Here is a 51,266-nt window from a genome sequence, read left to right on the forward strand (position 1 = left end):
ATCGGGCGGCAAAAGGCCTCAACCCTTGTCGCTCTCGAGCCGGAAGATCTGCGAGCCTTCGCTGCCCGACAAAAGGCCGGTGTCGCTGTAGAGCTTCAGCTTGGTCCGGGTGTCGGCGATGTCGAGGTTGCGCATGGTCAGCTGGCCGATGCGGTCGGCCGGCGAGAACGCGGCATCCTCGACCTTCTCCATGCTGAGCCTTTCCGGCGCATAGGTGAGGTTCGGGCTCTCGGTGTTGAGGATCGAATAATCGTTGCCGCGGCGCAGCTCCAGCGTCACCTCGCCGGTGACGGCGCGCGCGACCCAGCGCTGCGCGGTCTCGCGCAGCATCAGGGCCTGCGAGTCGAACCAGCGGCCCTGATAAAGCAGCCGGCCGAGGCGCATGCCGCTGATGCGGTACTGCTCGATGGTGTCCTCGTTGTGGATGCCGGTGACGAGGCGCTCATAGGCGATGTGCAAGAGCGCCATGCCCGGCGCTTCATAGATGCCGCGGCTCTTGGCCTCGATGATGCGGTTCTCGATCTGGTCGCTCATACCGAGGCCGTGACGGCCACCGATGACGTTGGCCTCCAGGAACAGCGCGACGGGATCGGCGAAGGTCTGGCCGTTCAGCGCTGTGGGCTGACCTTCTTCAAAGCGCACGACGACCTTCTCGGCCTTGACGGCACAATCGTCGCGCCAGAATGGCACGCCCATGATCGGGTTGACGATCTTGATGCCGCTGTCGAGACTCTCGAGATCCTTGGCCTCGTGCGTGGCGCCGAGCAGATTGCTGTCGGTCGAATACGCCTTCTCGGCGCTCATCTTGTAGGCAAAGCCCTGCGCGGTCATGAACGCCGACATCTCGGCGCGGCCGCCAAGCTCGTCGATGAACTGCTGGTCGAGCCAGGGCTTGTAGATCTTCAGGCCGGGATTGGTGAGCAGGCCGTAGCGGTAGAAGCGCTCGATGTCGTTGCCCTTGAAGGTCGAGCCGTCGCCCCAGATATTGACGCCGTCTTCCTTCATCGCCGCGACCAGCATCGTGCCGGTGACGGCGCGGCCGAGCGGGGTGGTATTGAAATAGGTGATACCGCCGGTCGAGATATGGAAGGCGCCCGACTGGATCGCGGCGATGCCCTCATGGACCAGCTGCGTGCGGCAATCGACGAGCCGGGCCTTCTCGGCACCGAACTCCATCGCCTTGCGCGGGATCTCGTTGTAGTCGGCCTCGTCGGGCTGGCCGAGATTGGCGGTGTAGGCGTAGCAGCGCGCGCCCTTCTGCTTCATCCAGAGCAGCGCCGCAGAGGTGTCGAGGCCGCCCGAAAAAGCGATGCCGACTTTCTCACCCTTGGGCAGGCTTTTCAGGATCGTGGTCATGGCGCTTCCAATCGGGTCTCAAAGGGCTGATGTCATGGACGGGTTGACCGCGCGAATATCAAATTTCGCGGGGCTCGGCACCCATTTAATGGCTTAAACCGAGGGTTCGGGACCGGTCTTGCCGCCGAACAGGCGCCGGCGGAGCCGGTAGGCGGGCATGTTCAGCCGGGTCAGGGCGGCATCGACCGCCTCGTCCGAGAACCGGGTCCGTGGCCAGCGGTAAATCAGCGCGTAGGCAAACCAGATCACGACGAAACTGACGAGACCGGCGATCGCCACATCGGTGAAGAAATGACCGCCAAAGGCCATGCGCAGCCCGCTGGTGACGGCGCCGAACACCACCGCGCCGGCATAGGCGAGCGGGCGCCATGCCGGCGGCGCCAGCGCGGCCGGCGCCAGCGTCCAGAACGCGGTCGCGCCCTCGCCCGAGAAGAACGAGCAGTTGCGCGCGCAGCCGCCGCGCGGATCCCACCACGCCACGAACTGCTGGTCGCCGGCAAACTGCGTCACCACCACCGGGCGCGGGCGGCCCCAATAGGTCTTGAAGGTGAGGTTGGTGAGGATGCCGGCCGACATGATGATCGTGACGAGCAGAAACACGATCGCGCGCCCCGACACCATCAAGGGACGGTCGGGCCGGATCATCTTGACCACGAGCGCCACAAGCGAGGGCAGCACGAAGGCCCAGGCGACCCACATCGCGGCGTCCCGCGCAAAGCCCGCCCAGTCGTTCAGCTTGAGCGGAAAGGTTTTGGTTTGGGGGTCGAAGAACAGCGACGCCAGCTTGAGATCGAGCTCGGGATAGAGGCCGAAAACAACGCCGATCACGAGCCACAGCGCCAGGGCGATGAAGAGTCCAGTCCGGTTCATGGCGGGCGGTTTAGCGGAGAGGGGCGGAGATGGAAACCCCAACCGGCGGTGCCGATCCTCCCCTGGAGGGGGAGGATCGATCGCGCGAAGCGCGAGCGAGGTGGGGTGAAGCCACACAAATGGTCTCTCGTCCGTCCGCAAACACCAGTCCTCGACACCGCCGATGCGGATAGTCTGTCACCCCACCCCGGATCGCATCTGCGATGCGATCCTACCCTCCCCCTCCAGGGGAGGGTGTCAGAGAGCATCATCTTGCATCCGGCCTTGAATTCGACGGCAGCGGCGGAGGCGGTCGGCGCGGGGGTGGCGGGATGCGCCAGGCGCCGGCATTGCGGCCGGCGATCAGCCAGTAGACCACGCCGGCGACGATGCCCGCGCCGGTCATGATCTCCAGATGGCGCCGCACGATGCCTTCGAACTGAAACGTGTCGGAGTGAAAGGGAACGAGGCCGAGATAGCAGGCAAGTCCGACGAGGCCGCCGCCGACGGCATAAGCGAGCGCGCTGCGGATGTAGAGGGCTTCGGTGATCGCAACGATCACTGCCGCCGGCACCAGCGCAAAGCCGGAGACGAAGATGAAGCCGAAGCCGAGCAAAATGTCGATCGCGCCCTGATCGACGGGGCCGGCGCCGAGATCGGCGAACTCCGGAAACAGCAGCGCGACGACCACGATCATGCCGCCGACGAAACAGGCGGCGAGGAAGCCGATGAAGATGACGATGAGGCGGCCGATCAGGGACATGCGGAGGAAGTCACCGTAGTCGTCATTGCGAGCGCAGCGACTTGTCCGCCGAAGCTTGGCGAAGGCGGAAGCAATCCAGAGATACGTCTGCAGACACAGTCTGGATTGCTTCGTCGCTACGCTCCTCGCAATGACGAGGATGCGAGAGCGCGGTCATGACAACCTAATCCGTCATTGCCATGGCGCGCAGTGCCTGCCGTTCGCGTGCGCTGAGCTTCTCGGTCTCCGACTTGAGCTGGCCGCAGGCGGCGAGGATGTCGCGGCCGCGCGGGGTGCGCACCGGCGAGGAATAGCCGGCGTTGAAGATATATTCGGAGAATTTTTCGATCTGGTCCCAGTCCGAACATTCATAGGCGGTTCCGGGCCAGGGATTGAACGGGATCAGGTTGATCTTGGCGTGAATGCCCTTGAGCATCTTCACCAGCAGTTTTGCATCGTCGAGCGAATCGTTGACGCCCTTGAGCATCACATATTCGAAGGTGATGCGGCGCGCGTTGGAGGCGCCGGGATAATCGCGGCAGGCCTGCAGCAGCTCCTTGATCGGATATTTGCGGTTGAGCGGCACCAGCTCGTTGCGCAGCTCGTCGCGCACCGCATGCAGCGAGATCGCGAGCATGACGCCGATCTCCTCGCCGGCGCGCACGATGTTCGGCACCACGCCCGAGGTCGACAGCGTGATGCGTCGGCGGGAGATGCCGATGCCTTCATTGTCGCCGACGATCAGCAGCGCATCGCGCACCGCGTCGAAATTATAGAGCGGCTCGCCCATCCCCATCATCACGATGTTGGTGACGCGGCGTGTGCCGTCCTCGCGATCGGCCCAATCGTTCAGGCGATCCCGCGCCACCATGATCTGTCCGACGATCTCGCCGGCGGTGAGATTGCGCACCAGGCGCTGCGTGCCGGTGTGGCAGAACGAGCAGTTCAGCGTGCAGCCGACCTGCGAGGAGACGCACAGCGTGCCGCGATCGGTCTCGGGAATGTAGACGCATTCGACTTCATGAGCGCGCTCGACATTGTCGCCGCTCGGCAGACGCAGCAGCCATTTGCGGGTGCCGTCGTTGGAGATCTGCTCGGCCACGACTTCGGGCCGGTCGACCGTAAAGTGCTGCGCGAGCTCGGCGCGAATGCCCTTCGAGATCGAGGTCATGTCGTCGAAGCTCTGGGCGCCGCGAAAATAGAGCCAGTGCCAGAGCTGCTGCACGCGCATCCTGCGCTGCGCCGGTGCGACGCCGATCTCGCCGAGGCGATCGGCAAGCTCCGTGCGCGACAGACCGATCAGCGAAGGCCTCGCCGGCGGCACATAGGTCTCGAGTGGCGTCTTCTCCACCAGGATTGCGTTATGCGGCTCGGTCGTCGGTTGCATTGAATGGACCTAAAGGTTTTGCGGCGTTTCGGAATGGTCCGAAGGGATCGCAAAGCGACCCTGAGGACCAGACCTCAGGTGAGCAACTGCGCACCGGGGAAGCTCGAGATTCCGGGTTCGATGCTGCGCATCGCCCCGGAATGACGGAAGAAATCTGGAACCGGCCTTATATAGCAACCGGAACAGCCGATTGCGACCGTGTCGCTTAGCCTTAAAGGACTAAGCCTTACCGCCGGCAGTCCTGCGCGATCTTGTCGAGCGCCTGGGCGAGGCCCTTCAGCGAGAACGTGTCGGTCGTCTCGGTGCCCTTGGCCGAGACCCCCTTGACGACCAGCTCGGCGGATTTGCGCATGGCTTCGACCATCCGCTCCTCCTCGGCCGCGTTCTTGATCCAGAGGCCGTCGCCCTGCGTGTACATGGCGAAGGCGGCGCCGCCGACCTCGACCGACGATTCCGAGCCTGGCTTCAGCGCGTAACCGATCATGACCGAAACTTCGTTGTTCACCTTCTCGGCCGGACGGGTCGAGACGAAGGCATAAGCGGGATCGCGCGGCCGATTCGGCGGATTGGTCTTCGACGACGAGGGTTTTGCCAGCGCGAAGCAGACCTTCTTGCCGTTGGGCGTCGCCGAATAAGCGCCCCAGGTGCCGAACTGGCCGATCAGGGTCGGCTCCGCGCCACCCGCAACCGCTGCGGGCGGGGCCGCAGGCTTGCTCTCGGGCTTTGCCGCGCTCTTTGCGGCCGTATTGGCCGCCGGAGCCGCCGACTTCGGTGCGGCCTTCGGCGCCGGTTGCGTCGTCTGCGCCCGCGCAAGATCGGCGATCCCGCACGTCATCATGCCGATCATCAAAGCTAAAGATAGCACCCGCCACATGGTGGAGTGGTTCCCTCAATATTGTGACTGGAAGATGGCCCGGCCGCGCTTTGTCCCCCGGCAGGGATAACCGGGAAAGTCCAATTTGGGAAGGCAGTTAGCGGTATCAGCGGCGCCTTAAGCTTTGGACCGCGCGGCGCGCTGGTCAGCCCATTGCGTCTCGGTCCAACGTAACAAATCCTCGGCGCCGGAACTGCGCAAATGCGCGCCACCGTCGATGACGACCATCTCGCCATTGATGTAGGCGGCGCGGTCCGAGACCAGGAAGCTGGCGAGATCGGCAAGCTCGCCGTGCTCTCCGGTCCGGCCAAGCGGATTGCGCGCGGTCCAGCCTTCGTCACGGCCTTCGGGGCGGAGCTGCCCCGACGCGCCCGCGGTCGGGAACGGACCAGGGGCGATGGCGACGGTGCGGATGCCTTTCGGGCCCCATTCCACGGCGAGACTTCTGGTCATCGCCAGCAGCGCCGATTTCGCCATCGCCGAGGGCACGGTGAAGGCGCGGCCGGTGATGGTCGAGGTCGAGAGGATCGAGAGCACGACGCCGCCATGCTGGTCCTCGATCCAGCGCCTGCCTACGGCCAGCGTGCAGTACATCGCGCCATGCAACGTCGGCGCCAGGATCGCATCGGCAGCGCGGAACGACAGATGCTCGCTCTGTGCGATGAACGTCGCAGCGGCGTTGTTGACGAGGATGTCGAGCGGCGCCTCGCGCCAGATCTGCTCCATCATGCTGTCGACGGCCGCGCCGTCGCGGATGTCGCAGGCGATCGTCGTGACCTTGCCACCTGTCTCCTCGCGCATCTCGCTCGCGGTTGCTTCCAGCCGGTCGAGCTTGCGGCCGCAGATCACGAGCTCGGCGCCGAGTGCTAGGAAACGGCGCCCCATCGCGGCGCCGAGGCCCGAGCCGCCGCCGGTGACGAGGATGCGCTTGTCCCTCAGCAGGCCTGTTTCAAACATCGTTTGAATCCTCCCTTTTCTTCTTGCTCCGTCATTGCGAGCGCAGCGAAGCAATCCAGAATCCGTCCGGCGGAAATAGTCTGGATTGCTTGCTGCGCTCGGATGACGAGGATAGGCCCTCGCGCCGCCCGAGACAAAGAATCCGGATTGTCCGGCCGCAGTAAATCCGGCAGAAACGGCCAAACTATTATTCCACCCAAAACGCCCAAGGTGCCGCCATGAAAGCCATCCTCTGCTCGCAATATTGCCAGCCTGACGATCTCGTACTGGCTGAGGTGCCGGATCCGGTGGCAGGTCCCGGTGAAGCGGTGATCGCGATCAAGGCGGCGGCGCTGAACTTCTTCGACATCCTGATGATTCAGGGCAAGTATCAGATCAAGCCGCCGTTCCCGTTCTCGCCAGCCGCCGAAGTCGCGGGCGTGATCGAAAGCATCGGCTCCGGCGTGACCGATCTGAAAGTCGGCGATCGCGTCGTCGCTTCCTGCGGCCACAACGGCGCGCGCGAGAAGATCGCGCTGCCGGCGGCGTCGATCGTGAAGATCCCCGACAATCTCGACTACGACCGCGCGGCCGGCATCATCATCATCTACGGCACGGCGCTGCATGCGTTGGAAGATCGCGCCAGCCCGAAGCCGGGCGAGACGCTCGCGGTGTTAGGTGCGGCCGGCGGCACCGGCCTTGCCGCCTGCGAGCTCGGCAAGCTGATGGGATTGAAGGTGATCGCCTGCGCTTCGTCGGACGAAAAGCTCGAATTCGCGAAGGCGCACGGCGCCGAGCTGACGCTGAACTACGCCAAGGAAGACCTCAAGGAAGGTTTGCGAAAACTCACGGGTGGCAAGGGCGTCGACATCATCTTCGATCCGGTTGGTGGTGCCTATGCCGAGCAGGCGCTGCGCTCAATCGCCTGGGAAGGCCGCTTCCTCGTGATCGGTTTCGCCGCGGGCGACATTCCGAAGATGCCGCTGAACCTCGCGCTGCTGAAAGGCTGCGACATCCGCGGCGTGTTCTGGGGCGCCTGGACGCGGCAGAACCCGGAGAAGAACCGCGCCAATCTCGAGAAGCTCGTGAAGTGGACGGCGGAAGGAAAAATCTCGTCGCATGTCGATCGCACCTTCCCGCTGGCGCAGACAGCAGATGCACTGAAGGTGCTCGCGGGACGTCAGGCCATGGGCAAGGTGATTTTGCATCCGTGAGGATGTAGGCGTCGCCATCGCCACACACAAAACTGTCACCGCTCGAATCGCTGGCGTCGCTGAAGCTGCGCCAGCTTTTTCGTGCGCCGTCGCTTGGTAATGAGCCCTCAACCATTCCCGCCAAAATTGCGGTGCATTCCCCTGCTTTGCCGCAATCAAACCCAAATCTCTCCCGATTCGCGCAAATCGTCGTCGTTTTTTGGGCTGATTCAGGCGGCGATTTACCGGTTCCAGTTTGCGGGGTACCTCTGGACAACAATAAAAAGACTGAAGCCGGGAATGCCCCTGCGTTGCGTTAGTAATGGGGAGCATCACCATGGAGACGACGGCGTACCGCCCGTCCAAGGAGTCGAGTGCGCTCGACTTCAATCGAGTCGCATCACATCCGCCGACCGCGTCCTTTGTCCGTGCGCGCGCCGCACGGGCCGATCTTTCGCAGGACGATCCGATTCCGCTGTTCCTGTCCGATCCGCTCGGCGCGCCGGACCCAAGCGAATATACGCCGGTGGAGTTGCGTTCCAGAATTGTGCCGCGTGTTCTCGCGGCTGTTCTGGCAGCGTCCACCCTGGCAGTTCTGGCCGTATTGTTTCAATCCGACTTTCGCGGCTTCTTCACCGCCAACGCCGGTAGCTGGGTGGGGCTCGCGCCGGACATGGCCATGGCGTCGGCCAACGCGCCGGCGATACCACAGACCCCGCTCAAGGATCCGGCCCGCGTGTCCAACACGACGCTGGCGAGCGCCGACGCACGGGACCTCCCTGCACCGACGGTGCCAAGCCGCGAAGCGATAGCGACCGCCTATCAGGTTGCGCTGCAAGCGCAAGGACCGGTGCAAGGACCGGTGCAAGCACCGGAGCCCGTCGCTGCACCGCCTGAGCCGGTCAGGACGCTCGACGCCGACACGCTGGCAGCGTTGATGACGCGCGCGAAGAGCCTGTTGAGGATCGGTGACATCGCCGCAGCGCGGCTGCTGCTCGAACGCGCGGCCAATGCGCAAGATGCAACGGCCGCGCTTCTGCTGGCGCAGACCTATGATCCCACGGTGCTCGGCACCAGCGATGCGCGAAGTGTCATTGCCGACGCATCCGCCGCACGTGACTGGTACCAGCGGGCTGCATCACTCGGATCGGCGGAGGCGCGCCAGCGTCTCGTCCGGATTCAGAACTAGAACTCTTCAGGGGACATCATGCGTAACGCTTTTGGAATGGCACTTGCCGCCATCATGACGATCTATGCCTCCACCGCCGGCGCCGAGCAGACCGAATACGATCCGGCCAAGGTCTCGGACGGCCTGAAGGCCATCTTCCAGTTCGGCTCGACCTCGACCAAGCAGGCGCTGAACGCCAACACCGTCACGCTGATCACCGGCACGATCGGCGGCACCTATGTGCAGTTCGGCGCCGACCTCGCCTCGGTGCTCGACGACGGCAACAAGATCCGCGTGCTGCCGATCGTCGGCCGTGGCTCGGTGCAGAGCGTCGCCGACATCCTGTTCCTGCAAGGGGTCGATCTCGGCATCGTGCGGGCCGACACGCTCGACTATCTCGAGCGCAAGGGTTTTGCCAAGGACATCAAGAAGCAATTCACCTATGTGACGAAGCTCTACAACGAAGAGATGCAGGTGATCGCGCCGAAATCTGTTGCGACGCTGAAGGATCTCGAAGGCAAGACGGTCAGCGTCGACCTGCCCAATGGCGGCACCTTCGTCACCGCGCTCACCGTATTCGAGCGGCTCGGCATCAAGGCGAAATTCGTCTATGTCGAGCAGCGCATCGCAATGGAAAAGCTGAAGGCCGGTGAGATCGACGCCGTCATCGTGGTCGGCGGCAAGCCGTACAAATCCGTCTCGACCTTCGGCAATGACGGCCGCTTCCATCTTGCCAAGGTCGACTATGCAAAGCCGCTCCAGAGCGACTACCTGCCGGCGACGCTGACGACCAAGGACTATCCGAATCTGATCAAGGAGGGCGAGAGCGTGGACACCATCGCGGTGCCCGCGGTGCTCGCGGCCTATAGTTGGGCGCCAAACACCGAACGCTATCGCAAGCTCGCGCTGTTCGTGGACGCGTTCTTCACGAAATTCCCGGCGCTCCAGAACCCGCCCTTCCATCCCAAGTGGAAGGAGGTCTCGCTCGCGGCGCCCCTGTCGGGTTGGAACAGATTGCCGGTGGCGCAGCAATGGCTCGACAAGCACGGCGTCGAGCCGGTGACACGGCAACGATTCGAGGCGTTCCTGAAGCAGAGCCCCACGGCCGCAAAGGTCTCCGACGCGGACAGGGAAACGCTGTTCAAGCAATTCCAGGCATGGGACGCGGAGAAGGCGCGGGTGGAGGCGGGCAAGAAATAGCGAGCGCGTTTCGTCGCCACACACTCCGTGTCATTGCCCGGCTTGACCAATGGCCAACCTGTCAGTGATGTGTCCGAACAGGTGTCAGCCATGTCCCCGGACTACACATCAAGCCGGGGCATGACAGCGGAATGTGTGGTTGAATCCGCGTTGACTACGCCGCTTCCACGTCCGCATCGCCCTCCTCACCCACCCCCCGCTTCAGCACAGCACGGGCGGCTTCGCGGTGCTCATTGGTGATGTGGCCGGAAACCATGCGGATGGCGGTGGCGAGCACGGCGGCATCGTCGGCGAAGCCGAGGACCGGCATCACGTCGGCGACGAAATCGAACGGCAGGATGAAATAGGCGATCGCACCCAACAGCGCGGCCTGGACGTGGCGCGGGGTCTGCAGGTCGAACGCGCAGTAATAAGCAGCAAGCAGGTCTTCCGCGAACGGCAGCTGCGCGGCGACACGCTTCAGCTTGCGCCAGAAGCGGCGGCGTACGCTCTCACGGTCTTCCGCGAGCCGATCGGCCGGCTCGAAACCGACGCTGTGTTCGGCAGCCATGTTCGACAAACTCCCCGTTCAGCCGGGCGACGGATCGCCGATCCCGGCTGATCACAAGATGGGGATGTGGCCGATCCCTGCAAGATGTCGGCCCGGTCTCAGCCTGCGATCGCGTTCATCGTCTTGGCCAGCGCGATGTCGAGCGCGGTGACGCCGCCGGCGTCGTGGGTCGACAGCACCACCTCCACCGTCTTGTAGACGTTGCGCCATTCGGGGTGGTGATCCATCTTCTCGGCAGCCAGCGCAGCGCGGGTCATGAAGCCGAACGCCTCGTTGAAATCCTTGAAGATAAAGGTTTTGCCGATGGCATCCCGGCCCTGAACCTCGCTCCAACCGGGTAGTCCACCCAGCGCCTGCCTGCGCGCCTCCGCCGAAAGCCGATCTGCCATGGTCATGTCTCCGTCCTTCAGGGGAACTTTACCCTAACACCCCGCTGACGCCCGGGTTCATACGGGGATTTCCGCCATCCGCTAACCATGACGGAGATGTAACCCCGCCGGACAAGAAATTTGCTACAATTACGGGCGTAAATCGCCGGCCAAGATGAAACTGAGCCTGAAGCGCCTGTTTGGGAGATCGATGACCGGGGGATTGGACCTGGCCGAAACGCCCTCTCCGCCTTCGCCGCGATCCGCGGCGCGGAAGACCGCGCTCGTGTCTCTTGCGCTCGTGCTTGCGATCATCGGCGCGCTCGTCGGCGGCTACTACTTCGCCATGCGGCCGGTGACGTTGAAGATCGCGGTCGGTCCCGCCAACAGCGACGACGTCAAGGTCGTGCAGGCGCTGACGCAGGCCTTCACGCAGAGCAAGGGCCAGGTGCGGCTGCGGCCGATCCAGACCGACGGCGCCACCGCCAGTGCCAATGCGCTTGCGGAAGGCAAGGTCGATCTCGCCATCGTGCGCGGCGACCTCGACGTCCCCAAGAACGCGCAGGCGGTCGCGACCCTGCGCAAGAACGTCGTGGTGCTGTGGTCCGTGCCTGGCAAAGGCAAGAAGCGGGGCGCGAAGATCACCAAGATCTCGCAACTCACCGGCCATCGCGTCGGCGTTGTCGGCCGCACCCAGGCCAACGTCAATCTGCTCAAGGTGATCCTCCTGCAATACAACGTCGATCCCGCCAAGGTCGAGATCGTGCAATTCCCGGCCAACGAGGTCGCCGAAGCGATCAAGGCCCAGAAGGCCGACGTCTATCTCGCCGCCGGCCCGGTCAACAGCAAGATCACGGCGGATGCGATCGCCGCCTCCACCAAGGATTTCGGCGCGCCCAGCTTCCTCGCGATCGAGTCCGCGGATGCGATCGCGCAGAACCACCCGGTCTACGAAGCGTCCGAGATTCCCGCCGGCACCTATGGCGGCTCGCCCGCCCGCCCGGATGACGAGGTCAAGACCATCAGCTTCTCGCACCACATCGTGGCGCGCAAAGGCGTGTCCGAAACCACCATCGCGGCGTTCACGCGCCAGCTCTTCGCCGTGCGCCAGCAGCTGGTGACGGAATTCCCGCTGGCGGCGAAGATCGAGACACCCGACACCGACAAGGACGCGGTGATCCCGGTGCATCCGGGCGCTGCCGCCTTCGTCGACGGCGAGGAAAAGACCTTCCTCGACAAATACAGCGATTACATCTGGTGGAGCCTGATGGCGTTGTCCGCCATGGGCTCGATCGGCGCCTGGTTCGCGGGCTATCTGAAGAAGGACGAGCGCGACAACAACAACCATCAGCGCGAACGGCTGCTCGACATGATCGCCGCCGCACGCAAATGCGAGACGACCGAAGAGCTCGACCAGATGCAGACCGAGGCCGACGAGATCCTGCGCGACACGCTGCGCTGCTTCGATCACGGCGCGATCGAGGAAGCCGCGCTCACCGCCTTCAACATCGCACTCGACCAGTTCCACGCCGCCGTCGCCGACCGCAAGGCGGTGCTGTTCAGCCTGCCGCAGAACCTGCAGCGGGCCGGCGCCCAGTTCAAGGCCGCCGGCAACGCGTGAACGCTTGCGCGCGTTATCGCTGCGTCACATTGTCTCAATATAGGTTCACAGTCATTCCGGGCCGCGCAACGCGCGAATCCGGAATCTCGAGATTCCGGGTTCTGATCCTTCGGACCGTCCGGGAATGACGGCGCGAGATGCGCGCAGCACAGCGAGCCAAGCATGAACATCAAATTCTCCCGCCGCCGCTTCCTCGCCACCGGCGCCGGTACGCTCGGCGCGGTCGCGATGCCCTATCTCTCGCGCGCGGCCGATCGGCCGATGGTCACTCATGGCGTCCAGTCGGGCGACGTCACGGTGGACGGCGGTGTGGTGTGGGCGCGCACCGACCGGCCCGCGCAGATGCTGGTCGAGGTGGCGACGACGGAGTCATTCAGGGATGCCCGTGCGCTGCCGCCGATCGCAGCGCTCCCCGAGAGCGACTTCACCGCGAAGATGCTGATCGAGAATCTGCCGGCTAGCCAGGACATTTTTTACCGCGTCCGCTTCCGCGATCTCTCCCACAGCGCGATCGAGGGCGAGCCGGTGGTCGGCCGCTTCCGCACCGCGCCGGCCGACCGCCGCGACGTCAGCTTCGTCTGGGGCGGAGACGTCGCCGGCCAGGGCTGGGGCATCAATCCTGACGACGGCGGCATGTTCACCTTCTCGGCGATGCGCAAGCACCGTCCGGATTTCTTCCTGCATTCGGGCGACACCATCTATGCCGACGGCCCGATTGTATCCGAGGTGAAGCTCGCCGACGGCAAGCTCTGGAAGAACGTCACCATCCCCGAGAAGACCAAGGTCGCCGAGACGCTGGACGAGTACCGCGCCGCGCACAAATACAATCTCATCGACGACAACCTCCGCGCCTTCAATGCCGAGGTGCCGATCTTCGTGCAATGGGACGACCACGAGGTGACCAACAACTGGTCGCTGTCGAAGGAATTGCCGGCCGCCTACAAGGAGCGCGACATCGCCCTGCTCGCCGCCCGCGCGGGCCGCGCCTTCCACGAGATGTATCCGATGCGCGAGAGCATCGTCGAGCCGGGGCGGGTCTATCGCCAGATCTCCTACGGCCCGCATCTCGATGTGTTCGTGCTCGACGAGCGTAGCTATCGCGGCCCGAACGGCGCCAATCTCGAAACCGCTTACGGCCCCGCCAGCTACTTCCTCGGCCCGGACCAGATCGCCTGGCTCAAGCGCGGCCTGCTCAATTCACGCGCGACCTGGAAGGTGATCGCTTCCGACATGCCGCTCAGCCTCGTCGTCGCGGACACGCCGAAGGGCGGCTCGGAAGCAATCGCGCAGGGTGACGGCCCGGTCCGCGGCCGCGAGTTCGAGATCGCCGACATCCTGCGTTTCATCAAGATGGCGCCGATCAGCAACACGGTGTGGCTGACGGCGGACGTGCACTACGCCGCCGCGCATTATTACGATCCGAACAAGGCGCAATTCCAGGAGTTCGAGCCGTTCTGGGAATTCGTCTCGGGCCCGCTGCATGCCGGCACGTTCGGTCCGAACGCGCTCGACAACACCTTTGGACCCGAGGTGCGCTTCGTCAAGGCGCCGGGCAAGGACAGCCAGAACCTGCCGCCCTCCGCCGGCATGCAGTTCTTCGGTCACGTCAAGATCGACGGCGCCTCGGGCCAGATGACGGTGACCTTGCGCGACCGCGCCGACGTCGCGCTGTGGTCGACCACGCTCGATCCGAAGCAGGCCTGATCGCTAGTCGAGGGCGCGCACCTTGAGCGCCGCCTCCAGCGCGTCGCTCGAGCACGGCTTCTGCAACCGCGGCTGGCCCGAGAATTCAGGCGGAATGCGCGCCTCGGCGCCATAGCCGGTAACGAAGACGAACGGGATCTTCAGCGCAGCCAGCCGCTCCGCGACCGCAAAGCTCGTCTCGCGGATCAACTCGACATCGAGCAGCGCGAAATCGGGCGCGCGGTTGGCGATGGCGCCGAGCGCCTGCGTCACCGACCCGACGGTCCGCACGCCCGGCACTCCAAACCCGAGCAGACGGTCCTCGAAATCGATGGCGATGATCGGATCGTCTTCGACGATCAGAACGTCGGCCGGCCAGCTTGAGCCATTGGAAAGTGCGGGTGTCATGATCGCATCTTGTGTGTGGGGGTTCGGATCAGGACTGCCGCGCCACGATGCCTGCGCATAGCGCATCGGAGGGTTCCCGGAACGAAACCCACCACATTGCCGTTCTCTAGTCTGTCCACTTGTGCACACAGGGAATGCAAGGAACTCGTTAAGGTGGGGAGGAAGATCGGAGTTCACGATGGATGCGCGTATCAGCAAGATGATCGAGGTCGAGAGCCGTCCGGCCAACAATTTGTTGCGGCGCTTGAGCCAGGCAGACTACGCATTGCTCGCACCGCATGTGACCGTCGAAAATTCCGCAGCCAGCCAGCTGCTCTACAGCCCCGGTGACGACGTCCAGGTCGTCCACTTCCCCTGCGGACCGGCGCTCGCGACCTTTCTGGTCCCCAACGAGGATGGCCGAGACGTCGAGACCATCCTGGTCGGCCGCGAAGGCGCGGTGGGCGGCATCGTCAGCGAGGGATTCCTGCCGGCCTATACCCGGATCTGCGTGAAATTCGGCGGCCCGTTTGCGCGCGTTCATGTCGCCAAGCTGGAAGCGGCCAAGCTGCGCTCGGCGTCGCTGCGCAACATCTTTGCCCGCTATGCCGATTGCATGCTGGCGCAGATCTTCCAGTCGACCGCGTGCAATGCGATCCATTCGATCGAGCAGCGGACCGCCAAATGGATCCTGGCGGCGATGGAGCGCACCGGCGACGAGGACAGCGTTCCGCTGACCCACGAACAGCTTGCGACGCTGCTGGGCGTTGGCCGCTCCTATGCCAGCCGCGTGCTTCAGTCGTTCAAGGCGGAACGGATTCTCGACACCAGGCGCGGATCGATCCTGGTTCGCAACCGCGACGGCCTGAGGCTTCGCGCCTGCCTGTGCAACGACGCGGTGAAGATGCATTTCGAGGAGGTGCTGCGCGGCGTCTATCCGACCGAGGAGCGGGAGGCCGGCTAGCGATCCGCCTCGCTTCCCGGCGTGGAGAACGAGCAGGCGCACTATCCCGCTCGGCCGGAACCTGGGCTAATATCCCCCGGCATGAGCGGGGCTTTCCTACACACCATCTTCGACGCCTTGGCATGGCTGGCGGCGGCGGCGATCGTCTATTGGCTGTCGCGACAGCGCCTGCAGTTTCCGGCGCAATCCTTCCAGCTGCCCTATGTCGCCGCGCTGGTGTTCGGCGCGGGCCTCGGCGCCTATCTGTTCGGCTCCGTCAATCTATGGCTGTCGGGGCAAAGCGGCATTGCGCGCTCGGTGGAGGGCGCGCTGGCCGGCGGCATCGTGGCGATCGAGCTCTACAAATGGTCGGCGGGCATCGCCTTGCGCACGGGCGCGCGGTTTGCGCTGCCGCTGGCGCTCGGCATCGCGATCGGCCGGCTCGGCTGCTACTTCGCGGGCCTCGACGATTTCACCTACGGCACGCCGACGGCGCTGCCATGGGCCCATGATTTCGGCGACGGCATTCTGCGCCATCCCGTGCAGCTCTATGAGAGCGCGGCCATGGCCGTATTCGCGCTGCTCTATGTGCTGGCGGTCGTGAACCGGAACGCCTTTGTGATCACCAATGGTTTCTACCTGGTTCTCGTCTATTATGGAGCGCAACGCTTCCTGTGGGAATTCCTCAAGCCCTACGGCACGCTGATCGGCCCCTTCACCCTGTTTCATCTGCTGTCGCTGTCCATTTTGCTCTACGCCGGCGTCATGCTGGCGACGGCGCCCAAAGCGAGACGCTTACAAAACGAGATACTTGCATGAACGCGCCGTTGCGTAAGTCGCGGCCCTATATTTTTTGGGGCCAGACCCAATCTCTTTGCGAGACCTGCCTGAAGCTGGTGCCGACCAAGATCCAGATCCTGGACAACGAGGTCTGGTACGAAAAGCGCTGCAGGGAGCACGGCGTCCAGTCGACGCTGGTGTCGACGGATGCCGCCTATTGGCGCCTGTGCAAGGATTTCATCAAGCCCGGCGACCGGCCGCTACAATTCCAGCAGCGCACGGAATTCGGCTGTCCCTATGATTGCGGTCTCTGTTCCGACCACGAGCAGCATTCCTGCCTGGCGCTGATCGAGATCACCGAGCACTGCAACCTAACCTGCCCGGTTTGCTTCGCCGAATCCTCGCCCGCACGCACGAAATTCACCCCGCTCGCGGCGATCGAGAAGATGCTGGACGCGCTGGTCGCAAGCGAGGGCGAGCCCGACCTCGTGCAGATTTCCGGCGGTGAGCCGACGCTGCATCCTGATTTCTTCGAGATCCTGGATGCCGTGCGCGCCCGCCCGATCCGCCACGTCATGATCAACACCAACGGGCTGCGCATCGCCCGCGAAAAGGATTTCGTGGCGCGGCTCGCCGAGAACAGGCGCGGGCTGGAGGTCTATCTCCAGTTCGATTCACTGCAGCGCGATGCGCTGATCGACCTGCGCGGCGCGGATTTGCGAAAAATCCGCCAGCAGGCGCTGGAAAATCTCGAGCATTTTGGCGTGTCGACCACACTGGTCGCGACCATCAAGCGCGGCGTCAACGATTCCGAAATCGGCGACATCGTTCGCCACGCGCTGACGTGGAGATGCGTGCGCGGCGTCACGCTGCAGCCGGTGCAGGACGCCGGCCGCAACGAGAATTTCGATGAGAAAACCGACCGCATCATGCTGTCGGAGATCCGCAAGCGCGTGATCGAGACCGGCGTGTTCGGCGACAAGGACATGATCCCGCTGCCCTGCAATCCCGAAAGCATCTCGATCGGCTATGGCCTGCGCAATGGCGAGAAGGTGCTGCCGCTGACCTCGCTGATTCCGCAGGAGCAGCTGGTTGCGGTGATGCCCAACACGATCAGCCCTGAGAAATATCCGGTGCTGCGGGAAAAATTCGTCGATCTGTTCTCGCTGTCGTCGGGCCCGCTCAACACGTCCGAGCGCGTCTGCGAGCTGTTGTGCTGCCTTCCGAGCTTTCAGGTGCCGGAAGGGCTCTCTTACGAGAACGTGTTCCGCGTCACCATCGTGCAGTTTCTCGATCGCTTCAATTTCTGCGTCGGCAACGTCAAGCGCAGCTGCATCCATTTCGTGACGGAGCAGGGCGCGATCATTCCGTTCGACACCTACAATCTGTTCTACCGTAACGGCAAGATCGACGGCATCCGCGCCGCGCTCGAAGGGCAGACTTATCGCGCGGCAAGGCAAAGCGAGGAGGCATCACAATGAGCGATACGCCACCGCCGGTTCTGCCGCCCGTCCCGACACCCGGCGAGGCACGCAGCGGCTGCCTGACCGCGCTGATGGCGATCGCCGGAATCTTCATGCTGCTGCCGGGGCTCTGCGCGCTCCTGTTCGGCGGAATGTCGGTGGTCGAGGGTGGCCAGATCCCCGCCGACATCGCGTCGCTGGTCTTTTTGGGACTGGTCATCGGCATCGGAGGCGTCGTCTTGATCTGGGCGGCCATCATGGGTCGAAAGGCCCCGCCGACCCGGAACGGAAGCTAACCCCCGGAGATTCCCGGGCAAAATTCAGTCAACCAAGGCCCAAAGAACGCATTGTTTTTTGGCGGTTTTTGCATATATTGCGCCGCAACGCGTAGGCTGCCCGGTCGATATGGCCGGGCTTCCTTTTTGGGCGGAAAGCGCCCCGTTTCCAGTCTTCCAGCGTTGTTTCGAGAAGAGGTCCCGGTCCGACCGGCGAGATCGCGCTTAACCCATTGTTCGAACCAAAGAAGCTCACTCATGAACCTCCGTAACGTCGCCATCATCGCTCACGTCGACCACGGCAAGACGACCCTCGTCGACAAACTCCTCCAGCAGTCCGGCACGTTCCGCGAGAACCAGAAGGTGACCGATCGCGCCATGGACTCCAACGATCTGGAGCGCGAGCGCGGCATCACCATCCTGGCCAAGGCGGCCTCGGTGCAGTGGAAGGACACCCGCATCAACATCGTCGACACCCCCGGCCACGCCGATTTCGGCGGCGAGGTCGAGCGCATCCTGAACATGGTGGACGGCGCCCTGGTGCTGGTGGACGCTGCCGAAGGCCCGCTGCCGCAGACCAAGTTCGTGGTCTCCAAGGCGCTCAAGGTCGGCCTGAAGCCCATCGTCGTCATCAACAAGGTCGACCGCCCCGACGCGCGCCCGACCGAAGTCATCAACGAGGTGTTCGACCTGTTCGCGGCGCTCGATGCCAGCGAGGAGCAGCTCGACTTCCCGATCCTGTACGGGTCGGCCAAGCAGGGCTGGATGGCTGACAGCCCGGAGGGCCCGAAGGACAAGGGCATGGAGCCGCTGTTCGACCTGATCCTGCGCCACGTCGCGCCGCCGAAGGTCGAGGAAGGTCCGTTCAGGATGATCGGCACCATCCTGGAAGCCAACCCCTATCTCGGCCGCATCATCACCGGCCGCATCTCCTCCGGAGTGCTCAAGCCGAACCAGCAGGTCAAGGTGCTCAACGCCGAGGGCAAGCTGGTCGAATCCGGGCGCATCACCAAGATCCTGGCGTTCCGCGGTCTCGAGCGCACCCCGCTCGATGAAGCCGAAGCCGGCGACATCGTCGCCATTGCCGGCCTGACCAAGGGCACCGTCGCCGACACCTTCTGCGATCCGACCGTCGAAGTGCCGCTGCCGGCGCAGCCGATCGATCCGCCGACCGTGTCGATGTCGTTCATCGTCAACAACTCCCCGCTCGCCGGCACCGAAGGCGACAAGGTGACGAGCCGCATGATCCGCGACCGTCTGTTGCGCGAAGCCGAAGGCAACGTCGCGCTGCGCGTCGTCGAAGCCTCCGACAAGGACGCAATGGAAGTCTCGGGCCGCGGCGAATTGCAGCTCGCGATCCTGATCGAGACCATGCGCCGCGAGGGTTTTGAGCTCTCGGTGTCGCGCCCGCGCGTCGTGTTTCAGAAGGACGAAGCCACCGGCGCCACCATGGAGCCGATCGAGGAAGTCGTGATCGACGTCGACGAGGAGCACTCCGGCGTCGTCGTGCAGAAGATGAGCGAGCGCAAGTCCGAGCTGATCGAGATGAAGCCCTCGGGCGGCAACCGTCAGCGCCTGGTGTTCTACGCGCCGACCCGTGGCCTGATCGGCTACCAGGGCGAGCTGCTCACCGACACCCGCGGCACCGCGATCATGAACCGCCTGTTCCACGGCTACGCGCCGTACAAGGGCGAGATCCAGGGCCGCCGCAACGGCGTGCTGATCTCCAACGACCAGGGCGATGCGGTGGCCTACGCCATGTTCAAGCTGGAAGACCGCGGCCCGATGATGATCGAGCCGGGCTGGAAGGTCTACAAGGGCATGATCGTCGGCGAGCACACCCGCGACAACGATCTCGAGATCAACGTGCTCAAGGGCAAGCAGCTCACCAACATCCGCACGACCTCGAAGGACGAAGCCGTGCGCCTGACCCCGCCGATCCGCATGACGCTGGAAAAGGCGCTCGCCTATATCGAGGACGACGAGCTCGTCGAGGTCACGCCGAAGTCGATCCGCCTGCGCAAGAAGCACCTCGACCCCAACGAGCGCAAGCGCGCGGAGAAGGCCAAGGAAGCGGTGGCGTAAGGCCACCGTTCTCCGTAGTGCCGTAGGGTGGGCAAAGCGCAAGCGTGCCCACCAATGGACGATGGTGGGCACGGCGCAAGAGCGCCTTTGCCCACCCTACAAAAGCGTTTATCCGTCCGGCTTCAGCACACCCAGCGAACGTGCTAGAGCCCGCCCATGACCTCCCTCCCCTCCTCCGTGGACGTCGCGATCGTCGGCGCCGGTGCCGCCGGCCTCGGCGCGGCACACGCGCTGGCGGGCTCCGGTCTCTCCGCGATCGTACTGGAGGCACGGAACAGGCTCGGCGGCCGCGCCTGGACCGTACAGGCCTCACCTGACGTGACCTTCGACGTCGGCTGCGGCTGGCTGCACTCGGCGGACAAGAACTCCTTCGTTTCGATCGCGCAGCGGCTCGGTTTCGAGCTCAACAAGGACCTGCCGCCCTGGCGCGAGCGCGCCTATGGCAACGCGTTTCCGCAAGGCGAGCGCGACGATTTCATGCGCGCGATGGACGCGTTCTATGAGCGTCTCTGGGAAGCCGCGCAGACGGGCAAGGACGAGCCCGCGAGCCGGAGCCTCGAAATGGGCAATCGCTGGAATCCCATGATCGACGCGATCTCGACCTATATCAACGGCTGCGAACTCGAGGACATGTCGACGCTGGACTGGGACGCCTATGAGGATTCTGGTCTCAACTGGCGCGTCCGCCGCGGCTATGGCGCGCTTGTTGTGGCCTATGGCGCGCCCTGTCCGGTGGCGTTGAACTGCAACGTCGCGCTGATCGATCATTCCGGCCCGCGGGTCCGCCTCGAGACGTCGCAGGGCACGCTGACCGCGGACAAGGTGATCGTCACCGTGCCGACCAATCTGATCGCCGATGAGACGACCCGCTTTTCGCCGCCGTTACGGTCCAAGGTCGACGCGGCAGCGGGCCTGCCGCTCGGCGTCGACGACAAGGTGACGCTCGCGCTCGAGGACGCCGAAGCCTTTCCCAAGGAAGCAAACCTGCGCGGCGCCACCATGCGCACCGCGATGGGCACCTACCATATCCGCCCGTTCGGCCAGCCCTGCATCGAAGGCTTCTTCGGCGGCAGCTTCGCCCGCGCGCTGGAAGATTCCGGCGACGGCGCCATCGCCGCGCATAGCATCGACGAGATCGCCGGCTTTCTCGGCAACGACATCCGCCGCAAGCTGAAGCCGCTCGCCGAGTCGCGCTGGGCGCATGATCCGTTTGCCCGCGGCTCATACTCGCACGCGCTGCCTGGCCATGCCGGCGACCGCGCCGTGCTGGCCGCGCCGGTCGATGGCCGGCTGTTCTTTGCCGGCGAGGCGACGTCGCCAACCTTCTTCACGACCGCGCATGGGGCGCGGGACAGCGGGGAACGGGCGGCGAAGGAAGTGCTGGCGGCAATCGGGAAGCGCTAACCTCCCCACCCAATGTCGTCCCGGCGAACGCCAGGACCCATACCGCGTGATCTTTCAGTCACGCGTGGTGCGCGTACCGCGGATTGACCCTAACTTCCAGTCTTCGCCAAACTCCGTCCTGTGGTGGGTCCCGGCGCTCGCCGGGACGACACCAATCTTGTGGTGCCGCTGTCGCGTCACTCGATCACCCTCGCCCGCAAATCCGCATCGGGCACGAAACACGCGTCATACTTGCCGAAGATGCGGTAGCGGTTGCGCGCGATGAGGCTGTACACCGGGTCCCGCAGCGGCTTCGGTACGGTGAACAGCACGCGCACCCAACCCCAGCCCGGGAGTCGCGACAGCACCGTCAACGCTGCATCCGACTTCATGTACACCTCACCACCATGAACCACGGCATTGGTGTCGGGATCATCGGGGTCGATGCCGAACGTCTGCGCGAGCCGGGCGCCATACTCCGACTGGATCGGCGTGAAGCGAAACCGCTTCGCCGTGTCGCGCTGCGCGACGAAGCGGACCCAGCGCGAGCAGAAGACGCAGACCCCATCGAACAGGATCACGTCGTCATCGGGCCATTTGGGCATCAGCGATTATCCAGCATCAAGAGCGCCACCAACATCAGCACGATCGCCGGCCCCGTCTTCACCAGCGCGCCGAGCGGTTCGATCCAGAGATCGGGCGTCAGGACCGCCGCGCCGAACATATAGCCGAGCGAGGCGGTGATGCCAGCAACGAGCCCGGTCGCCGCGGTGCGGCGAAAGGCAATCATCGCGCCAATGCTCATGTCCATCAGGCTGGTGCCGATGGTGATGGGATCGACCAGCGCGGGCGGGAAGTCGTGCGCCGTCAGGATGTCGGCGGCGGCACGGTAGGACACGAACAGCGCGATGAAGCCGGAGACGAGCCAGAACACGACGAGGCTGGCGAAGATCAGCGCCTTGACCAGGAATAGCCGCGCGAACCATTTGTCCTGGACGGTCGCGGGATGACGACCAATCATATCCACCAGCGTCTTCGGTGCGATGCCCGTGGCGGCGATCCATGCCGAGGGATCACCTCGCACGCCGCGGCGCAGCTCGGCGATGGCCGTGGAGCGCATCGGCGGCATCCAGCCGAGATAATTGGCGAGATCGCCGATCTTGGCGCCAAGATCGAGCACGAAGGACGGCATCGCGACAGGCGGCCAGGTGGCCGTGCCGAACGCAAGGCGGAACTGTTTGATGACGCCGGCCATGGTGACCGGCTCAGCCTGCATCAGATCCCAGCTCACGGCTTTGACAGCGGCATCGTCAATGTCGCGCGCGGTGAGCCAGGCGATGGTGGCCGAGATATCCTCGACTGAAACGGGCTGGAACGGCGTCGCCATCTCCTTGTCGGGCAGGTCGAGCGGGAAGGCAGCGAGCGCGCGGAGCATGGCGCTGCCGCCATAGGCGGATGGTGCGACCACGAAGCCGGGCCGCAGGACGGCGTGCGCAATGCCAGAGGCCGCGATCAGGCGCTCGGCCTCGCGCTTGGTCGTTGCGAAGGCGGTGCGATCGGCTTCGGCCGCTCCGGGGATCGAAATATGCACCAGCCGGATCGCGCGGCCGCTGTCGGTGATCGCCGCAAGCAGGCGCGCGACGAAATCGCGGTGTACGGCACCTGTGTCGCTGCCGGGGCCGTCCTGGAGCACGCCGAGACAGTTCACGACGACATCCACCGCATGCTCGCGCAACAGCCGCGTCAGCACGGTCACGTCGAGCGAGAGGATCGGCAGCTCGATGTCGAGCGCGCTCGTCTTCTGCGCCGGCGACAGGCTGCGCGCCACGCCGACCATGCGAAAGCCACGCGCGCGAAGATCGTCCGTAACGAAGCGGCCGATCAGACCGGAGGCGCCGAGCACCAGGATGGTTCGCTGGTTCATCCCGGCTCTCAAAACGGCTTTGCAACCATCAGCCAGAGGATCAGCATCGTCGCGCCGAAGCCGGGGAAGCCGAACGCGAACCAGCGGCGAAACAGGACGAAGTATCGTTGTGGCAATGCACGGTGCTGCTCCGCGGCCTTTCGCGCGAGATCGCGCATCTCGATCTGCATGAACACGACAGGAATCCAGAACAGGCCGGCGACAACATACAACACGAGCGAGGCGAGCAGCCAGCGCTCGGTGATCGGCATCGCCGAGAGCAACATCAGCAAGCCGCCCGTGACCGGCTGGAGGAGCACGGCCGACAGCGTGAAGATTGCGTCCGCAATGACGACGACCGAAGCGGTGCGCGCGATGAACTCCGCATCGTCGGTGCGATGCGCCATCAGCATGAAGAAGGCGATGCCAGTTCCGGTGCCGAGGATGACGATGGCGCCGAGCACATGGAGAAACTTGACCAGGAAATACAGCGTCATGGCTTCTTGGTCGCGGTTGGCCTGCCCTGGTTCAGCGCACCCACGAGCTCCCGGCTCGTGGCTTTGACGCCGGCCTCACTTTCGATCATCCAGTGCCCCTCGCTGCCGACGGCCGGCAAGGTGCGGAAGTCGACCTTGCCGCCGCTGCCGCGAAACGCGTCAGCCAGGCCCTTTGAAAACGCCGGCGCAAAATAGCTATCATTGGTTGCAACGAGCCATGTGACAGGAATGCGCGCGCCCTTGCCGAACTCTGCAGCGGCGGCAAGAAGCGTGTGTGGCGCGCAGATCCGGTTCGGCTCATCATTGGCATGGCCGCCGCGCCCCGGTGCAAACACTGTGATCGCGGCGATCGCCTTCGGATCGGCATTGGCGAGCGCCAGCGCACCCCAGCCGCCGGCGGAATGGCCGATCACGATGGCAGCGTCCTTGCGGATAAAATCCTGCTTTCGCAAGAACTCCATCGCGAGCCGGATTTCCTCGGCCGTTGCACGGCCCGAACGCGCATAGTCCGCCTCGTCGCAGCCGCCCTGGTCCTCGACATAGCGGCCGCCGGTCGCACCATGGCCGAGCCGCTCCGGCACCAGCACGGCAAAACCGCGCGCGACGAGATAGGCGGCGAGCGGACGATATTCCGGCCGCGGCATTTGCGCTCGACGCAATACGTTCTGCGTCGAGGCGTGTGCGACGACCGCAAGCCGGAACGGACCTGCGCCGGCGGGGCGAAACAGCAGGGCACGCGCAGCGATGTCGGTATCCGGCGACGGCACCCGCCACGCTTGTCGGCGAAACGGTTCACCCTCCTCTCCCGATGGGCCAAACGTGACCTGAGCGCACAGAGGCGGCGCAGTCAGCAAGGCCAGCAGAGTCAGGAGCGCGAAGATGTTGAGAAGCCGCATGAATGGCCGAGGACGAGCACGAACAGCGACAGTCACACTAGTAGGAACGAATCACTATGGGCGGACTTTCTGCGTGGCCCTCGCCCTTCATTCGTTGCCGCAGAGGGAGTTTTGCACCGACACACGGCACGCCGGTGCCATTCGAGTCGGCGCCCTGTCTTTTTTCGGTACAACATGGTTCAGATACTGATGCACAAAGTCCACACGTTAACCGATAATTAACGATAGGTCTTGCCGCCGGCGCGGCGACTTGGTTTGATTGCGCCCATGAGCACAACCCTGATCGAGGTCCGGCCGGCCAAAGCTGCAGATGCGACTGCGGTGGCGTCGACTCATGACGAAGCCTGGCGCTCCGCCTATCAGGGCATCATTCCCGGCGCCGAGCTGGAAAAGCTCATCAACCGCCGCGGCCCGCAATGGTGGGACAGCGCGATCCGCAAGGGCAGCCGCGTCAGCGTGCTGGTGTTCGGCGACAAGATCGCGGGCTACGCCAATTACGGCCGTAATCGCGCCCGCAGCCTGCATTTCGACGGCGAGATCTACGAGCTGTACCTGCGCCCCGAATTCCAGGGCCTCGGCTTCGGCCGCCGCCTGTTCGCCTCCGCCCGCCGCGACCTGATGCAGAGCGGGCTGAAGAGCATGGTGGTGTGGGCGCTCTCGGACAACGACCCCGCGACCGAGTTCTACCGGGCGCTTGGGGGCCGTATGGTGGCCCGCTCCTCGGAGCGGTTCGGGCCGAAGTCGCTCGACAAGGTTGCCTTCGCTTGGACCAATTGAGCTGCTGAAAGCCTAGGCGGCAGCGTTTCCCTTCCGTCGATACCGTTGCCTTTGAGCCGGTGACTTCCGGATTCATTATTTCACAAAAACGCGATGGATCAGCGGGCCAAGCCCGCGTATGACAGCGCCAAATCGCTGCCGGGCGCGATTTATCCTCGGCAATAACGGAGCTTTGAATGCGTATCGATGCGATCTCGATCGGGAAGAACGTACCTCACGAAGTCAACGTCCTCATCGAAGTCCCCGTGGGCGGCGAACCGATCAAATACGAGATGGACAAGGAGGCCGGCACGCTGGTGGTCGACCGCTTCCTCTACACGCCGATGCGTTACCCCGGTAACTACGGTTTCATCCCGCACACCTTGTCGGATGACGGCGATCCCTGCGACGTCCTGATCATCAACACCCGCGCCATCATTCCCGGCGCCGTCATGAGCGTGCGCCCGGTCGGCGTGCTGTTCATGGAAGACGAAGCCGGCGGCGACGAGAAGATTCTGGCGGTGCCGTCGTCGAAGCTGACGCAGCGCTACGACAAGGTGAAGTCGTACTCCGACCTGCCCGACATCACGCTGCAGCAGATCCAGCACTTCTTCGAGCACTACAAGGATCTCGAGAAGGGCAAATGGGTGAAGATCCTGCGCTGGGGCGGCCCGGAGGACGCGCACAAGCTGATCCTCGAAGGCATGGATCGCGAGAAGAAGAAGAAGGGCTGAAGCATCCGTGTCCCGGACGCGGCGCGGCATGAAATGACGCGACGCTGAGCCGGGACCCATGTCGCCGCTGGGCCCCGGCTCAGCAGCGCACCGCTGAAGAAGCGCTGCGCTGCGTCCGGGGCACGAGAACCTGACCTATACCGCCGGCTTCGGTAGCTCCGCGATCGCACAGGCCGCGCGCAGCGTGTTGACCAGCAGGCACGCCACAGTCATCTGGCCGACGCCGCCCGGCACCGGCGTGATCGCGCCGGCCACCCCAAGCGCTTCCTGATAGGCGACGTCACCGACGAGGCGCGTCTTGCCGTCTTCTTTGGGTATCCGGTTGATGCCGACGTCGATCACGGTCGCCCCCGGCTTCAGCCAGTCGCCGCGCACCATCTCGGGTCTGCCGACCGCGGCATAGACGAGATCGGCCTGCTTCACGAGCCCGGGCAGGTCACGCGAGCGCGAATGCGCGATCGTCACCGTGGCGTTCTCGTTCAGCAGCAATTGCACCAGCGGCCGGCCGACCAGATTGGAACGGCCGATAACGATGGCGTTCTTGCCTTCGAGCGAGGCGTGCACGCTCTTGGTCAGGATGATGCAGCCGAGCGGCGTGCAGGGCGACAGCGCCTCGAAACCGCCGGCGAGCCGGCCGGCATTGTTCGGATGCAGCCCGTCGACGTCCTTGGCGGGGTCGATGGCATTGACGACGGCCTCGGTGTTCAGCCCCTTCGGCAGCGGCAGCTGCACCAGAATGCCGTGCACGGCCGGATCGCGGTTGAGCTTCGCGACCAGCGCCAGAAGCTCCGCCTGCGAGACGTCGGCCGGCAGCTTGTGCTCGAACGAGGCCATGCCGGCGGCCTGGGTCTGGGTGTGCTTGGAGCGGACATAAACCTCGCTGGCGGGGTCGCTGCCGACCAGCACGACCGCCAGCCCCGGCACCAGATTGTGCTCGCGCTTGACGCGGGCGACCTCGTCCGCGACGCGGGCCCGGAGTTCCGCGGCAATGATTTTTCCATCGATAATCTTGGCGGTCATGTCAGTTCCCTCAGTCTTTCGATTGGGCCGAGACGAGCTGGCGCAGGGCTTCGCCGAGCCGTGCCGGATCGCCGTCGACCGCGATCTGCTTCAGCCGCGAGGTGGCTCCGGACAGGAGCTTTACGCCGGCCTTGGGGACGCCCAGCGATTTCGCCAGCAGGACCAAAACGGCCTTGTTGGCCTCGCCGCCGTCGGCGATGGCTCGCACCCTCACCTTGAGCACGCTGCGGCCGTCGGCCAGTTGCTCGATCCCGTCGATGCCGTCGCGACCGCCGCGCGGCGTCACCCGCAGCGCGATGCTGATTCCTGCGGCCGAGTAACGCCAGGGCTCCTTGTTTGCAACCAAGGCGCTCCAGCCCGCTCAGATCACGTTGGGGTAGATGTAGTACAGGATCACCCGCTCGATGAACATGATGATCAGGATCAGGATGATCGGCGAGATGTCGAGACCGCCGAGACTGGGCAGGAAATTGCGAATCGGCGCCAGCACAGGCTCGGTGATCCGGTACAGGAACTCCGCCACCGCCGAGACGAACTGGTTGCGCGTGTTCACGACGTTGAAGGCGATCAGCCAGGACAGGATCGCGGAGGCGATCAGCAGCCAGACGTAGAGGTCGAGCACGATGATGACGATGTCGAGAACGGCACGCATGGCTTTTGAAGCCTCTGGCTTTTGAAAACGTTGGCTGCGGTCGGGATTGACGCCTTTTGCTAGATATCGGTTCCCCCCCGCCCAAACAAGGGAAGTCCGCGCCCCGAATGGCTAAAACCGGGTGACACCCGTCCTTGACTTGACCTTGGCGGGGACTTAAATGGCGCCCGGTTGTCGGCCGCGTTTACCAGAGCGGCCAGCAAAGGGGCCATAGCTCAGCTGGGAGAGCGCGTCGTTCGCAATGACGAGGTCGGCGGTTCGATCCCGCCTGGCTCCACCACGCTTCGCCCTTCGGGCTACGCGTGGCGCAGCCGCGCAGAGCTCGAAGGGCGAAGCGTGGTGTCCGGCGAAGCCCGCAGGGCGAAGACGGACCGGTTGAGGAATACTCCCCCTACCTCCCCGTAAACCGCGGCGGCCGCTTTTCCATGAAGCTCGCCACGCCTTCCCGGAAATCGCTGCCGGCGAGCGCCACCATCATCTCCCGATTGGCTTCAATGGTTGCCTCGGCGAGCGTCTGGAACGGCACCTCGTAGAGCTGGCGCTTGATCACGGCCATCGCGCTCGGCGAGACGAAATCGGCGAGATCGCGCGCATAGGCATAGGTCTCCTCGCGAAGCTTCTCAGGCGGGCAGAGCCGGTTCACCAGGCCGATCCGCAGCGCCTCGTCGCTCGGCACGCGCCTCGCCGAGAGCAGCAGATCCATCGCATTGGCATGACCGACGATGCGGGGCAGCATCCAGCTGATGCCGTGCTCGGCAATCAGGCCGCGCCGCGCGAAGGCCGTCGTGAACACCGTATTGTCGGCGGCAAAGCGCAGGTCGCAATAGAGCGCGTGCACGAGCCCGATGCCGGCGGTCGCACCGTTGAGCATGGCGATCACAGGCTTCTTGATCGACGGATAGAAACCGTAGCGCGTCTGCCAATCCGGACGGCGGTTCATGTCGAACGGCGGCAGGTTCGACGCGCGCCGGACGTCGTCGGGGTCGAGCCCCTTCAAAGCATCCATATCGGCGCCGGCGCAAAACGCGCGGCCCGCGCCAGTGAGGATGATGACGCGGACATTGTCATCGGCGCTTGACGCTTCCATCGCATGGCGCACGTCGCGCTCCATGGTCGGCGTCCACGCATTCATGCGATCGGGACGGTTGAGCGTGATGGTCGCGATCTTGTCGCTCACCTCATAGAGAATGTGCTCGTAGGCCATGACGCTCTCCCTTTGTCTGCCGGCGCAATTTCGCGCGCTCGTTGGGGCGTGAGCCTAGCATATCCAGGGATGAGGCAAGGGCTTCGCGCGAACGCGCGGATCACTCGGCGGCTTGCGCCAGCACCGGCCGGCGCGCCAGCCAGCCGTCGATGAAATGATCGAGCCAGGCGCGCTCCGCGACATCGTATACGGCACGATCGGCGAAATGATGATGTCGCTGCCGCGCACCGGGCGCGCTGAAGCCGTCATAGCCGCGCGTGGTCCAGCGATGCATCATCGCGTAGGTCACGTCAGGATGAAACTGCACGCCGAAGGCATTGCCGGCGCGGAACGCCTGCACCGGAAAATCGTCGCCTTCTGCAAGCAGCTCTGCGCCGACAGGCAGCTCGAATCCCTCGCGATGCCAGTGATAGACCTGGGCCGGCCAGGCCGGGCAGAGCGCGTGGCCCGCGGCGGTCGGGCGGATCGGGTAATAGCCGATCTGGGTCAGCGCATCAGCATGCGGCGCGACGCGGGCGCCGAGCTGCATCGCCAACATCTGGGCACCAAGGCAGATGCCAAGGAATGGCCGCTGCTCGCGCAGCGGAATTTCGATCCAGTCGATCTCGCGGCGAATATAGTCGTCGGAATCATTGGCGCTCATCGGGCCGCCGAAGACCACGGCGCCGGCATGCTGATCGAGCGTCTCGGGCAGGGGATCGCCGAAGCGGGGACGGCGGATGTCGAGGCGATGGCCAAGCGCACGCAGCGCATTGCCAACACGGCCCGGCGTCGAGGATTCCTGGTGCAGGATGATCAGAACCGGCAACTGGGGTTCGGAGGCGACGGCACTTGGCGTCCTTCTCGGGAAGGGCACCACTTCTGCGCTACCAAACCTGTCCGTCCGGAACGACATGGCCTCTGCGAGTGCTATCGGTTCAGACCGTCAGCATAACTAAGCGATCGTTAATTTCGTGTGAGTTCGCGCACACATCGAAGCCGAAGCAAGCTCCGGGCCAATACGGGAGCTTCGAGGGCTAATGCCTCTGCCTCTGGAATCGGCTGGTGGCAGCCAGGATGAAGCCCCGCGGGAAGAAGCGCAGCGCGAATGGCACAATCTTGATGCCGAGACCAGGCAGCACTGCCCGTTTGTTGGCCATCAGGCCACGATAGGCCTCCTGCGCGACATCGGCGGCCGAAACATTTAGCAGGGCAGTATCATGTCCGGAGCCGACGCCCGCGCGCGCCTGGAATTCGGTGGGCACGGGACCCGGGCAAAGCACGGTGACGCGAACGCCGCGCGGCGCGAGCTCGGCCCGCAGCGCTTCGGTGAAGGAAATCACGTAGGCCTTGGACGCGTAATAGACGGCCATGCCGGGGCCGGGCAGGAAGCCAGCGACCGAGCCGACATTGAGAAGACCGCCCTTGTTCCTGACGAGTTGATCGGCGAAGCGCAGCGACAAATCGGTCAGAGCCCGCACGTTGACATCGACAATCCCGATCTGCTCGTCGCGATCGCGCTCGATGGCATCGCCGAACACGCCGAAGCCGGCATTGTTGACGAGGTGGTCGAGCTCGACGCCTTCGGCGGCGAGCGCCGCCGCGATGGTCTCGCCGGCGTCGGGGTCCTCGAGATCGCAGGCGATCACGATCGGCTTCTTGCCGCCCTTGGCGGCGAGCTCGTTCGCGAGCGCCTCCAAACGGTCCGCGCGCCGCGCTGTCAAAGCGAGACGATGTCCATTGGCGGCGAACACGCGCGCCAGCTCCGCACCTATGCCCGCCGAAGCACCGGTGATCAACGTTACCCGCTCAGCCACGATCGAAGTCTCTTGAATTAAAGTTTTTGGCCCCGCAATGACGGAACGAGAGCATAAGCCGTGCGCGACAGGCAAGCGGCGTCGGCCGCATGGCCACCTGAGCGGGCGACAGGAGGAGCGGGAAAGCCGGGTTTTTACGGACGAATCCGGAGCCGGACGGCCGGCAGCTACATTAAAGTTTCGTCATGTGATCCGCACAACCGGCCATCCACCGGTTTGCGCGGATCAGCCGCCGACGGCGCTGTCCGTCACCTGACCACCAGCGCGCTCCGCCACCGTATGCTTCAGGTCGATCCGGTCGCGCTGGGAAATCCCGAGCAGGTCGGAGGCGCGCCAGACGACGTTGTCTTCGAATTCGGAGACCTGTCCGTCGGCATAGACCAGCTCCCACATCATCCGGACGATGCGCTTGCGGCCCTCTTCGTCGAGCGAGCGCATGATGACGCTGGTGAAGTGATAGAGGTCCACCGCCTCGCCCTCGACCTGGGTGGCGTCCGCGATCAGACGATCCGCGGTGCCGCGATCGAGCTTAAAGTGGCTTTCGATCAGGCTGTGCAGCTTGCGCTGCTCGGCCGCGCTCGGCTGGCCGTCGAGCGAGATTACGTGGACCAGCAGCGCGGTGGCCGCCAACCGATAATCGCTGTCACCGAACGTGCGGTTCTGGTCATTGGGGGCAACAATATCGGCGATGAATTGGCGCAGGCCGTCGAGCATAAGATCCTACCGAAATCGATACAGCCGCGAGGCGCAGCCGTTACCAGCATTATATGAGCAGGAAACTCAACCGGCGCAACGTGCGTCAGTTCCGCGCGCTGCATTACGTTTCGGCAATCTGGCTACTGTGAATCGGACGCGAGTAGCAAGCCAGGCCCTTCGCTGTCGTCCCGGCCTAGTGCGCAATTGCGCACGGGCGCCGGGACCCATAACCACAGCCTGTGGATTGACGAAGACTCACCATCCCGCCCATTCCAGAAATCACGCGGCATGGGTCCCTGCTTTCGCAGGGACGACAGCGGAATTCCGTCACGGAATCTCGTACACCACCATCTTGTCGGCGATGCCGCGCAGCGCCGCCTGTTTCTGGATCGGCTTGATCGCGCGCTGCTCCAGCACCTCCGCAACCGCGGGCGCATCGAGCACCGGGCCGGTGATGTGGATCTCCTGCGCGGTCGACAGGCTCTGCACGCGCGCGGCGATGTTGACCGTCTGGCCGAAATAATCCTGCCGCTCGTTAAGCATCACCGCGAGGCAGGGACCTTCATGGATGCCGATCTTGACGATGAGATCATCGGTCCCGCGCCGCTTGTTGAGCTGGTCCATCGCCGCGCGCATCCGCAGGCCCGCGACGATGGCATGCTCGGGACGGACGAAGGTCGCCATCACGGCATCGCCGATCGTCTTCACAACGGCGCCCTTCTCGGAGGAGATGATCTCGAGCAGCGCATGGAAATGCGCGCGCACGAGATCGAAGGCGGCGAGGTCGCCGACGCGCTCGTAGAGCGCCGTCGAGCCCTTCAGATCGGTGAACAGGAAGGTGAGCGACGTGATCTGGAGCCGCTGGTCGAGACTGAGATTGTCCGCCTTGAAGACATCGCGAAAGGTCTGGTTCGACAGCATCCGCTTGGCGGTGAGGAACGGCTTGCGCTTGCCGATGAGATGATGGAGTGCCTCGGCCGCGATGAACACCGACGGCAGCACGCGCACGCCGGCCTGGTTCTCCAGCGACAGCCGCAGCGGACCCGGCCGCATGGTCGTGGTCCCCGTCGGGGCCTGCACCTTGTTGTACATGATGGCGAGCTGCTGACGATCCTTGGTCGGCTCGCCCTGGACGTCGATGAAATGGGCGGCGTGCGTGACCGGCTCGAAGATGATGACAAAGTCACTCGGCAGCTGCAGCGACATGGTCGCCTTCTCGCCGGCCGGCAACTCCATCGTATCCAGCGTCACCTCGTTCGCCAGCGTCGCGAACGATTCCTTGTTGAAGTCGACGCCGGAGCTCCAGAACACCTGCTTGAAATACTCCCACACCGGCAGCGTGTCGGGGTCATGCGCCGCGATGCGCCGGACGCGCGGATTCACGGTGAAGGACACCTCGACCTGATCGTCGACGGAGGCCTTGTAGCCGCAGGCGCAGAGCGCGCAGTGATAGTCGTCGGGCTTGAGCGCCTTCAACGTCGTGTGCGCGCCGAGCACGCCGCCGCAGCCTGGACACAGCACGTTCCAGCCGAGATCGAACAGCCCGAGCCGTGCTGCGTGCAGGAACGCCGAGATCGCGTGCTCTTCGTCGACGGCATGGTGCGTCGCGAAGTCGAGGACATTGACGCGATTGAGCTCGTGATCCTGGCCGTCCTCGATCAGACGCGCAATCGCATCGACCACCTTCGCGTCGGCGGTCTGCTTCAGAACGGAGAACTGGGCCTGGATGTCGCTCATCGCGGGACTCTGCTGGTTGAATCACGCCATCGGCCGGGCAATCGCCTGTCACCGACGGGTGATACGGAACATGGGTGAGTGGTCCGGCTGGGTCGTGACGACGCCGAGCGGGATCACGGGATTCGCCTGATCGGCGAGCTCGACACGGAACGCGCCGATCAGCCGGGCCAGCGCCAGCACGGATTCGGCTTGCGCAAACGGCGCGCCGATGCAGACGCGCGGACCTGCGCCGAACGGCAGATAGGCGAAGCGATCGGGCGCCTCCGTCGACATGAAGCGCTTTGGAATGAACGCGTTCGGCTGATCCCACAGCTTCTCGTGCCGGTGCAAAAGCCAGGGCGCGATCATGATGATGTCACCCTTGCTGATCTCGATTCCCGCCGCATTGTCCTTTTCGCGTGCGGCGCGCGCGACCAGGAAGGCCGGAGGATAGAGCCGCATGGTCTCGTCGATTACCGCGCGGGTGAATTTCTGGCGATCGATGTCGGCCATGCTGTCGAGATGCTCGCCGCTTGTCTCGGACGCCACCTCCTCCTGCGTCTCCGGATCGAGTGCGAGCAGATAGAGCGCCCAGAACAACGCCGTCGCCGTGGTCTCATGACCCGCCAGGATCATGGTCGCGACCTCGTCGACGAGCTGCTCGTCGGAAAAGCCCTTGCCGGTTTCCGGATCGCGCGCCACGTCCATGAGATCGAACAGGTCACGCGGCGGCGCGCCGTCCTTCTTGCCGGCGGCGCGCCGCTCGGCGATCAGCATGGCGACGAACTCGGTCCAGCGCTTGCGGAAGCGGGCGCGGGCAAAATCCATCGGGCTCGGCCACGACACCGGCAGCAGCATGTCGAGGAAGTAGGGCCGTCCCAGCCGGGACGCATACTCCATGATGAAATTGCGCAGGGTCGCGCCATGCCGGTCCATGCCGAACGAGAACATCGTGCGCCCGGCGATCTCTAGCGTCATGCGCTGCATGATTTCGCGCAGATCGACCGGCGCGCCCGTCTGCGTATCGAGCTTCGCGATGGTCTCGTCGAGCACCGCCGTCATGTGCGGCACGAGGTTGGCGGTGGCGCGCGGCGTGAAGGCCGGCGCGAGCGTGCGGCGCTGGAACGTCCAGGAATGACCTTCCGCGATCAGAAGCCCGTCGCCGAGCACCGGGCGCAGCATGCGGATGCCCGCCGGCGTGCGCGTATAGTTCTCATAATTGTTGAGCAGGACGTGCCGGATCGCATCCGGCTGATTCAGGATGAAGCTGTTGCGAAGGAAGAAGCGGCCCTTGATGACCTCTTCCTCATAGGCGGGCTGCCCCCATGTCGCGATCATGTTGCGCCGGATCACGGCAAGCCGGCCGAAGAACGACATGTCGTCGGGCGCACGCGGGGGAGCCGGGGGGATGATGGGCCTACGCACGCTGGCGATATTCATGGCTCTCTCCCGCAAGATGTGACGCTGGCAAATAGCTAATAAGTCAGCTCGGCGACCGCAATCCTGTTCTGCTCGGCGGGCCATAGCCGCGCCGCAACCCGTTCTTCGCTAAACTGAGCGACGATACTCCCAAAGGCATCAATGCTATAGCGACGCACGGTTGTTGCCGAATCGGTAGGCACGCCAGACTTGACGTCCTTAGGCTCCTCGCCGCCAAACAGGACCACGTCCCGCGGCAAACCAAAATAGCCCCGCGGTCGCGACATGATAGCGACGGCGTGAGCCTTAGCATCCGCTGGCCCGAATGGACGCGCCGGCCGCAGATGCACCACGTCGGAGGAGCGGGGAAAGGGCGAACGGAAAATGTGTGTGATCGGTGCATCCGGCGCTGTCAGCACAAACTCGAGCGTCCAGGTTGGATCGACCTGGACGGGACCCCAGCGGCCATCCGCTCCGGTCTGTGACTTGTGCAACCCGTCGCCTTTACGAAAGCCGTCCTCACTCGTGCGGAAAATTTCGACGGTCGCACCTGCCACGGGGCGATTGGTCGGAACGCCGCCCGGCGTGCCCGTCACCAGCCCGCTCAAAGTTACCTTGGCCTCAGGTCTGATAGAGATCCGGTCGGGCTCACGTCCGGCAATGAACTTGTAGATCTCGCGGAAGGCGCGCGGGTGGAATGCCACCTCGCGATGGTCGAGCGCGCCGAGCACGAGATTGGTGGCGCCCTTCAGCTCCGGCCCTTCATTGGTGACACCGGTCGGCGTGCCGGGCTTGCCGATGAATCGGCCGTCGGCCTGGGCGTATTTGTCCATGCCGTCGCTGCGCAAGGTGAGGAAGGCGATACCCGGCGTCACCTCGCTCTCGCCCTCGTTCAGGCCACGCAGGAATACGCCGCGGCCGTTGAACTCGTTGTTGGGCTGGTCGTCGGTGGCGAACACGCCGTGATTGGGCGTGCCGCACAAGACCGCGTGGCTGACGTCGCCGGCACCGCCATTCTTGATCACGTTGCGGATCGAATAGCCGCCGCGCGAGCTGCCGACCAGCGCCACGCGCGCCGCGCCGGTGCGGCGCTTCAGCTCAACGATGGCAGCGGCGAGCTCGCGGCGCTGGTCCTCGGTCGAGGAGCGGTTCGCCTGCTCGACCTTGTCGTCGCTGCGCGCGTTGGGATCGGTGAAATTGATCGCCATCATGCGGTCGCGCGCGATGCCGTTGGATTCCATCCGCCACAAGGTCGTCATCCAGAGCGCGTCGTAGTCGCCATTGCCGTGGACGAACAGGATCGGCGGCACCTCGGTACCCGGCGCCGCAGCGGGCGCGGATTGGGCCGATGCGCCGGTCCGCAAGCTCGCAATTGCGAAAGGCAAGCTGCCGGCCCCCTGCAGGATCGTCCGTCGCGACAGCTTCATTTGTTCCTCCCGGCAAACCAACTCTTTGCACCGCTTATAGCGGCTTAACCACTGGACAGCGAAGGACTTTCGCGGGCATCACTGAATTGGCCGGAATCGCCCAGGATCACTCCAAGACCATTCTGCCAGCCCGTTTGGAAGGGGATATGACCGAGCAGACGAACCGCCAGAAAATCGCCGCCGACGGCATCACCGCGCCTCTGCGGTACACGGTGTTCCGGCGCATCTGGCTCGCCAGCCTGCTCTCCAATCTCGGCCTCCTGATCCAGGGCGTCGGCGCGGCCTGGGCGATGACGCAGATGGCGGCCTCGGCGGACAAGGTGGCGCTGGTGCAGACTGCCTTGATGCTGCCGATCATGCTGATCTCGATGCCGGCCGGCGCCATCGCCGACATGTATGACCGCCGCATCGTCACCCTGGTCTCGCTGATGGTCGCGCTCGCCGGCGCGACGGTACTGACGGTGCTGGCCGGGTTCAATCTCATCACCCCGGAGACGCTGCTCGCCTTCTGCTTCGTGGTGGGCAGCGGCAACGCGCTGTTCGGCCCGGCGTGGCAGTCTTCGGTCAGCGAACAGGTGCCGCCCGATGCGCTGCCTTCGGCCGTCGCCTTGAACGGCATCAGCTACAACATCGCGCGCAGCTTCGGTCCCGCGGTCGGCGGCGTCATCGTCGCCGCGCTCGGCGCGGTGGCCGCTTTCGCCTGCAACGCGATCCTCTATCTGCCGCTGCTGGTGGTGCTGCTGCTGTGGCGGCGCAGCACCGAGCCCTCGCGCCTGCCGCGGGAAAAGCTCAACCGCGCCATGGTCTCGGGCTTCCGCTACATCACCAATTCACCGCCGATCAAGATCGTGCTGTTGCGCACGCTGGTGATGGGCCTGATCGGCGGCGCCATCATGGCGCTGATGCCGCTGGTCGCGCGCGACCTGCTGCATGGCGGTGCGCAGACTTACGGCATCATGCTGGGCGCCTTCGGCATGGGCGCCGTGATCGGTGCGCTCAACATCCACGAATTGCGCAAGCGCATGAGCGGCGAGGCTGCGATCCGCGCCTGCACCATCTCGATGGCGTTTGCGATGGCCGCCCTTGCCCTGAGCACCGAGCCGGTGCTGACGGCGACCGCGCTGGTATTGGCCGGGGCGGTCTGGATGGCCGCGATCGCGCTGTTCAATATCGGCGTGCAGCTCTCGGCGCCGCGCTGGGTCGCCGGCCGCTCGCTCGCGGCATTCCAGGCCTCGATTTCCGGCGGCATCGCCATCGGTGCCTGGGGCTGGGGCCATCTCACCGACTATGCCGGCGTCGAGGTCGCATTGCTGACCGCGGCCGGCCTGATGCTGATCTCGCCGCTGCTCGGAATCTGGCTGACGATGCCGCGCGTCGGTGCCCGCAACGAGGATGCCGACGTGCTGGCCGATCCCGAGGTGAAGCTGTCCCTGACAGGGCGCAGCGGACCTCTGGTGGTCGAGATCGAATATCGCGTCGCCCAGGAGAACGCGCGCGCGTTCCACAACGTGATGCAGGACGTGCAGCTCTCCCGGCAGCGCAACGGCGCCTATGGCTGGTCGATCGCCCGCGACATCGCCGACCCCGAATTGTGGACCGAGCGCTATCATTGCCCGACCTGGTTCGACTATTTGCGCCAGCGCAACCGCTCGACCCAGTCAGAACGCGCGCTGCATCAGCAGGCGATCGATTTCCATATCGGTCCCGAGCCGGTGCGGATCCGCCGCATGCTGGAGCGTCCGTTCGGTTCGGTGCGCTGGAAGGAGGAGACGCCAGATCGTGCCAGTGCCGAGGTGCTGCCGGTGGTCGCGACCGCGGCGGGGAGCAGCACGTAGGTTCTCGTCACCACTCCGCCATCGTCCCGCCCCCCGGGCGCAATCGCGCGCTAAGGCGCAGCTTGGCGCATCTCGTCGACAAACGCAGCGATAGCCTGGCCCAGTGCACGGTTGCGATCCATCAGGTCCTGAACTGTGCGCGCGACGTCATCGGCCGCTCCGCGGCTGGTTGCCGCGTCGCCGGACACTTCGAGCACGTGCCCAGCGACCGCGCGAGCTCCGACAGCAGCGGATTCGGCACTGCGACTGATGTCGCCGATCGCAGCATTTTGTTCGTCGAGAATGCTCACGATCGATGTGGTCGTTTCGCCAACCCGATTAATGACGTCGAATATCCGCCGGATAGCGCTCACGGCAGCATTCGTTTCGGTCTGAACCGCTACAATTTGCGTGGCAATCTCATGAGTGGCGTTCTTGGTTTGATTTGCCAGTGCCTTGACCTCTCCAGCAACGACGGCGAAATCCTTGCCCGTTTCTCCCGCCTTGGCAGCCTCGATCGTCGCATTCAGGGCTAGTAAGTTGGTTTGGGATGTAATTGCTTCGATCAATTGCACAACCTCTCCGATGCGTCCGACGGCGTCGGCAAGTCCGTTCATTATGGTATTTGCCTGCTCCGCCTCTTGTGCCGCCTGGTGCGAGATCTCGGATGACAGTGCCACTTGTCGTCCGATTTCGGAGCCCGAGGCGAACAGCTCCGTGGTTGCTGCAGCCACTGACTCAACGTGTGCCGTGGTTTGCTCGGCGGCATTTGTCGCAGTGCTCGAGCGTTCTGCGGTACGATCGGCAACTGTACTCATTGTCGATACGGCGTTGTTCAGGGCCGAACTGAGTTCGGTCAGCGTGGCCATAAGCCCCGCAATCCTTCCGTCTAGCGCGTCCGCTGCGCCTCGCAATACGTCGGCACGCTCGGAGGAGGCACGTTGCTTCAATGTTTCCTGCTCCTCCTGAAGACGACGATTCTCGATCGCGCTGGCCCGGAAGGTCTCCATTCTGCGTGCAAGTCTCCCGATCTCGTCTTTGCGTTCGGTGCCGCTCACGACCGTGGTCAAGTCACCGGCGGCCAGCGCATCGACTGTGGCGGTCAAGGCGACGATCGGTCGCTGCACGGTTCGGGTCAACCATCCTGCCGCCAAGAGTGCAATCACGAATGCTGCTGCTGTGGCTCCCAGTACGATCGCGGTAGTCTGATCCGCCATGCGCTCCTTTCGCCCTTGGACCGCCGTTATTTCTTGCTGCATGGCGTGGACTACAGTTGCTATCGTTTGATGAACGGCTTCCTTGGCCTCTTGAGTTGAGGGCTGGCGAGCGAGCGCCAGAAGATCAATCTCGGTTTTCTTTCGCCACGCCAAGATCCGTTGGTGGAGTTCGTCCAGCAACGAGCGGTCGGACAGAACGGTCGACGAAGCGGCGAACGCTTCGTCGGTTGATGATCGTGCCGGCCCCTCAAAGTCTGCCTTTAGCGCTTTATCTGCTCCGGCTATATAGCCATCGAGTGCGGCTTCTTCCCTCAGCAAAGCCGTTTCGACGTTCTTCAACGAAGTAAGTGCAGCCATGTTGGTTGCGAGTGTGCTATCCTCCGTCCGGAAAGCCGTCAGTGCGAACATCGTGGCGCCCACCATGACAATGAAGACGGCCACAATAATCGTGAAGCCGAGTGTCATCCGCAGCCGGAGCGTCATTGGCGATCTTCCTTAGAATCAGAACGTCGATGCCGGCCTATGAGGCTCAGATCTTCAGCGGGTTGCAGGCTCCACGCTTGTCTGAGCGCGCGATCCGAGAAAGCAGGTAGTCGACCTCGGAGCGCGCTGCTTCCGTGAACGCGCCGGCGGGTTTACGCTGAGCTGGCGAAGAAATGAGACCTCTGCGAGCCAGAATGTATTTGCGGGCACTCAGCCCGACACCAGGCTGCTGTTCGTACTTGAGAAGAGGCAGGTGGAGGTCGAACAGATCGTGAGCGGCGTCGCGTTGCCCGGACCGAGCCAGGTTTATGAGGTCCACGAGCATGTCGGCAAATGGATAGCCGGTCATCGCGCCGTCCGCGCCGCGCTCGATCTCGAAATCGAGGAAGAGACCGTTGTTGCCGCAGAGAATGGAAACGTGACGCAGAGCTCCGTCTGCTTCCCATTTGCGCAGCGTCGTAATCTTCTCCAGGCCGGGCCAATCCTCATGCTTCACCATCACGCAAGACGGATTGTCCGTGATGATGCGCTTCAGGACGGTGGGCGACATCACGACTGAATAGTTCAGCGGGTAATCCTGGATGCAAAACGGCGTGTCGGACCCGATCGCGTCTGCCGCCTGAGCATAGTACGTCACGATCTGATCGTCGGTCCGCAGGGTGTTCGGCGGAGCGATCATGACGCCGGCGGCGCCGGCATCCATAGCGGCGGACGCCAGCGTGCGCATCGCAGCGAAACCGGCAGAAGTGACCCCGACGATCACCGGAAGCTTGGGGGCGCGCTTGACGAAGCGGGCGGCGACTTCCAATGCTTCAGCGCCGTCGAGTTTGGGTGCCTCCCCGAGCACACCCAGTACGGTCATCCCCGTCGCACCGATCTCCGTATAGAAGTCGCTCAAGCGATCGATGGATGCAAAGTCAATTCGGCCATCTTCATGAAATGGCGTCGGCGCGATCGGATAGACGCCGCTGGCGCTAGTCTCGAGCTTCATGATTTCTCCATTGTGGGGCTGGTCGGAATAGTAATTGTTCTAATGTAGACATATAGTACAATTACGAAAATATTGAGTCAAGGCTTGGCGTTGCCCCAGGCGTCTGGCGATCGGCGCTCCGGATAGGATTGGCGCTGAAAGCGGAGATGGGTTTCCTATGCAAAATCCCGCCGTAGGCTTTCCGACACTCGTTTTTTAGAGCTGTATTGCCTAGAAGATCAGTATCTGGTGTTCGCTGCTTTGGAATGCGCTCGGACAACCACACATAGGATGCGAGCCGTGGACTCTAAGTCACCTGGACAGCGCGGTCTCAACTAGAGGTAGGCTCGAACTGATGTCTCGATCCAGCTATCGACTCGCTAATCAAATACTGGATTTTGTGCGCGACGCTCGCTTTGGGCCCGGACATCACCTGCGTGAACAACACGTCAGCGAAATGCTGGGAGTGTCCAGAACGCCGGCTCGGGCGGCGCTCAGCTTGCTTGAGAAGCAAGGGATTCTGGAATCCAGGAAGAACCAGGGCTTTTTTCTAAAGGCGGGGCCCCAAGAGCTTCATGCCGTAGACATGGAGGTGCCCACGACGGCAGAGCAGGACCTCTATGCCAAGATCGTCGACGAGCGGTTATCGGGCAAATTGGGCGAATCCTTCACTCAGTCCGAAATCGCGCGGCGATACGAGGTCGATCGTGCATTGCTCCAGAAAGTACTTACGCAATTAGAAAACGATGGGCTGCTCTCGCGAAATAGCGGCCGCGGCTGGACCTTTCAGCCGACCATAGACTCGCAAATTGCTCTACGCAGCAGCTATGATTTCAGAAAGACGATCGAGCCTGCCGGAATTCTGCTCGACACATTCCAAGTGGACAGCGTTGCGCTAGAAAAGGCTCGACGTCAGCACCTTTTCCTGGAGGCACATCCAAATATCGGAACGGTTAGATCTACGCTGCTGTTCGAAACAGACGCTCAGTTCCACGAGATGATCGCCGAGTTTAGCGGCAACAATTTTTTCGTGCAGGCGATCCAGCAGCAGAACCGCATGCGTCGGCTCTTGGAATTCGGCGGATATGCAAACCGCCGGCGTGTGAAAGATTGGTGTCGAGAGCACCTGAAGATCCTGGACGCGATTGGCTCCGGCGACAGGCGCGCGGCCGCGCAACTGATGGCCGAGCACCTCAATGCGGCTTTCAGGGCTGCGCCTAAGAAGCACTTGGATATCGCACGGAGCTAGCGGTTCGACGTCGCGGAACGTACGCCCCCGCACGAAGGGCATGCACGTGAGCAAGCTCCGCCTTGCTGACACGGCCGCATAACGAGCGCATCTCCTACGAAGCGCCGTCCAAGTTGTGCTCGCGCAGGCATCAGGCGCGACCCGAATGCATCAATAATACAATACTATGAGGCGGCTCCGGCGCTCCTGCGAGACGAATTGAGCCGAATCTGCATGAAAACCCTTGACGCGATCACATTCGCAATTGTACTGTTGATCTCAATTAGAGCAATCAAGGTCACTTATCGAGGCCGGCGTTTTCACGGAAATCAGGTCGGTATTCGCTCGGGGACGACACGGCTTCGTGGGCTGCAACGTCATGAGCTCACCGGCCCTGTCGCCTTGTGATGCCTGTTTCGAAATTGGCCGACTTAAGCACGGGGCGGAAATGACGGCCGATCGGACGAGCCTTCGCTCGTGTAGCGGCATCGTCGGCGGTCGTGGTTGCCTGGCCTTTCAACGCGGTCCGGGCGGCTCCATCAAAGGAGGGACATGAAGTGAAGTATTTCTGCAATCTCGGGTTCGCGCTCGTTGCCACCTTTACCGCCGGAGCGGCAGGCGCCGAGGAGCTGACGGGCACTCTCAAGAACATTAAGGACACCGGCTCGATTACGTTGGGCTACCGGGATTTTTCGATCCCCTTTTCCTATCTGGACGACAATCAGAAGCCGATCGGCTTCGCGATGGATATTTGCTACAAGGTCGTCGACGCTCTGAAGAAGGAGCTCAAACTCGACAAGCTCGACGTCAAGCTCAACCCGGTGACTGCGGCAACACGCATTCCGCTTTTGGCTAATGGAACGATAGATCTCGAGTGCGGTTCGACGACCAACAATGCTGAACGGCAAAAGCAGGTTTGGTTCACCAACACGCACTTCCTCACCGCCAGCCGATATCTGACGAAGAAGTCCAGCGGCATCAAATCGATCGACGACCTGAAGGGTAAGGCGATCGTATCGGCAGCCGGCAGCACCAACGTCAAGCAGCTCATCGAAGCAAATCTCACCCGCCATCTCGGCGCTACCATCATTCAGGCCAAGGACCACGCTGAAGCATTTCTGATGGTCGAGACTGATCGCGCCGTCGCCTACGTCATGGACGACGTCCTGCTCGCCGGTCTCATTGCGACTTCAAAGAGCCCGTCGGACTACGTCATCTCGAGCGACGCGTTTTCGAAGCCCGAGCCGTACGGCATCATGCTTCGCAGGGACGACGTGCCCTTCAAAAAGGTCGTCGATGCCGCGACCGCAGAACTCTACACAAGCGCGGAAGGCCAGAGGCTCTATGACAAATGGTTCACCCAGAACATCCCGCCGAAAGGCTTGAACTTCAACACGCCGATATCGACGGAGCTGAAGCACGAGTTCGCCAATCCGTCTGATTCCCCGAATCCGGACGACTACAGGTGATCGGGCAGCGCTCGGGAGCGCGGACCGACTTGGATTCACGGATTGAGACCTCCGCTGCGAAAGGCCACGAGCCCAAAGTTCTGACGGCGGTAAGACGGCGTCGATTGTGCGACGGATGAGGAATACGCGTCGCGCTGACCGGGCTCTGGGGCAGCTGTTCTTCAACGCGGCGCGAGAGCTCGCCTTGGAGGTGATGGGTCTTTTCGAAAGGAGAACGCATCTCTCGATCGTAGATCAGCACGAAAGCAGGAGTTGCAACATGTCCGTCGGCGTGGGGGGGTCGTGAACTACAATTGGAATTTGATGATCTTTTTCCAGCCAAATCCGTTGGGGACCGGCACCTATCTAGATACGTTGCTGTCGGGATTGGTGGTCACTCTCGAAACGGCGCTCTTAGCCTGGTTCATCGCGCTGGTCACAGGGGCTGTGGTCGGCGTGATGCGCACGCTGCCATCGCAGCGCGCTAATTGGGTGGGCTTTGCTTACGTCGAGTTCTTCCGCAACATCCCGATTTTGGTGCAGCTATTCCTGTGGTTCTTCGTCCTGCCGGAATTTCTGCCGAAGTCCGCGGGATTGTGGCTCAAACACCTGCCGAATGCGCCGTTCTGGACTGCCGCGATCGGCATCGGCTTCTTCATGTCGGCACGCATTGCGGTGCAGCTTCAGGCCGGCATCAGCTCGCTACCCCGCGGCCAGAGGCAGGCGGCGACAGCGCTTGGGCTGACTACAGTGCAGGGCTATCGCTATGTCCTGTTGCCTATCGCATTTCGCATCATCCTGCCGCCGCTGACCTCCGAGTTCCTAAGTACGATAAAGAACACCTCCGTCGCGATCACCATTGGTCTCCTCGAACTGACCGGGGAAGCGCGCTCGATGCAGGAGTTTTCATTCCAGGTCTTCGAAGCGTTCACAGCGGCGACCATTCTATACCTTCTGGTCAACGTGGTCGTAGTGATCGGAATGCGCGTGCTCGAGCGCTACGTCGCGATACCCGGCTACGTCACGGGGAAATGAGGATGCTCGCAAATCTGGATTTCGACGTCATCCGCCGCGCCCTGCCGTATCTGTTCTACGAGGGGATGACCTTCACGCTCATGCTGACGGCATTCTCAGCCCTAGGTGGACTGATTTTCGGCACCGCCATCGCCCTGATGCGGTTGTCCGGTCGCGCGCCGCTCGGACGTATCGCGGGCCTCTATGTCGACTTCATGAGGTCGCTGCCGCTGGTACTCGTCATCTTCTGGTTCTATTTCCTGGTCCCGTACATAGGCCAATGGGTGACCGGCGCCTCGCGCCCGATCAGCATCGGCGCGTTCGCGTCCTCGCTCGCCACATTCATCATGTTCGAGGCGGCATATTTCTCCGAGATCATGCGGGCTGGAATCCAGTCGATCTCGCGCGGACAGCCGGCAGCTGCAAGTGCGCTCGGCCTGACCTACGCACAAAGCATGCGCTACGTCGTGCTGCCGCAAGCTTTCCGGAACATGCTCCCGGTTCTTCTGACCCAGACCATCGTGCTGTTCCAGGACACGTCGCTGGTCTACGTGCTTTCGATTCCGGACTTTCTCGGTGCTGCGAGCAAGGTCGCACAACGCGATGGCCGGCTGGTCGAAATGTATCTGTTCGCAGCAACCGTCTACTTCGCCATCTCCTGCGTCGCATCCTTTGGCGTCCGCCGCCTGCAGTCGCGCATTGCCATCATTCGATAGAGCCAATCATGATCGAGATCAGAAGCGTCGATAAATGGTACGGCACCACCTTTCAGGTGCTCAAGAATTGCACCACGAACGTCGCCAAGGGCGAGGTGGTCGTGGTCTGCGGTCCCTCCGGTTCGGGGAAATCCACGCTGATCAAGTGCGTCAATGCCCTGGAGCCTTTCCAGGGCGGCGACATCATAATCGATGGAACGATCGTCAATGATGCCAAGACCAACCTGCCGAAGCTCCGATCGCGCGTCGGCATGGTGTTCCAACATTTCGAACTTTTCCCTCACCTCAAGATCATCGACAATCTCTGCCTGGCTCAGGAAAAGGTGCTGGCCAGATCGCATGAAAAGGCGGTGGTGAAGGGTATGGCTCTGTTGGATCGTGTCGGCCTGAAGGAGCACGCGCAGAAATTCCCGGCCCAACTCTCCGGCGGCCAGCAGCAGCGCGTGGCTATCGCACGCGCGCTGGCAATGGATCCAATCGCCATGCTGTTCGACGAGCCGACCTCTGCGCTTGATCCTGAGATGATCAGCGAAGTGCTCGACGTCATGGTGGACCTCGCACGTGAAGGTATGACCATGATGGTGGTGACCCACGAAATGGGATTTGCCCGAAAGGTAGCCAATCGAGTGATCTTCATGGATCGCGGCGAAATCGTCGAAGACGCGGACAAGGCTGACTTCTTTGATAAGCCGCGGAGCGATCGCGCGCAGAAGTTTCTGTCGAAGATACTCTCTCACTGATCGAGCAATCTTGGCTGTGAATTTGCGCACCAAGCTCGCCTGGGTTCCTGTCGCGGGTCCAGCGTCTGCCGCGATCGCGTGGTCAGATCATCCGGCGAATATTGGCTCAACTAATCAAACTAACATCAACCAAGCCGAAGGATAATCGAAATGGATTTGGGTCTAGCGGGAAAAACCGCACTCATATTGGGCGCCGGCGGTGGCCTCGGCGGTGCGATCGCGAGCGCCTTGGCTCATGAGGGTGTTCGCGTGGCGCTCGGCGATATTGATGTGGCGGCTCTCGAGCAGCGGAGTGCCGCGATCTTGCGCGAGAACGGTGCAAGCCTGGCACTACCCTGGAATCTTGCCGATCTTTCGGCTATCGACCGGAACGTCAGTGCGATCGAGAAGGCGTTCGGCCCGGTGGACATTCTCGTCAACAACACCGGTGGCCCGCCGCCGACGCCTGCTGCCGGTCAAGACCCGGCGCTTTGGTCGTCCAATTTCCATTCCATGGTGCTCTCGGTTGTTGCCTTGACTGACAGGGTTCTACCAGGCATGCGCGCGCGAAAATGGGGCCGGGTGATCACCAGTACTTCCTCAGGCGTCGTCTCGCCGATTCCGAACCTCGGCATTTCGAACGCGCTGCGGCTGTCGCTCGTCGGATGGTCGAAAACTCTCGCTCGGGAAGTTGGAGACGACGGCATTACCGCGAACATCGTGTTGCCTGGCCGCATTGCAACCAGTCGGATCCGCTTCCTGGACGAAACGAAAGCGAAGAAGGAGGGGCGGAGTGTCGACAAAGTCACCGAAGAGAGCGTGGCGTCGATTCCTCTTGGCCGTTACGGTCGGCCTGAAGAATATGCCGACGTCGTCACGTTCTTGGCGAGTGATCGAGCTAGCTACATCACGGGAAGCGTCATTCGCGTTGACGGCGGCTTGATCGCAAGCATATGACGATCAGGTAAGCGGCAGTTGGGAATGACCATGGACGCTCCGTAGGGCCCGAAATGTTGCGATCTAGGCCGGGACGACAATCACTGCCCGTGCTCGGTCAGCACCTTGTCGCAGCCTTTGCTCAGCTTCGTGCGGTGCTGCTTGAGGCAGGCGAGCACGGCGCCATCGCCATTGTTCATCACGGCACGGCAGAAGCGGGTGACGTCGCGCGCGCAGGCATCGTGGCCCGGCTGCTGCTGCGCGGATGCGACCGATGCGCCGAGCAGCAAAGGAAGAATGAAAAGAAATCTGGTCATCGCGTAATGCCTCTTACCCGGAAGAATGTGCAGGCGAAGCTAGTGCGACGATCCCTCAGCCGCAACGGCTTTATTGGCAGGCTGCATGGCGCTTCCGCGTGACCCCGGCTTGACGCCGGGGCGTATCGCGAGGGGAGCTAACCGACGCAACGATTGCAGTGTTGCGTGCTCTTACTGCTTGTCCTGGGCGTCAGCGACCTTGCGCGACGCGCCCTTGGCGAGATCCTTGTCCATCACCGCGCGGCAGCCGGCGCTGAGATCCAAGCGATGCTTCATCATGCACGCCGTGATCTTCGGGATGTTGGGGATTTCCGACGAGCACAGGCGGAAGGCGTCGCCGGTGCACTGCTGCTGCGCCTCGGCCGAGAAGGCGAAGCTCGAACTCGTCGCGACGAGCGAGACGATGGCGGCAAAACCGAGCGCCAGGCTGGTGTCGCGGAGACTGGCAGAGAAGGACTTGGTGTTAAGAGGCTTGGTGTCAAGAGACTTGGTCATTTGAAGCTCCCATTGGCACCGTCGCAACGGGGCCCGTTGTTGATGGGAACTACGATGCTCCAGCAAAACAGTTTCCACTGTGATGATGGTCACGGGCTGCACCCCGACTGTGATGTCGGTCACTTTGGCGCACCTCCCTGAAATTCCTCCACAACCGCCGTCGTGTTGGTGTCACGTTAACTGTTACTTCGCATTAATGGCTCGTCGCGCGGGAAATTCCGCCGGTTTGGTTGCGTAATTGGAAAGAGTAGCGATGCGTAATGCGTTGGGCCTGATGTTGGCCAGTGTAGTTGCGGCGGTCGTGATCGCCGCCGGCGGTTGGTTTTATTATTCCTCGCGCGCCGATCAGGCCGCTCCCAAGACAATTGCCGCCCGTGCCGCCGATCCATTGCCGGCACCGGCGAAGCTCGCCGCCAGGGATGACGTCGAGACCACCGCGACGATCGCGGCCAAGCCGACAACGGTTGCTCAGGCACCCGCGCCCGCCCCGGCCATGCCGGTTCAGCAGAAATCGACCTGCGCCAATCCGAACGCGCTGGGCGTCTCCCGCGTGGTCGAGATCGACACCACCGGCGGCCCCGGCTTCGGCTTCGACCATTTCAAGCAATTCGACTTCCTCACCGACAAGGAGGTCGTGCTGACCTTCGATGACGGTCCCTGGCCCGTGAACACGCCGAATGTGCTGAAGGCGCTGGCGGATGAATGCACCAAGGGCCTGTTCTTCTCGGTCGGCAAGCACGCGACCTATCATCCGGAAATCCTGCGCCAGGTGCTGGCCCAGGGCCACACGGTCGGCACGCATACCTGGTCGCACGTCAATCTGAACGGCAAGAAGATGACCGAGCAGATGGCCAAGGACGAGGTCGAAAAGGGCATCAGCGCGGTGAAATTCGCGCTCGGTGCCAACCCCGCGCCGTTCTTCCGCTTTCCGCAGCTCCAGCATAATCCGGCGATCGTGAGCTATTTCGGCACCCGCAACGTCGCGATGTTCTCGACCGACGTCGACTCCTTCGACTTCCGCAAGGGCGCGACGCCGGAAAAGATCATCGAGACGGTGATGACCCGGCTCGACAAGCTCGGCAAGGGCATCATCCTGATGCACGATTTCCAGAAGAATACCGGCATAGCCCTGCCGACGCTGCTCGCGCGGTTGAAGGCCGGCGGCTACAAGGTCGTGCAGATGAAGGCCAAGACGACGCTGCAGACGCTGCCGGAATATGACGAAGCGATCATGAAGGACATGAAGGTGCCGACCGCGAGCACGAACACGCGTCCGATCGGAAGCGTGGTGCAGACGGTGTCGCAGTAAGCTCGACCACATTCAAAACTGCGCATGGCCGGGCTTGTCCCGGCCATTTGCTTTTGGCGAGCGGCTTACCAATAGATGCCGTGGCGGTGCAGCTCGCTGATGATGCGGCGCTCGGTCCAGCGCCTGGACTTCGGCTTGTCCGCCCTTGCCGTTTTCTTGGTGGCGGGCTTGGTTGTCGCGACCGGCGCCGGGGTGGTCGTGGGCGTGGTCGCCGCCGGAGCGGTCGGAGTGGCCGTGGCGGCCGGCGCAGAGAGCGACACTGCCGGCGGACGATCGGAATATTTCGGCGCCTCGGTGGCCGGCGCAGCTTCGCTCGCCTGCGGCGTGGAGGTGGTCGCCGAGGTTGGCGTGGCCAGTGGAGCGGGAGCCTGGGCGCCCGCCGCGGACAGCGACAGGCTGCGGGAGCCGTCTGCCTGGGCAGAGGCAGAAGCCAGGACCATGGCGGCAACCAGAATGATCTTGCGCATGTGAAATCTCCCCGTGATGGCGTGCCCGGGACATTACGGGGAAGGTGTCCGGGGTTAAGTGATTGGCCTCACACAATCGCGGAGCAATTTCGAACCGGCCGGCTGCGATCAACACCCCCGCCGATAAACCCGCAGCGTCACGTCCGGAAAGCTCATGCTGTCGAGCAGGCAGACGCCCTTTTCCGCGTCCATGCGGGCGATGAGCTCATCGCCGACCCGCGGTCCGACCAGCGTATGCTGGATCGAGCTCGAGACGACGAGGATATTCGACTGCAGAAGCGCGTCTGCGGTGGCCGCTGCCGTTCGATGCAGCATCTCGCCGCGGACGACGAGATTCATCCGCGCCTGCGCCGCATACAACTGAATGGTCGCGGGCGTCACCGGATAGGGACTCGAAAAGCCGACGTAAAGCGGGCCCGACGGCGGCGGTTTGACGTCGCGCAGAAGCGACCAGAGACGCTCGGTCGATGCGCGGATGCTGTCCTGCTGCTGCGCGCTCAGCGGCGTCGCCACGCTGAGCTGACCGATCACGACGTGCTTGACGAACAGCGCGAGGGCGATCGCGAGCGCAAGCACGCGGCCCGCTGTCAGCAGATGGCGACGGATGTCTTTCGCAAGGGCCGTGCGCGCAAGCAGCGATTCCATGGACGCCATGCTGGCGCAGCCATTGAGGACCGTCGCGACGATGAACACGCCGTAGAACATTGCGCCGAAAAAGTAGGTCTTGATCTCGGCAACGGACGGAATGGCGTAGGCAATCAGCACGGTCGCGAGCAGAACGACGGCATCCAGCACCGCGGCCCGGCCCTGGATCGCAGCGAGCACGAAGCGCAGCAGCATCAAGGCCAACCCGATGGCGAGCCAATAGTGCAGGCCGAACTGTCCCTCTCCACCGATGGAGAAGCGTAGCAGTCCGGGCCAGAAACCTTCGCCCGTCGTCCAGAGGTCGCGCTGGCCGACGAACACGTTGAGAATGTAGGTGACGGTCTCGACCAATGCGGGTCCGATCAGCACGGCCGTGGTCGCGATCAACGGCAGCACGAACCACGCGAGCGCGCCGAGCGCAGTCCTGATCGACAGGCGCAATCCGCCGGCCTGGATGCAATCGACGACCAGCCGGATCGCGAACGCGCTGCCGAGCAGAGCAAGCGCAGCCGGGAACGATGTCGGCTTGATGCAGGCGGCGAGTGCGCAGGCAACGCCGAGGCCAGCCAGCGACCGGGCGCTGCGCCGGAGCACGCCGCGATAGACGATGGCACCGGCAGCAAGGCCGACGGTAAGTCCCGAGGGCAGATCGGGACGCGCCTCGGTAATCGTGTGCCACAGCACCGGCACGCACAATGCTGCGATCAGACACGATGCGATCTCGAGGACCGGCCGTCGCCGAACCAGCCAGATGATCCCGAGCAGGAAGCCGAAGACGATCACGGCATGAACGAGATAGGGACCGACATAGCTTCCGGGAAACGACCAAAAACCGGTGGCCGCCACCAGCGTCGAAAACGGCGCATGGTGATGCAGCAAGTCCCAGACGCTGCCGGCGACGCCGCGGCTTCCAAAGGCATTCACCCATCTGACCGCGTCTTCGAAATAGGCGACATCGTCATAGAGCGGGGGAACGGACAGCCGGCTGTGCAGCCGCGACGCGTCGAGCGATTTGGAGGCGACGATGGCGGTGATCAGCGCCGCTGGGATGACGAGACCGGGCAGCCGGACCCAGTCGCTCCGATCCGCGGCCCCGGTTCCGTTCGCCATGCCCCTGCCTGCCCCCAACGCCCACACCCCAGCCAGGCAGCATCGTAAGGACACCGGCATCGCGCGCAATGCGCCGGATGCAATGGCCGGGACCTAGGCTTGCGCTTCTTGGATCGGATGAGCTGAGCGGCCCGAGACATAGGTGACAGAACGTACCGGACACATGGGTTACACTTTCCGCTTTTGTTCTGCGGGAGGTGGCGATGCCGTGGAGAGCGAGTTCGGTCATGGAAGAACGCCTTCGCTTTGTCGCCCGGCTTCTGGAAGGAGAAGCCATGTCCGAGGTCTGCCGCGAGTTCGGCATATCGCGCAAGACCGGCTACAAGATCTTCGATCGCTATAAGGAGTACGGTCTCGAGGCCCTGAGCGATCGCTCCCGGCGGCCGGTCCGCTATGCCAATCAGCTGCCGAGCCAGATC

At 63.4% G+C, this 51,266-nt stretch carries 51 protein-coding genes and 1 tRNA gene; 23 read left to right on the plus strand and 29 right to left on the minus strand.

Annotated elements, in window-relative coordinates; genetic code table 11:
- Positions 1-18: 18 nt before the first annotated feature.
- The 6 genes from argG to A3AS_RS0117885 all read right to left on the minus strand — a co-directional run bounded on the left by argG (position 19) and on the right by A3AS_RS0117885 (position 6,165).
- Positions 19-1,356, minus strand: coding sequence for an argininosuccinate synthase (gene argG, locus A3AS_RS0117860; RefSeq protein WP_018318939.1), 1,338 nt, complete (start codon positions 1,354-1,356; stop codon positions 19-21).
- Positions 1,357-1,449: 93 nt separating this feature from the next.
- Positions 1,450-2,226 (minus strand): phosphatase PAP2 family protein, encoded by a 777-nt coding sequence (locus tag A3AS_RS0117865; RefSeq protein ID WP_018318940.1) that lies wholly within the window; start codon positions 2,224-2,226, stop codon positions 1,450-1,452.
- A gap of 247 nt (positions 2,227-2,473) precedes the next feature.
- Positions 2,474-2,968: a hypothetical protein gene (locus A3AS_RS0117870; protein WP_018318941.1), complete on the minus strand. Its 495-nt coding sequence runs from the start codon at positions 2,966-2,968 to the stop codon at positions 2,474-2,476.
- A gap of 163 nt (positions 2,969-3,131) precedes the next feature.
- On the minus strand, positions 3,132-4,334 hold the full coding sequence (gene rlmN, locus A3AS_RS0117875; RefSeq protein ID WP_018318942.1) for a 23S rRNA (adenine(2503)-C(2))-methyltransferase RlmN: 1,203 nt from the start codon (positions 4,332-4,334) through the stop codon (positions 3,132-3,134).
- A 226-nt stretch (positions 4,335-4,560) separates the two neighbouring features.
- On the minus strand, positions 4,561-5,208 hold the full coding sequence (locus A3AS_RS0117880) for an invasion associated locus B family protein (RefSeq protein WP_018318943.1): 648 nt from the start codon (positions 5,206-5,208) through the stop codon (positions 4,561-4,563).
- A 117-nt stretch (positions 5,209-5,325) separates the two neighbouring features.
- Complete coding sequence (locus A3AS_RS0117885; protein ID WP_018318944.1) at positions 5,326-6,165, minus strand: SDR family oxidoreductase; 840 nt, start codon at positions 6,163-6,165, stop codon at positions 5,326-5,328.
- 218 nt (positions 6,166-6,383) lie between these two features.
- On the opposite strand from A3AS_RS0117885, the gene A3AS_RS0117890 reads away from it, so the two are divergent.
- From A3AS_RS0117890 to A3AS_RS0117900, 3 genes are all read left to right on the plus strand, one after another.
- A complete protein-coding gene (locus A3AS_RS0117890; protein ID WP_018318945.1) occupies positions 6,384-7,358 on the plus strand; it encodes an NADPH:quinone oxidoreductase family protein in 975 nt (324 codons plus the stop codon).
- 301 nt (positions 7,359-7,659) lie between these two features.
- Positions 7,660-8,526 (plus strand): hypothetical protein, encoded by an 867-nt coding sequence (locus tag A3AS_RS0117895; RefSeq protein WP_371260680.1) that lies wholly within the window; start codon positions 7,660-7,662, stop codon positions 8,524-8,526.
- 18 nt (positions 8,527-8,544) lie between these two features.
- Positions 8,545-9,705 carry a TAXI family TRAP transporter solute-binding subunit gene (locus A3AS_RS0117900; protein WP_018318946.1) on the plus strand — a complete coding sequence of 387 codons (1,161 nt, stop codon included), beginning with the start codon at positions 8,545-8,547 and terminating at the stop codon, positions 9,703-9,705.
- A 154-nt stretch (positions 9,706-9,859) separates the two neighbouring features.
- On the opposite strand, the gene A3AS_RS0117905 is transcribed toward A3AS_RS0117900, so the two are convergent.
- Both A3AS_RS0117905 and A3AS_RS0117910 read right to left on the minus strand, forming a co-directional pair.
- Complete coding sequence (locus A3AS_RS0117905; RefSeq protein WP_018318947.1) at positions 9,860-10,255, minus strand: YkvA family protein; 396 nt, start codon at positions 10,253-10,255, stop codon at positions 9,860-9,862.
- A gap of 98 nt (positions 10,256-10,353) precedes the next feature.
- Positions 10,354-10,650 (minus strand): 4a-hydroxytetrahydrobiopterin dehydratase, encoded by a 297-nt coding sequence (locus A3AS_RS0117910; RefSeq protein ID WP_018318948.1) that lies wholly within the window; start codon positions 10,648-10,650, stop codon positions 10,354-10,356.
- Positions 10,651-10,798: 148 nt separating this feature from the next.
- Here A3AS_RS0117910 and A3AS_RS0117915 point away from each other — a divergent pair, with 148 nt between their 5' ends.
- Both A3AS_RS0117915 and A3AS_RS0117920 read left to right on the plus strand, forming a co-directional pair.
- Entirely contained in the window at positions 10,799-12,244 is a 1,446-nt protein-coding gene (locus A3AS_RS0117915) for a TAXI family TRAP transporter solute-binding subunit (RefSeq protein ID WP_018318949.1), read from the plus strand.
- Positions 12,245-12,406: 162 nt separating this feature from the next.
- Positions 12,407-13,948, plus strand: a complete 1,542-nt coding sequence (locus A3AS_RS0117920; protein WP_018318950.1) for an alkaline phosphatase — start codon at positions 12,407-12,409, stop codon at positions 13,946-13,948.
- A gap of 3 nt (positions 13,949-13,951) precedes the next feature.
- Here A3AS_RS0117920 and A3AS_RS0117925 read toward each other — a convergent pair whose 3' ends face one another.
- Positions 13,952-14,335: a response regulator gene (locus A3AS_RS0117925; RefSeq protein WP_026202102.1), complete on the minus strand. Its 384-nt coding sequence runs from the start codon at positions 14,333-14,335 to the stop codon at positions 13,952-13,954.
- A 178-nt stretch (positions 14,336-14,513) separates the two neighbouring features.
- Between A3AS_RS0117925 and A3AS_RS0117930 the strand changes: the two genes are divergently transcribed.
- The 6 genes from A3AS_RS0117930 (at position 14,514) to A3AS_RS0117955 (ending at position 21,264) form a co-directional block, all read left to right on the plus strand.
- On the plus strand, positions 14,514-15,278 hold the full coding sequence (locus tag A3AS_RS0117930) for a Crp/Fnr family transcriptional regulator (RefSeq protein ID WP_018318952.1): 765 nt from the start codon (positions 14,514-14,516) through the stop codon (positions 15,276-15,278).
- 81 nt (positions 15,279-15,359) lie between these two features.
- Positions 15,360-16,076, plus strand: a complete 717-nt coding sequence (locus tag A3AS_RS0117935) for a prolipoprotein diacylglyceryl transferase (RefSeq protein ID WP_018318953.1) — start codon at positions 15,360-15,362, stop codon at positions 16,074-16,076.
- Positions 16,073-17,518, plus strand: a complete 1,446-nt coding sequence (locus tag A3AS_RS0117940) for a radical SAM protein (RefSeq protein ID WP_018318954.1) — start codon at positions 16,073-16,075, stop codon at positions 17,516-17,518. The genes A3AS_RS0117935 and A3AS_RS0117940 overlap by 4 nt, the downstream gene beginning before the upstream one ends.
- Positions 17,515-17,796 carry a hypothetical protein gene (locus A3AS_RS0117945; RefSeq protein ID WP_018318955.1) on the plus strand — a complete coding sequence of 94 codons (282 nt, stop codon included), beginning with the start codon at positions 17,515-17,517 and terminating at the stop codon, positions 17,794-17,796. The genes A3AS_RS0117940 and A3AS_RS0117945 overlap by 4 nt, the downstream gene beginning before the upstream one ends.
- A 237-nt stretch (positions 17,797-18,033) precedes the next feature.
- The gene (typA, locus tag A3AS_RS0117950) at positions 18,034-19,860 is read left to right on the plus strand and encodes a translational GTPase TypA (RefSeq protein WP_018318956.1); all 1,827 of its coding nucleotides are present in this window, start codon (positions 18,034-18,036) and stop codon (positions 19,858-19,860) included.
- A gap of 156 nt (positions 19,861-20,016) precedes the next feature.
- Entirely contained in the window at positions 20,017-21,264 is a 1,248-nt protein-coding gene (locus A3AS_RS0117955) for an NAD(P)/FAD-dependent oxidoreductase (protein ID WP_018318957.1), read from the plus strand.
- A gap of 176 nt (positions 21,265-21,440) precedes the next feature.
- On the opposite strand, the gene A3AS_RS0117960 is transcribed toward A3AS_RS0117955, so the two are convergent.
- From A3AS_RS0117960 to A3AS_RS0117975, 4 genes are read right to left on the minus strand one after another with little or no spacing between them, the layout of a single operon-like run.
- On the minus strand, positions 21,441-21,848 hold the full coding sequence (locus tag A3AS_RS0117960) for a thiol-disulfide oxidoreductase DCC family protein (RefSeq protein WP_018318958.1): 408 nt from the start codon (positions 21,846-21,848) through the stop codon (positions 21,441-21,443).
- Entirely contained in the window at positions 21,848-23,167 is a 1,320-nt protein-coding gene (locus tag A3AS_RS0117965) for an SDR family oxidoreductase (RefSeq protein ID WP_018318959.1), read from the minus strand. The genes A3AS_RS0117960 and A3AS_RS0117965 overlap by 1 nt, the downstream gene beginning before the upstream one ends.
- A gap of 8 nt (positions 23,168-23,175) precedes the next feature.
- Positions 23,176-23,643 carry a DUF2269 domain-containing protein gene (locus A3AS_RS0117970; RefSeq protein WP_018318960.1) on the minus strand — a complete coding sequence of 156 codons (468 nt, stop codon included), beginning with the start codon at positions 23,641-23,643 and terminating at the stop codon, positions 23,176-23,178.
- Positions 23,640-24,539, minus strand: coding sequence for a dienelactone hydrolase family protein (locus A3AS_RS0117975; protein WP_018318961.1), 900 nt, complete (start codon positions 24,537-24,539; stop codon positions 23,640-23,642). Before A3AS_RS0117975 ends, A3AS_RS0117970 begins: the two co-directional genes overlap by 4 nt.
- Before the next feature lie 267 nt (positions 24,540-24,806).
- Between A3AS_RS0117975 and A3AS_RS0117980 the strand changes: the two genes are divergently transcribed.
- Positions 24,807-25,316, plus strand: a complete 510-nt coding sequence (locus A3AS_RS0117980) for a GNAT family N-acetyltransferase (protein WP_018318962.1) — start codon at positions 24,807-24,809, stop codon at positions 25,314-25,316.
- Between the two features lie 176 nt (positions 25,317-25,492).
- Positions 25,493-26,029: an inorganic diphosphatase gene (gene ppa, locus A3AS_RS0117985; protein WP_018318963.1), complete on the plus strand. Its 537-nt coding sequence runs from the start codon at positions 25,493-25,495 to the stop codon at positions 26,027-26,029.
- 135 nt (positions 26,030-26,164) lie between these two features.
- On the opposite strand, the gene folD is transcribed toward ppa, so the two are convergent.
- From folD to A3AS_RS0118000, 3 genes are read right to left on the minus strand one after another with little or no spacing between them, the layout of a single operon-like run.
- Entirely contained in the window at positions 26,165-27,049 is an 885-nt protein-coding gene (folD, locus tag A3AS_RS0117990) for a bifunctional methylenetetrahydrofolate dehydrogenase/methenyltetrahydrofolate cyclohydrolase FolD (RefSeq protein ID WP_018318964.1), read from the minus strand.
- A 10-nt stretch (positions 27,050-27,059) separates the two neighbouring features.
- A complete protein-coding gene (locus A3AS_RS0117995; protein WP_018318965.1) occupies positions 27,060-27,395 on the minus strand; it encodes a DUF167 domain-containing protein in 336 nt (111 codons plus the stop codon).
- A 15-nt stretch (positions 27,396-27,410) separates the two neighbouring features.
- Positions 27,411-27,701: a YggT family protein gene (locus A3AS_RS0118000; RefSeq protein WP_018318966.1), complete on the minus strand. Its 291-nt coding sequence runs from the start codon at positions 27,699-27,701 to the stop codon at positions 27,411-27,413.
- 204 nt (positions 27,702-27,905) lie between these two features.
- Here A3AS_RS0118000 and A3AS_RS0118005 point away from each other — a divergent pair.
- Positions 27,906-27,981, plus strand: a tRNA-Ala gene (locus A3AS_RS0118005).
- Between the two features lie 111 nt (positions 27,982-28,092).
- Here the strand turns inward: A3AS_RS0118005 and A3AS_RS0118010 are convergent.
- From A3AS_RS0118010 to A3AS_RS0118040, 7 genes are all read right to left on the minus strand, one after another.
- On the minus strand, positions 28,093-28,905 hold the full coding sequence (locus A3AS_RS0118010) for an enoyl-CoA hydratase (RefSeq protein WP_018318967.1): 813 nt from the start codon (positions 28,903-28,905) through the stop codon (positions 28,093-28,095).
- 100 nt (positions 28,906-29,005) lie between these two features.
- Positions 29,006-29,800 carry a glutamine amidotransferase gene (locus tag A3AS_RS0118015; protein WP_018318968.1) on the minus strand — a complete coding sequence of 265 codons (795 nt, stop codon included), beginning with the start codon at positions 29,798-29,800 and terminating at the stop codon, positions 29,006-29,008.
- A gap of 121 nt (positions 29,801-29,921) precedes the next feature.
- Positions 29,922-30,701: an SDR family oxidoreductase gene (locus A3AS_RS0118020; protein WP_018318969.1), complete on the minus strand. Its 780-nt coding sequence runs from the start codon at positions 30,699-30,701 to the stop codon at positions 29,922-29,924.
- A gap of 225 nt (positions 30,702-30,926) precedes the next feature.
- Positions 30,927-31,415 carry a TerB family tellurite resistance protein gene (locus tag A3AS_RS0118025; RefSeq protein ID WP_018318970.1) on the minus strand — a complete coding sequence of 163 codons (489 nt, stop codon included), beginning with the start codon at positions 31,413-31,415 and terminating at the stop codon, positions 30,927-30,929.
- A gap of 309 nt (positions 31,416-31,724) precedes the next feature.
- On the minus strand, positions 31,725-33,134 hold the full coding sequence (locus A3AS_RS0118030) for an adenylate/guanylate cyclase domain-containing protein (protein WP_018318971.1): 1,410 nt from the start codon (positions 33,132-33,134) through the stop codon (positions 31,725-31,727).
- Between the two features lie 48 nt (positions 33,135-33,182).
- Positions 33,183-34,553, minus strand: coding sequence for a cytochrome P450 (locus tag A3AS_RS0118035; protein ID WP_018318972.1), 1,371 nt, complete (start codon positions 34,551-34,553; stop codon positions 33,183-33,185).
- A 35-nt stretch (positions 34,554-34,588) separates the two neighbouring features.
- Positions 34,589-35,959 (minus strand): hydrolase, encoded by a 1,371-nt coding sequence (locus A3AS_RS0118040; RefSeq protein ID WP_026202104.1) that lies wholly within the window; start codon positions 35,957-35,959, stop codon positions 34,589-34,591.
- 146 nt (positions 35,960-36,105) lie between these two features.
- Here A3AS_RS0118040 and A3AS_RS0118045 point away from each other — a divergent pair, with 146 nt between their 5' ends.
- Positions 36,106-37,794, plus strand: a complete 1,689-nt coding sequence (locus A3AS_RS0118045; protein ID WP_018318974.1) for an MFS transporter — start codon at positions 36,106-36,108, stop codon at positions 37,792-37,794.
- A 50-nt stretch (positions 37,795-37,844) separates the two neighbouring features.
- Here A3AS_RS0118045 and A3AS_RS43515 read toward each other — a convergent pair whose 3' ends face one another.
- The gene (locus A3AS_RS43515) at positions 37,845-39,473 is read right to left on the minus strand and encodes a methyl-accepting chemotaxis protein (RefSeq protein WP_018318975.1); all 1,629 of its coding nucleotides are present in this window, start codon (positions 39,471-39,473) and stop codon (positions 37,845-37,847) included.
- Between the two features lie 46 nt (positions 39,474-39,519).
- Entirely contained in the window at positions 39,520-40,464 is a 945-nt protein-coding gene (locus tag A3AS_RS0118055) for a dihydrodipicolinate synthase family protein (RefSeq protein ID WP_018318976.1), read from the minus strand.
- Positions 40,465-40,798: 334 nt separating this feature from the next.
- Between A3AS_RS0118055 and A3AS_RS0118060 the strand changes: the two genes are divergently transcribed.
- From A3AS_RS0118060 to A3AS_RS0118090, 6 genes are all read left to right on the plus strand, one after another.
- Entirely contained in the window at positions 40,799-41,692 is an 894-nt protein-coding gene (locus tag A3AS_RS0118060; protein WP_049814908.1) for a GntR family transcriptional regulator, read from the plus strand.
- A gap of 536 nt (positions 41,693-42,228) precedes the next feature.
- Complete coding sequence (locus A3AS_RS0118065) at positions 42,229-43,140, plus strand: amino acid ABC transporter substrate-binding protein (RefSeq protein WP_018318978.1); 912 nt, start codon at positions 42,229-42,231, stop codon at positions 43,138-43,140.
- A 282-nt stretch (positions 43,141-43,422) separates the two neighbouring features.
- Positions 43,423-44,154, plus strand: coding sequence for an amino acid ABC transporter permease (locus A3AS_RS0118075; protein ID WP_018318980.1), 732 nt, complete (start codon positions 43,423-43,425; stop codon positions 44,152-44,154).
- Between the two features lie 2 nt (positions 44,155-44,156).
- Positions 44,157-44,849 carry an amino acid ABC transporter permease gene (locus tag A3AS_RS0118080; RefSeq protein WP_020508695.1) on the plus strand — a complete coding sequence of 231 codons (693 nt, stop codon included), beginning with the start codon at positions 44,157-44,159 and terminating at the stop codon, positions 44,847-44,849.
- Between the two features lie 8 nt (positions 44,850-44,857).
- Positions 44,858-45,589, plus strand: coding sequence for an amino acid ABC transporter ATP-binding protein (locus A3AS_RS0118085; RefSeq protein ID WP_018318982.1), 732 nt, complete (start codon positions 44,858-44,860; stop codon positions 45,587-45,589).
- 150 nt (positions 45,590-45,739) lie between these two features.
- The gene (locus A3AS_RS0118090; protein ID WP_018318983.1) at positions 45,740-46,525 is read left to right on the plus strand and encodes an SDR family oxidoreductase; all 786 of its coding nucleotides are present in this window, start codon (positions 45,740-45,742) and stop codon (positions 46,523-46,525) included.
- Between the two features lie 80 nt (positions 46,526-46,605).
- Here the strand turns inward: A3AS_RS0118090 and A3AS_RS0118095 are convergent, their stop codons facing one another.
- Positions 46,606-46,821 carry a cysteine rich repeat-containing protein gene (locus tag A3AS_RS0118095; RefSeq protein ID WP_018318984.1) on the minus strand — a complete coding sequence of 72 codons (216 nt, stop codon included), beginning with the start codon at positions 46,819-46,821 and terminating at the stop codon, positions 46,606-46,608.
- A gap of 171 nt (positions 46,822-46,992) precedes the next feature.
- Complete coding sequence (locus tag A3AS_RS0118100; RefSeq protein WP_018318985.1) at positions 46,993-47,316, minus strand: hypothetical protein; 324 nt, start codon at positions 47,314-47,316, stop codon at positions 46,993-46,995.
- 253 nt (positions 47,317-47,569) lie between these two features.
- Between A3AS_RS0118100 and A3AS_RS0118105 the strand changes: the two genes are divergently transcribed.
- Positions 47,570-48,625 (plus strand): polysaccharide deacetylase family protein, encoded by a 1,056-nt coding sequence (locus A3AS_RS0118105; protein ID WP_018318986.1) that lies wholly within the window; start codon positions 47,570-47,572, stop codon positions 48,623-48,625.
- A gap of 65 nt (positions 48,626-48,690) precedes the next feature.
- Here the strand turns inward: A3AS_RS0118105 and A3AS_RS0118110 are convergent, their stop codons facing one another.
- Positions 48,691-49,092: a hypothetical protein gene (locus A3AS_RS0118110; protein WP_018318987.1), complete on the minus strand. Its 402-nt coding sequence runs from the start codon at positions 49,090-49,092 to the stop codon at positions 48,691-48,693.
- A 108-nt stretch (positions 49,093-49,200) separates the two neighbouring features.
- A complete protein-coding gene (locus tag A3AS_RS0118115; protein ID WP_018318988.1) occupies positions 49,201-50,847 on the minus strand; it encodes a hypothetical protein in 1,647 nt (548 codons plus the stop codon).
- 203 nt (positions 50,848-51,050) lie between these two features.
- Between A3AS_RS0118115 and A3AS_RS0118120 the strand changes: the two genes are divergently transcribed.
- Positions 51,051-51,266: helix-turn-helix domain-containing protein (locus tag A3AS_RS0118120; protein WP_026202106.1), on the plus strand; the 216-nt coding region annotated here is incomplete at its 3' end.

The sequence above is a fragment of the Bradyrhizobium sp. WSM2793 genome, from assembly GCF_000379585.1.
Taxonomy (GTDB): domain Bacteria; phylum Pseudomonadota; class Alphaproteobacteria; order Rhizobiales; family Xanthobacteraceae; genus Bradyrhizobium.

Coding starts and splice junctions, on each gene's coding strand:
- A3AS_RS0117885 (WP_018318944.1), bottom strand. CDS start 6,165: ATGTTTGAAACAGGCCTGCTGAGGGACAAGCGCATCCTCGTCACCGGC.
- A3AS_RS0118105 (WP_018318986.1), top strand. CDS start 47,570: ATGCGTAATGCGTTGGGCCTGATGTTGGCCAGTGTAGTTGCGGCGGTC.
- A3AS_RS0117895 (WP_371260680.1), top strand. CDS start 7,660: ATGGGGAGCATCACCATGGAGACGACGGCGTACCGCCCGTCCAAGGAG.
- typA (WP_018318956.1), top strand. CDS start 18,034: ATGAACCTCCGTAACGTCGCCATCATCGCTCACGTCGACCACGGCAAG.
- argG (WP_018318939.1), bottom strand. CDS start 1,356: ATGACCACGATCCTGAAAAGCCTGCCCAAGGGTGAGAAAGTCGGCATC.
- A3AS_RS0118055 (WP_018318976.1), bottom strand. CDS start 40,464: ATGAAGCTCGAGACTAGCGCCAGCGGCGTCTATCCGATCGCGCCGACG.
- A3AS_RS0117960 (WP_018318958.1), bottom strand. CDS start 21,848: ATGCCCAAATGGCCCGATGACGACGTGATCCTGTTCGATGGGGTCTGC.
- A3AS_RS0117965 (WP_018318959.1), bottom strand. CDS start 23,167: ATGAACCAGCGAACCATCCTGGTGCTCGGCGCCTCCGGTCTGATCGGC.
- A3AS_RS0117945 (WP_018318955.1), top strand. CDS start 17,515: ATGAGCGATACGCCACCGCCGGTTCTGCCGCCCGTCCCGACACCCGGC.
- A3AS_RS0117870 (WP_018318941.1), bottom strand. CDS start 2,968: ATGTCCCTGATCGGCCGCCTCATCGTCATCTTCATCGGCTTCCTCGCC.
- A3AS_RS0117980 (WP_018318962.1), top strand. CDS start 24,807: ATGAGCACAACCCTGATCGAGGTCCGGCCGGCCAAAGCTGCAGATGCG.
- A3AS_RS0118010 (WP_018318967.1), bottom strand. CDS start 28,905: ATGGCCTACGAGCACATTCTCTATGAGGTGAGCGACAAGATCGCGACC.
- A3AS_RS0117935 (WP_018318953.1), top strand. CDS start 15,360: ATGAGCGGGGCTTTCCTACACACCATCTTCGACGCCTTGGCATGGCTG.
- A3AS_RS0118115 (WP_018318988.1), bottom strand. CDS start 50,847: ATGGCGAACGGAACCGGGGCCGCGGATCGGAGCGACTGGGTCCGGCTG.
- A3AS_RS0117880 (WP_018318943.1), bottom strand. CDS start 5,208: ATGTGGCGGGTGCTATCTTTAGCTTTGATGATCGGCATGATGACGTGC.
- A3AS_RS0118030 (WP_018318971.1), bottom strand. CDS start 33,134: ATGAGCGACATCCAGGCCCAGTTCTCCGTTCTGAAGCAGACCGCCGAC.
- A3AS_RS0117900 (WP_018318946.1), top strand. CDS start 8,545: ATGCGTAACGCTTTTGGAATGGCACTTGCCGCCATCATGACGATCTAT.
- A3AS_RS0118035 (WP_018318972.1), bottom strand. CDS start 34,553: ATGAATATCGCCAGCGTGCGTAGGCCCATCATCCCCCCGGCTCCCCCG.
- A3AS_RS0118085 (WP_018318982.1), top strand. CDS start 44,858: ATGATCGAGATCAGAAGCGTCGATAAATGGTACGGCACCACCTTTCAG.
- A3AS_RS0118045 (WP_018318974.1), top strand. CDS start 36,106: ATGACCGAGCAGACGAACCGCCAGAAAATCGCCGCCGACGGCATCACC.
- A3AS_RS0117910 (WP_018318948.1), bottom strand. CDS start 10,650: ATGACCATGGCAGATCGGCTTTCGGCGGAGGCGCGCAGGCAGGCGCTG.
- A3AS_RS0118100 (WP_018318985.1), bottom strand. CDS start 47,316: ATGACCAAGTCTCTTGACACCAAGCCTCTTAACACCAAGTCCTTCTCT.
- A3AS_RS0117925 (WP_026202102.1), bottom strand. CDS start 14,335: ATGACACCCGCACTTTCCAATGGCTCAAGCTGGCCGGCCGACGTTCTG.
- A3AS_RS0117955 (WP_018318957.1), top strand. CDS start 20,017: ATGACCTCCCTCCCCTCCTCCGTGGACGTCGCGATCGTCGGCGCCGGT.
- A3AS_RS0118080 (WP_020508695.1), top strand. CDS start 44,157: ATGCTCGCAAATCTGGATTTCGACGTCATCCGCCGCGCCCTGCCGTAT.
- A3AS_RS0118025 (WP_018318970.1), bottom strand. CDS start 31,415: ATGCTCGACGGCCTGCGCCAATTCATCGCCGATATTGTTGCCCCCAAT.
- A3AS_RS0117905 (WP_018318947.1), bottom strand. CDS start 10,255: ATGGCTGCCGAACACAGCGTCGGTTTCGAGCCGGCCGATCGGCTCGCG.
- rlmN (WP_018318942.1), bottom strand. CDS start 4,334: ATGCAACCGACGACCGAGCCGCATAACGCAATCCTGGTGGAGAAGACG.
- A3AS_RS0118090 (WP_018318983.1), top strand. CDS start 45,740: ATGGATTTGGGTCTAGCGGGAAAAACCGCACTCATATTGGGCGCCGGC.
- A3AS_RS0117970 (WP_018318960.1), bottom strand. CDS start 23,643: ATGACGCTGTATTTCCTGGTCAAGTTTCTCCATGTGCTCGGCGCCATC.
- A3AS_RS0117915 (WP_018318949.1), top strand. CDS start 10,799: ATGAAACTGAGCCTGAAGCGCCTGTTTGGGAGATCGATGACCGGGGGA.
- A3AS_RS0117940 (WP_018318954.1), top strand. CDS start 16,073: ATGAACGCGCCGTTGCGTAAGTCGCGGCCCTATATTTTTTGGGGCCAG.
- A3AS_RS0118040 (WP_026202104.1), bottom strand. CDS start 35,959: ATGAAGCTGTCGCGACGGACGATCCTGCAGGGGGCCGGCAGCTTGCCT.
- A3AS_RS0118110 (WP_018318987.1), bottom strand. CDS start 49,092: ATGCGCAAGATCATTCTGGTTGCCGCCATGGTCCTGGCTTCTGCCTCT.
- A3AS_RS0118000 (WP_018318966.1), bottom strand. CDS start 27,701: ATGCGTGCCGTTCTCGACATCGTCATCATCGTGCTCGACCTCTACGTC.
- A3AS_RS0117865 (WP_018318940.1), bottom strand. CDS start 2,226: ATGAACCGGACTGGACTCTTCATCGCCCTGGCGCTGTGGCTCGTGATC.
- A3AS_RS0117920 (WP_018318950.1), top strand. CDS start 12,407: ATGAACATCAAATTCTCCCGCCGCCGCTTCCTCGCCACCGGCGCCGGT.
- A3AS_RS43515 (WP_018318975.1), bottom strand. CDS start 39,473: ATGACGCTCCGGCTGCGGATGACACTCGGCTTCACGATTATTGTGGCC.
- A3AS_RS0118015 (WP_018318968.1), bottom strand. CDS start 29,800: ATGTCGTTCCGGACGGACAGGTTTGGTAGCGCAGAAGTGGTGCCCTTC.
- A3AS_RS0117930 (WP_018318952.1), top strand. CDS start 14,514: ATGGATGCGCGTATCAGCAAGATGATCGAGGTCGAGAGCCGTCCGGCC.
- A3AS_RS0117975 (WP_018318961.1), bottom strand. CDS start 24,539: ATGCGGCTTCTCAACATCTTCGCGCTCCTGACTCTGCTGGCCTTGCTG.
- A3AS_RS0118095 (WP_018318984.1), bottom strand. CDS start 46,821: ATGACCAGATTTCTTTTCATTCTTCCTTTGCTGCTCGGCGCATCGGTC.
- A3AS_RS0117890 (WP_018318945.1), top strand. CDS start 6,384: ATGAAAGCCATCCTCTGCTCGCAATATTGCCAGCCTGACGATCTCGTA.
- ppa (WP_018318963.1), top strand. CDS start 25,493: ATGCGTATCGATGCGATCTCGATCGGGAAGAACGTACCTCACGAAGTC.
- folD (WP_018318964.1), bottom strand. CDS start 27,049: ATGACCGCCAAGATTATCGATGGAAAAATCATTGCCGCGGAACTCCGG.
- A3AS_RS0118060 (WP_049814908.1), top strand. CDS start 40,799: ATGTCTCGATCCAGCTATCGACTCGCTAATCAAATACTGGATTTTGTG.